We start from the raw sequence: 57,671 nt of genomic DNA on the forward strand, positions 1-57,671 counted from the left end.
GTCATCTGGAAGCAGGCGCCAGCAGTGGCGACCGGCATTTGACGGACAGCTCGGAGCAGGGCGGTTACGTGCTCGAAGGCGAGCTGACGCTGTGGCTCGGCGATGACCCGGAACCGACCACGCTGAAGGCCGGCGACAGCTTTCAGTTCGACAGCCACACCCGTTGCCGCTACGGCAATCTCACCGAACAGCTCACGCGAGTGCTGTGGGTCTACACCTGAGAACAATAAAGGATGAACACGATGGACGCTGTCTGCGCCGACCTGCTGGCTGAAGTGCGTGCGTTTCGCCAACAACACCCTGAAGTGCGTTATGTCGAGCTGATTTCCCTGGACATCCCCGGGCATTTTTACGGCAAGCGCTATCCCGTCGACATGCTCGAAAAAGTCGCGGCGGGCAGTGCACTCAAATTGCCGCAGAACTGCGTGTTGCTGGGCGTGCAGGGCGGGCTGTTCAAGATTGGCGATTACTGCTTCAACGACGGCGATCCGGATGCGCTGCGGCGGTTGGTGCCGGGCACATTGAAACCGGTGACCTGGGAAGCGCAGCCGCTGGGACAGATGTTGATCACCTCGGACGGCACCGAAAAGCCGATTGAATTCGAACCGCGTGAAGTCCTCGCGCAGGTGCTGAACCGGCTGGCACGCAAAGGCATTCATCCGGTGGTGGCGTTTGAGCTGGAGTTTTATCTGTTCGATAAAAAGCTGCGCGACGGTCTGCCGCAATTCCCCCGTGACGAACTGAGCGACGACGCTGATGATCAGCCGAACATGCACATTGAACGCCTGTCGCGGTTTGCCCCGGTGCTGGATGACATGGTCGAGGCGACGCGGGCGCAAGGCATCGATGCCACGGTGATCACTGCGGAGCTTGGGCCGGGTCAGTTCGAAATCAATTTCGGCCACCTCGATGACGGTTTGCGTGCGGCCGATTGGTCGGCGTTGTTCTGCCGCAGTACGCGCGGGGTTGCCCTCAAACACGGCTATCGCGCCAGTTTCATGGCCAAACCTTATTTGCAGCACCCGGGCAGCGGCATGCATGTGCATGTCAGCCTGTACGACGCGGCGGGCAATAATCTGCTCGCGGCGAATCAGCAACAGCCGTTGCGCCATGCCGTGGCGGGGTGCCTGGAATTGTTGCCGCACAGCATGCCGATCTTCGCCCCGAACCAGAACGCCATGCGCCGTTTGGGCGGCACGGTCAATACGGCGACCCAGGCGAGTTGGGGCTTTGAGGATCGCGATGCCTGCTTGCGCATTCCTGAATCGGACGCGAAGAACCTGCGCATCGAATATCGCCTCGCCGGAGCGGATGCCAATCCGTATCTGGTGCTGGCAGCGATTCTGGTGGGCATGGAACATGGGCTGCAAGCACGCAAAGAGCCGATTGCGCCGCTGAATGAGGATCGCAGCAGCGGCATTGATTTCCCCAAGGAGATGTTTGAAGCCGTGCGCGCAATGCAGCATCAGCCGCAGTTGCGTGAAGGCTTGGGTGCCGAGTTTGTCGATGTCTATTGCGAGAACAAACGCCAGGATCATCAGGCGTTCATGCAGGAGATCAATGCGCGGGAGTATCGGTGGTATTTGTGATTGATCTTGTAATATCTTGAAACATTCGACCGAAGGCAGGGGTCAACAGAGTTCATCCCCTGCCAGAAGTCCCCATGAAAACACCTCGTCCCTCCGCACGCCTGGAAACCCTTTCGCAACTGCGAAACTTCAAGATGGCGAGGTCGGCTCATGCTTATGTTCGGGGCAGCACCGTGCAGTTTTATGAATGGCTGCACAGCCAGCCCGGCCGGCGCCTGCCGCACGGACCGGCGGTGTGGATCTGCGGCGATTGTCACGCCGGTAACCTCGGCCCCACTGGCGATTTGAAAGGGCGGATCGACATCCATATTCGTGACCTTGATCAGACTGTCATCGGTAACCCCGCACACGATCTCGTCAGGCTGGCGTTGTCACTGGCCACGGCAGCGCGAGGCTCCGATCTGCCCGGTGTGGCTACCGCACGCATGCTCGAAGAAATGATGCGCGGCTACGAGCAGGCCTTTGTCGACGATGTCGATAAAGAACCGCCGCGCCCGGCGCAAGTGAAGGCGGGCATGCGCAACGCCGTGCAACGCACCTGGAAGCATCTGGCGCAGGAACGCATCGAGAACACCAAACCGACGATTCCCTTGGGCAAACACTTCTGGTCCCTTTCGCGCGCAGAACGTGCGGCGCTGAAGACCCTGTGCTCGACCGATGAAATCCATGGTTTGGTGACTGCATTGAAGGGACGGTCGAAGGATGACCGCGTCAAATTGCTCGACTCGGCGTATTGGGTCAAAGGCTGCAGCTCTTTGGGTTTGAACCGTTACGCGGTGCTTTTGGGCGTGGGCGACGACGATGATCAGGACTTCTGCCTGCTCGATATCAAGGAAGCAGTGGCCGCTGCTGCACCGCGTGCGGCCAGAGCGCGGATGCCGCGGGACAACGGTAAACGGGTGGTCGAAGGGGCGCGGTTTCTATCGCCGGGATTGGGTAACCGGATGATTGCGACACGGGTGCTCGACCATGGTTTTTTTATCCGCGAATTGCTGCCGCAAGACATGAAGCTGGAACTCGATCAGTTGAGCCAACGCGATGCCATGCTGGCGGCGGGTTATCTGGCGCGAGTGGTCGGGATCGCCCATGCGCGGCAAATGGACCTGGCGACGCGGGCTTCATGGATGCGCGATCTGCAGGCGTGCCGTTCAAAGACCCTCGATGCGCCGTCGTGGTTATGGTCGAGCGTTGTGCAGTTGGTCGGAAGTCACGAGAAAGGCTATCTGGAGCATTGCCGCCGGTATGCACTGCAACACTGAACCCAGTGAAACCACTGAAACCACTGAAACCCTTGAAACCCTTGAAACCCTTGAAATCCCTGAAATCCCTGAAACAACTGAAATCCCTGAAACAACTGAAATCCTGAAATCCTGAAATCCCTGTAGGAGCTGCCGAAGGCTGCGATCTTTTGATCTTAAAGAAAGATCAAAAGATCGCAGCCTGCGGCAGCTCCTACACAGGGTTGGGGGTTAGAGGGCGGCTTTTACTTGCAGGCCCACGATCAGGGCGTTGTCGATGTCTTGTCCGGAGAACGCGCCCGGTTCGATGATGTATTGCACGTTCGGGCGCAGGGTCAGCCAAGGTGTGGCTTGATAGCCGTAACCGAGTTCGATCAATTGTTCAGCGCTGTCCAGATTCGGGAACGCGGTGCCATTGGCGAGTGCGGCGTCTTGCTGCACATCGCGGCTGCGCGGGTTGGGTACGGCGCGGCCATAACCCAGCGCGACGGTGTCATGCGGGCGGCCCTCGAACGGTTTGTACAGAACCACGCCGGTGCCGTACCACTTGCTGAACGGCGAGGCTGCATCGCTGGCCGCCGAGTATTGACCGAACGCGTGCAGACTGCGGCCTACAGACGAGGGTGAACTCCACACGGCCTGATCGACCAGCAGGTAATGACCGCCACGACCGGACACGTCTTTGTCGCTGCCGATGCGTTTCACGTCGGAGCTGTCGTAGTAGTAACCGACCTTGTATTCGCCGGGCAGCTCACCGGAGTGCTTGTACACCAACTCGATCGGCACCACGGTGCCCGTCGTGTGTTTCGGGCCAATGTGCCAGGCGCGGCTGGAGTTGCCGTTACTTTCCGGGTCGACGTTGAACGCCGCCACGCGCAATTGCCAGGACGACGACAGGTCGTACTTCACCCGCACGCCCAAGTGCGCGTTGGGGTAGTTGGTCCAGCCGCTGCCGCCGGACATGTTCAGCGGGTGGCCGCAGAATCCGGCGTTCATGAAGTTGCAGAGAATGCCGCTGTCGAGGCCACCGAGGTCGTTGCCCATGGCCATGTAGCCGAGTTTGACGTTGAGCGCGGGCGTGAACAGGCTGCGCTCGTAACTGAGTTCGGTCAGGCGCGTGTACAGGCCACCGTAGTTTTCCTGAATCGGCAGACGGTTGCCGACCAGGTCTTCCGAAGCGCTGTTGCCACGACGGTCGTTGATGGTCAGCTGGACCTTGCCGGCGTTGTCGAAGCCGTACAACTTGCTCAGGTCGAACTGCACACCGAGCTTGATGTTCTGCGAGTAGCGCGCCGAGCGATGCAAGCCACCGTCAGCGTTGTAGGCGGTTTCGCCGCTGTAGTCGCCGGAGAACTTGACGCCTTGTTCATCCATCTGGTGACGCAAGCCACCCCAGTCACCGGTGAGGGTGCTGCGGGCCAACAGATCGGAATCGTCAGCGGCCAGCGCGGGGAGGGCGGTGGTGCAAGTCAGGCCGAGCAACAGGCCTTTGAACAGATCGGAACGAGAGAAACCAACAGCCAAAACCATGTGAATCTTCCTGCTGAAAACATGTGCGCAATAGAACGAAGCGCGGTGCCCTCAGGCACCGCGTTTTTCGATGTGCCCACGCAGTAATCGCGTGGGCCGGTGCCAGCAACGGGTTACGGCAAGGCGTAGGCCATGACGTAATCGCCGCGATCGGTCGACTGACGAGCGCCGCCGGCGGTGATGACGATGTACTGCTTGCCGGTTTTCGGCGAAACGTACGTCATCGGGCCGCCCTGGCTGCCGACTGGCAGACGTGCCTTCCAGATTTCTTCACCGTTGCCGCTGTTGAATGCGCGCAGGTAGAAGTCCTGGGTGCCGGCGATGAAGATCAAGCCACCTTGGGTCGACAGGGTGCCGCCGAGAGTCGGCAGACCGATCTTGATCGGCAGGTGCATGCGGATGCCCAGTGGACCGGTGTCTTCAACCGTGCCGACCGGAACTTGCCAGGCGATTTTCTGGGTTTTCATGTCGATCGCGGTGAGCGTGCCAAAAGGCGGCGCTTGGCACGGAATGCCGGCCACCGACAGGAAGCGGTTTTTGTTCACGGCGTAAGGCGTGCCTTTCAGCGGAACGGCGCCCATGCCGGTGTTCAGCGCTTCGCCACCGCCAGCGGCCTGGCCTTTGTTCTGCGACGGGATCATCTGAATCCACAGACCCAGGCGCATGTCATTGACGAAGATGAAACCGTGCACCGGGTCAGTCGAGATGCTGCCCCAGTTCATGCCGCCCAGCGAACCCGGGAAGCTCAATGATTTGTCCATGCCCGGCGCGGTGTACAGGCCGTCGTAGCGCATGCCTTTGAAGTCGATGCGGCAGAGCAACTGGTCGTACGGTGTTGCGCCCCACATGTCCGCTTCGGTCAGGTGCTGCGCGCCGATCTGCGGCATTCCCAGCGATTTCGGCTGGGTAGGGGAGTACGGTTCGTTCGGGATGTTCGCCGCTTTGACCGGTACTTCTTTAACCTCGGTCAGCGGTTTGCCGGTGGCGCGGTCGAGGACGTAGATCTGCCCGGCCTTGGTGCCGATGACCAGCGCGGGAACGGTTTTGCCGTCTTTGGTGAAGTCGATCAGGCTCGGCTGCATCGGCAGGTCGAAGTCCCAGAGATCGTTGTGCACGGTCTGGAACACCCAGCGCTCGGCGCCGGTCGTGGCGTCCAGCGCGAGGATCGAGGCGCCGTAGGTGTGATCCAGTTTGCTGCGCTCGACACCATAAATGTCGGTGGACGAACTGCCCATCGGCAGGAATACGGTGTTGGTGGCCGGGTCGTACGACATCGGTGCCCAGCTGTTCGGCGTGCTGCGCACGTAAGTGCTGCCGTCTGCCGGGGCCTTTTTATCCTGCGGATTGCCCGGGTCGAACGCCCAGCGCATGGCGCCAGTGATCACGTCGAAACCACGGATCACGCCACCCGGCATGTCGGTCTGCACGTTGTCCGCCACGCGACCGCCAACCACCACGGTGGTGCCGGCCATCAACGGCGCGGAAGACAACTGATAGTAGCTGTCCGGCACATCGCCGAGGCCAGCCTTCAGATCCACCTGGCCATTTTTGCCGAAACCCTGGCAGAACTCGCCGGTGTCAGCATCGACCGCGATCAGGCGGGCATCAATGGTGTTGGTCAGCAGACGACGCTGGCAATTGGCGGCCGGCGCAGGCTTGGCTTCGATGATCGTCGAATTGCTTGGCTGGGCGATAGAAGCGGTGGCATCGAAATACGCCATGCCACGGCAACGCTGCCAGACTTTCGACTGCGCGTTGATCGAGTTCTTCCACAGTTCTTTGCCGGTGTCGGCATCAAGCGCGATCAAATTGTTGTGCGGGGTGCAGATGAACACTTTGTTGCCGATTTGCAGCGGGGTCAGCTGATCCTCAGCACCGTTGCCATCGCTCTCGGCGACGTCACCGGTGTGATAGGTCCAGGCAACTTTCAGCTTGTCGACGTTGTTGCGGTTGATCTGATCCAGCGCAGCGAAGCGGCTGCCACCTTCGGTATTGCCGTAGTGCGCCCAGTCTTTTTGCGCCTTGTCCGGCTCAACCGGAGTAAGACCCGGACCAGTGCCGGTGGCAGCAACGGTCGGATGTGCGACGAACATGTTGCCAGCCGCCACAGCCACGCCAACCGCCAGCACCGCAGCCACGGCGTAAGTGCCGCGACCCGCAACGCCGCCGTTGGCACGTTTGAGTAGCGGATAAACCAGCGCCACGACCAGGCCGATCACACTGAACATGAACAGGCGCGAGAACACTGGCCAGAACACCAGACCTGCATCGCTCACCGCCCAAATCGCGGTGCCTACCAGAAATGCGGCAAACAACCACGCACCGGCCGGCTTGAAGCGCGCGATCAGCAGACCGGAAACGGCCATGACCAAGCCACCCACCAGGAAGTACCACGACCCTCCCAGGCTGACCAACTTCACGCCGCCCGCAGCCAGCGCCAAGCCGAGCAGGGCGATGACGACGCCCAGCCCGACCAGAATGAATTTTGATATGCCCGAGAGGCGTTGACTCTGCTTCACGTTGAGTGTCCCGTTGAAATGAGATGGCCATTATATAGTTAGTTAACTATCCAGTTAAATCATCAATTCGGCGTAAAGCGCAGATCACTGCCGAATGGTCTGTCTTTCAACGGGAAGCGCGCTCTTCAACGGGCGGGATAAATACGAGAAATCTCAAAAAACAGCGTTTTCGCCAAATAAACCGTAAGTTATGACAGCCAACGATTTCCTGTAGGTGCTGCGGCACGCTGCGATCTTTTGATCTTTAAACAATCAACATCAAAAGATCGCAGCGTGCCGCAGCTCCTACAAAGGCTGTGGGGACGCTTCGCTGCGCCGTTCAGTGTCCAAAGAATCACGCTGCATCGACTGCAGGTTTTTCTCGATGGTTTCGCACAACGCTTCCATCTGAATCTGATGCTCGCTGTGGCGAAACGGACTCTGCAGATCCGTGCCAATGCGCTCGATGGCCAACAGCATAAAACCGACCACGGTCGAGGCCAGCGGCGTGAACCAACCCAACGATTCCACCAGTCCCACTGGCACGATCAGGCAGAACAGCGAAATAAACAGGCGCGGAAAATACACATAAGGGTAGGGCAGCGGCGTATTGGCGATCCGCTCCATACCGCCCTGACTGTTCGAAAGATCCACCAGCGTCGACTCCAGCCGTGCCAGACGAATGCTGTCCAGCCGCCCGGCCTTGTATTCCCGCGCCAGGAGCGCAGCGGAGCCGGTGAGGATGTCGTTGGCGAAATTATTGGTCGTGCCACTGCGGGCGAATTCATCAGCGGGAATAAACGCCCGGATTTCATCGGGACAAGGCAAACCTTGCAGATGCGCCGCGAGGCAATTGACGTAAGCAACGTGGCGGCGCAACAACGTCGACTTGACCGGATTCACCTCGCTGCCGGGGTCATCCAGCAACGTCAGCACCTGCCGGGCGAAGCTGCGCGAACTGTTGATCATCGAGCCCCACAATGTCCGCGCTTCCCACCAACGGTTGTAGGCGCTGCTGTTGCGGAAACTGATCAGCACGATCAATGCCGAACCCAATAACGTCAGGGGCATCAGCGGCAAATTCAGCTTGGCGTTGAGAAACAGCATGAAGTCGACCGTGACGGCGATGTCCCAGAGCAACAGCCAGAACAACGCCCAGCCGACATAGCCCAGGGTCTTGATGATCAAACGGTATTTTTTGACGATGGCAGCTTTCAAACGGAAACCTCGTGGCGAGCGGGAAGCATTGATGCCTTAGCTCGGACGGCGGTATGCGGTGAAAGGTTCGGCGCTGCAATGCAGCGATTGTTCGTCCGGATATGTACTCAGGCATTCATGCTTACGCGGGGGGAAACGACAGCCGCTGGCTTTTTTACAACATTTCGATCAACTCAAATTCCTCTGCCACAAGTTCCATGGCCTCGTTGAACGAGCCCTCTCTTTGGAAAAAATCTTTATGACCTTGCATCCAGTACCTGAGGCTGAGATCCCCTTCACCTTCCTTTCTTGCAAGGTTCTGATCCACATCGCAGTAACGAACGATGCGCATCGAAGTAACTCGAGTGACACAGACAGGTTCGCCGTTACCATTTAGAACAATGTTGTAACCGCCGATAGTGGGCGGTTCACTTTCAAGTTTGAATGACGAAAGGGAACTGCATGTCGCCGTTTTTACTCCTTTGGCGACCAGTTCTGCCAGCTCATCTGCCATTTCTGGAGTATCTCCAAACGGCCACGCAATGGCTCCGGGGTACTTGGCCTTTAAATCATCAATAATGCTCATCATTAAGTCCCTTTAAAAATCCCATGGTCATTCGACATGGCCTGCTGCACCGCCGTACTTCAACTTTGCGGCCACGATCGTCTGAGCCGTTCAAACATCCTCACTCTGCGATGGCTTTGACTTGCGAGGCCGCTGAGGTCTCAGCCAACCATCACCTCATCCAGCGCCTGCTCCAGCGTGCTCACCGTACGGTCAATATTCTGCAGCTTTTCCAGCCCAAACAGGCCGATGCGGAAGGTCTGGAAGTCGGCCGGTTCGTCGCATTGCAACGGCACGCCGGCGGCGATCTGCAGACCGTGGTTGGCAAATTTCTTGCCGTTTTTGATGTCGGCATCGTCGGTGTAGCTCACCACCACACCTGGGGCCTGAAAGCCTTCAGCGGCCACGCTTTTGAAACCCTTGCCGGTCAACATGGCGCGTACTTGATCGCCGAGAGCCTGTTGTGCGTCGCGAATCTTGTCGAAACCGTAGGCTTGCGTCTCCTTCATCACGTCGTTAAACCGCGCGAGGGAATCACTCGGCATGGTCGCGTGGTAGGCGTGGCCGCCCTGTTCGTAGGCCTGCATGATTTGCAGCCACTTTTTCAGGTCGCAGGCGAAGCTACTGCTTTGCGTGTGTTCGATGCGCTCAAGGGCCAAAGGGCTGAACATCACCAGCGCGCAGCAAGGGGAGGCGCTCCAGCCTTTTTGCGGGGCGCTGATCAGCAGGTCGACGGCGCATTTGTGCATATCAACCCAAAGCGTGCCCGAGGCGATGCAGTCCAGCACGAACAGGCCACCCACTGCATGCACGGCGTCGCCGACGGCCCGCAGGTATTCGTCGGGCAGGATAATCCCGGAGGACGTTTCAACGTGGGGAGCGAAGACAATTTTCGGCTTAAGCGCAGCGATGGCTGCCAGCACTTCGTCCAGCGGCGGTGGGGCATAGGCAGCCTGGTGACCGGCGTCGACGGGGCGCGCTTTCAGCACCGTGGTGGCCGCCGGGATGTTGCCCATCTCAAGGATCTGGCTCCAGCGATAACTGAACCAGCCATTGCGTATCACCAGGCATTGCTGGCCGGTCGCAAACTGCCGCGCCACCGCTTCCATGCCAAATGTGCCGCTACCCGGCACCACCGCAACCGCCTCGGCGTTGTAGACCTGTTTCAGGGTCTGGGAAATATTCTTCATCACCGCTTGAAAGGACTGCGACATGTGGTTCAGCGAGCGGTCGGTGTAGACCACGGAGTACTCGACCAACCCCTCGGGATCGATACTGGGATAGAGCTTCGACATGGCGTAATTCCTTTGGCAGAGATGTCAGTGGTATCGACCCTGCCTTAAGCGTTGGGAAATGACAAGATTGCTGGCACGGGTCAGCGTGCGTGCCAATCAAATGTCTGGTGCACAGACCAGAGGGATGGAAGTGTAGGCAAGGGCAGGGATGCGCTCATTGAATTTCATAAATGAGATAGAGTGCTCGTCATTCTCTCAATCGTTGTTTGAACAATGAATCGTCCGCTGTTTGTTTCTCTGGATGGGCCAAAAGGCACCGGCAAAACCACACTGTTGGAAGCCGTTACCGCAGCATTAAGGTCAGAAAACCTGAAAGTCATCCGACTTTGCGAGAGAAAAAGCGATCCTTACAGGGGTGAAACCATGGCCCTTATCAACCAACTCGCGAGAAATCCGTCCCGGGATCTGGAGTGGGCTGTGTGTCAGCGACTTGCTGATAGCCGTAGCTGGATCTCGCGAAACGTTCTGCCTAAACAGCCGTTGGACAGCATTATCCTGATCGATCGCTGGTATCCGTCGGATGCTGCGTTTCGGCATACGGTGCCGTTTGCGGAGATTCTTCAGTTGAACCTGGACAGGAATGTGCGAGTGCCAGATCTGCATGTTGGCGTTGTTACCGCTGCGGATATTTCTTGGGCGAGAGCAACGGCACGCTCGCGGGGACTGGGCGGCACGGTGATTCAGAAGCACGCTGAGCATGTCGCGTGTACCGAGATGTTTGAGCGCGCGGTTGCGGATCAGGGGTGGGTGTTGTGTCGTAATGAGGGAACGGTTGAGGATGCTGTGACGCAGGTGGTTGCTGAGATTTATAAAGTGCTTGGGTGATTGTCGAGATGGAGACTGAGTTGTTGTAAGCGTGCGTAGCCTAATACATTATTTAACATAATATACATTACACGTAACAACGTATTTCAAGATGAGCCCTGTGCCTCAGAACATTTCAATCTCCAGCATCACGCCAAAGCCTCTTATCCCAACACCAAGTGCTTCCTTCAAATCCATCCCCCTCAACCATCACCACGCGTCAACTTTTCAATCAGCGCTCGATGCTGTGGAAACTGCGCCGTGAGTTTCTCTCGATCGCCCATCTCCATATCTGCAAAATCAAAACCGGGTGAAACTGCCTCGCTGATCAATCCAAATCCATTTGAGCCGTCCAGCAGTCGCGAAGCTTTCCAGATTCCGCCAGGCACGTGTAATTGCAGATGTTGGCCAGCCAGGACGTCGCTGCCCATGACCAACGTTTGCAATGAGCCGTCAGCGTGAATCAGGTTGTATTCGATGGCGTCGCCCAAATGAAAATAATGCAGGATGTCCGAGCGATTGAAATGGAATTGGCCCACTGGTGATTGTTCTGTCAGCAGGTAATAAATCGAGGTCATCAGGTAGCGTGGACCGCCGGCGGTTTCCAGGCTGTCGCGATGGTCGGATTGGTAGGTTCGGCGAAAATAGCCGCCTTCGACATGAGGCTCAAGATTCAGCGCAGTAATCACGTCCTGCGCGCTGGCTTTAGCTTTAATCATGACCTACTCCATTGTTTTTATTGAATATTATTGATAGCTCTACTAAACGGTCATTTAGTAGAGCTAGCAATCAGCCTCGCCTCAACACACAAACAATGCCCCATCCCGTGCCTTGATTAAAGGGCAAACGTAGGACCCGGCAATCCGCTACACGTTGATTCCCCTGCGTCCGAACGCCACAGCAAACAGCTCTTGGCAAATCCGCCGATGGTCGATCACTGAGCGGCGAGCCTGCGCCGCAGTGAAACGCACTGAGATCCACGCCAGTCTGCGCTCGGCGCAGACACGCTCACCTACCCGGCAGCAATCTGACGGACGTGCGTCGCCAGCTCCGCCTCCCCTCGCCCTGCCCGAACGCCCGTCTATCCGCGGATCATGACCGACCGTTTCAGCGTCTCGCTGGGCAACTCGTTGAACAGCGCCCGGTAGCTGCTGGAAAACCGCCCCAGATGCCAGAACGACCAGTGCATGGCCACTTCGGCGACGGTGGTTTCGGTGGGCTGGCGTTTGAGCAGTTCGCGGTGTGCGCTGTTCAATCGGCGCAGGCGCAACCAGTGGCTCGGCGTCATGCCGGTATACGCCTTGAACGCTTGCTGCAACTGCCGCAGCGACACCCGCGCCACGTGCGAAAGCTCCATCAGATTGACGGTCTCTTCAGGCGAATCCGCAGCCCATTCAGCAACGCGCTTCATGATGATGCGCTCCTCGGTCCTGCGCTGTAACCCGCCGCCGTCCAGGCACACGCGCGCGTTGTCGAGGATGAACAGACAGTCGTCCAGCAGCTGTCGAGTCAAACCATCTTTATCAAGTGGATCAACGGCTTGCGACAACTTCGTGAGAGTCGAGCTTAACCAGCGAGTAAACAAGGCGTTCTGTCCGCAATTGAGCTGGGTCATGAACAAGCCTTCGAGCTTTGCCACATCCAGACCCTGCTGGCGGACAAATTCGGCGCCGAACACCACGGCGATTTCCTGGTAGTTCTCCGGGGTGATCCAGATGTTGCGGCTCTCTTCATTAAGCAGATAAAGCGCGTTGTCGCTGCGATCAAAACAGAACGCCAAGGCACCCGATGGCGCACTGAAATTCTGCTCGACCCGGGTGTTCATCTGCTCTTCGTAAATCTCGACGCCCTGCAGGTCCAGATAGCGGATCTGCCCGGCGAAATGCCCCGGCGACATCTGCTGGTAATGCTGGACCCAGCCAGGTGTCACACGGACTTGCTCAGCCACATCGGCGGTGTTGAACGCTTGAACCTGGAGCGGATTGCACGTTGTCATGGGGTGACCTTGCGCACTCTTTTGGTGCGCTTTGGTGCTGCTTAAAGTGGATAGATGGAACTGCAAGGCTCGCCCAAGATAGTCGTCAACGCGCCACAGGGGAAGGGGCGGAAGATGAAACCCGCCCTCCCCGGCGTCTATAAAACCAATAACGAGGTCTTTATGAATGCCCCTTTCGATCAGCTGTTCACGTGGCTGAAAGATCACAAGATTACCGAAGTCGAATGTGTGGTCAGCGACCTGACCGGCATTGCCCGAGGCAAGATCGCACCGACCAACAAGTTCCTGCATGAGCGAGGCATGCGCCTGCCGGAAAGTGTGCTGCTGCAAACGGTAACCGGGGATTTTGTCGACGACGACATCTACTACGACCTGCTCGATCCTGCCGACATCGACATGGTCTGCAAGCCAGTGGCTGACGCGGTCTACGTGATTCCATGGGCGATCGAACCGACCGCCATCGTCATCCACGACACCTTCGACAAGTTCGGCAACCCGATCGAACTGTCGCCGCGCAACGTCCTCAAGAAAGTCTTGCAGCTCTACACCGACAAGGGCTGGAAGCCGATCGTTGCGCCGGAAATGGAGTTCTACCTGACCCAGCGCTGCGAAGACCCGGACTTGCCGCTCAAAGCACCGCTGGGGCGTTCGGGCCGCGCGGAAAGCGGTCGGCAATCGTTCTCCATCGATGCCGCCAACGAATTCGATCCGCTGTTCGAAGACGTCTACGACTGGTGCGAACTGCAAGGTCTGGATCTCGACACCTTGATCCACGAAGACGGACCGGCGCAGATGGAAATCAACTTCCGTCACGGCGACGCGCTGGACCTGGCTGACCAGATCACCGTGTTCAAACGCACCATGCGTGAGGCCGCGCTCAAGCACAACGTTGCCGCGACGTTCATGGCCAAGCCGATCGGCGATGAACCGGGCAGCGCCATGCACATTCACCAGAGCGTGGTGGACATCGCCACCGGCAAGCCGATCTTCGCCAACGCCGACGGGCAGATGAGCGAGTTGTTCCTGCATTACATCGGCGGTTTGCAGAAATACATCCCGAAAGTGCTGCCGATGTTCGCGCCGAACGTCAACTCGTTCCGCCGCTTCCTGCCGGACACATCAGCGCCAGTCAACGTCGAATGGGGCGAAGAAAACCGCACCGTCGGCCTGCGTGTGCCGACTTCCAGCCCGGAAGCCATGCGCGTCGAAAACCGCTTGCCGGGCGCCGATGCCAACCCGTATCTGGCGATTGCCGCGAGCCTGCTCTGCGGTTACATCGGCATGGTTGACGGCATCGAGCCAAGCGCTGCGGTACAAGGCCGCGCCTACGAACGCCGCAACCTGCGTTTGCCGATCACCATCGAAGAAGCGCTGACGCAGATGGAAGAGTGCGAGACCGTCGCGCACTACCTCGGCGACAAGTTCGTGCGTGGCTACGTCGCAGTGAAGCGCGCCGAGCATGAGAACTTCAAGCGCGTGATCAGCTCGTGGGAGCGTGAGTTCCTGATGATGAGCGTCTAACCCCAAATCTGCACAAATCCCTGTGGGAGGGGGCTTGCTCCCGAAAGCGTCGGCACATTCACTATTGATGTCGACTGACACACCGCTTTCGGGAGCAAGCCCCCTCCCACATGGGGATTAGCGAACCACCTGAAAAATCCAATAACCAGAGGTGTCGATATGCGTCTGTTGAAATCCGTAATCCCGGTCGCCCTGAGCGTGCTGTTCAGTGCAGTAGCCCACGCCCAACCCCAAGTCAGCGTCTACAACTGGACCGACTACATCGGCGAAACCACCCTCGCCGACTTCCAGGCCAAAACCGGAATCAAGGTGATCTACGACGTTTTCGACTCCAACGAAACCCTGGAAGGCAAACTCCTCGCCGGCCGCACTGGCTATGACGTGGTCGTGCCGTCCAACCACTTTCTCGCCCGTCAGGTAAAAGCCGGCGCGTTCCTCAAACTGGATCGCTCGCAACTGCCGAACTTCAAGAACCTCGACCCGAAACTGCTCGAACTGCTGGAGAAAAACGATCCGGGCAACGAGCACTCGGTGCCGTATCTGTGGGGCACCAACGGCATCGGCTACAACGTCGACAAGGTCAAGCAGGTGCTGGGCATCGATCACATCGACTCCTGGGCCGTGCTGTTCGAGCCGGAGAACCTGAAAAAACTCACCCAGTGCGGTGTGTCGATGATGGACTCCGCCGACGAAGTCTTCCCCGCCGTGCTCAACTACATGGGCATGGACCCGCGCAGCGAAAACCCTGAAGACTACAAAAAAGCTGAAGCGAAACTGCTGAGCATTCGTCCGTACATCACCTATTTCCACTCGTCGAAATACGTCTCCGATCTGGCCAACGGTGACATCTGCGTAGCCTTCGGTTATTCCGGCGACGTGTTCCAGGCCGCCAACCGCGCCAAGGAAGCCAAGAACGGCGTGAACATCGCCTACGCCATTCCCAAGGAAGGCGCCAACCTCTGGTTCGACCTGCTGGCGATTCCGGCCGATGCCAGCAACACCAAGGAAGCCCACGCCTTCATTAATTACCTGCTCGATCCGCAAGTGATCGCCAAGGTCAGCGCCTCGGTGGGTTACGCCAACCCGAACCCGGCCGCCAAGCAATACATGGATCAGGCGCTGGTCAACAATCCTGAGGTTTATCCGCCGCAGGAAGTCCTCGACAAACTCTACATCTCTACCACCCCGCCTCAAGCGATCATGCGTCTGATGACCCGGTCCTGGAGCAAAGTGAAGTCGAACAAATGAATCAGTACACCGAAGAACACGCCCGTTCCTATTACGCCGCTTCGGCTCGGGCGACTACACCTTATCCGCTACTGGAAGGTGATCTGAGCGCCGATGTCTGCGTGATCGGCGGCGGGTTCACCGGGGTCAACACGGCTATTGAACTGGCGCAGCGCGGGCTCTCGGTGATTTTGATCGAAGGCCGGCGCATCGGCTGGGGCGCCAGCGGGCGCAATGGCGGACAGTTGATTCGTGGCATCGGCCATGACGTCGACGGCTTCGCCAAGTATGTCGGCCAGGACGGTGTGCGTTATTTGCAGCGCGCCGGCATCGATTCGGTGGATCTGGTGCGCCAGCGCATCGGCGACAACGGCATCGAGTGCGACCTGCGCTGGGGGTTCTGCGACCTGGCCAACACCACCGCGCAGTTCGATGCGTTCAAGGATGAGCTGGTCGATCTCGCTGAGCTCGGTTATTCCCACGCAACCCGCCTGATCGGCCCGGAGCAGATCCGCCAGCAAGTGGTCAACTCCGACATCTACGCCGGCGGGCTGCTGGACATGGGTTCCGGTCATCTGCACCCGCTGGATCTGGTGCAAGGCGAAGCGCGGCTGGCGGCATCACTTGGCGTGCGGATTTTCGAGCAGAGCCAAGTGCGTGAGATCATCCACGGCGCGACGGTGCAGGTGCGTTGCGCCCATGGCACGGTGCGGGCCGGCAGTCTGGTGCTCGGCTGCAATGCGCATCTGGATGAACTCGAACAACAACTCAGTGGCAAAGTACTGCCGGCCGGCAGTTACATCATTGCCACCGAACCGTTGTCCGAGGAGCGCGCCGCGCAACTGATCCCGCAGAATCTGGCGGTGTGCGACCAGAAAGTCGGCCTCGATTACTACCGGCTCTCGGCTGACCGGCGCTTGTTGTTCGGCGGTGCCTGTCATTATTCCGGGCGCGATCCTGCGGACATCGCTGCTTATATGCGGCCGAAGATGCTCAAGGTCTTCCCGCAACTGGCGGACGTGCGCATCGATTACCAGTGGGGCGGCAAGATCGGCATCACCGCCAACCGTTTCCCGCAGGTCGGGCGTCTCAAGCAACACCCGAATGTGTTCTACGCGCAGGGCTATTCCGGGCATGGCCTGAACGTCACGCACTGGTGCGCAAAACTCCTCGGCGAGGCGATTCATGCCGGACACAGCCAAGGCATGGACGTGTTCAGCGGTGTGCCGCACATGACCTTCCCCGGCGGCCCGGCATTGCGTTCGCCGCTGCTGGCACTGGGCATGTTCTGGTATCGCCTGCGCGAAATCCTCGGCTAACCGCAACCCCCTGTAGGAGCTACCGCAGGCTGCGATGATCGTTCCCACGCTCCGCGTGGGAACGATCAATACAGGGAAATCGGGGTGCATGCGCTATACGGATTTGCTCTATCGCCAAGCACTTCTATATTGATGAGGTGCTTTTGCGTTCCTGACGCTCAGTGCCCAATCAATCGAGGAGGACATGGATGAAGTCGTCAGCCACCGACGAGCCGCGAGCACCAGGCCAAGCCCCAGTCAAAACCCGCCGTTTCGGCATTTCGCTCGTGTGGATCGTGCCGATCATTGCCGTGCTCGTGGGTATCTCGCTGGTGGTGCACAACATCCTCCAGGAAGGCCCGACCATCGTTGTCACGTTCAAGACCGGCAGCGGTCTGACGGCGAACAAGACCGAGGTCAAATACCGCAACGTCGTGGTGGGCCAGGTCACCGACGTTGAGTTGAGCGACGACCAGAAAAGCGTCAACGCGACGATCAAACTGGCCAAGCAGGCAGAAACCTTTACCCGCGAAGACTCGCAGTTCTGGGTTGTGCGCCCGCGCATCGGTGCTGGCGGCGTTTCCGGTATCGATACCCTGCTCTCCGGTGACTACATTGGCGCGGACATCGGCCAGGCGAATGGCCGCGCGAAACACTTCAACGGCCTCGAAAACCCGCCACCGATCACTTACGGCGAACCCGGCAAGCGCTTCATGTTGCATGCCTCGGACCTCGGTTCGCTGGACATCGGCTCGCCGGTCTACTATCGCAAGATTCCGGTCGGCCAGGTCGTCACCTACGCCCTTGATCCGGACGGTAAAGGCGTGAATATCGAAGTGTTCATCCATTCGCCGAACGATGCCTTCGTCACGGAAAACACCCGTTTCTGGAACGCCAGCGGCATCGACGTCAACGTCGGCGCCAACGGTTTTGCGGTGAAGACCGAATCGCTCTCGACGTTACTGATCGGTGGCATCGCCTTCCGCGCCCCGGATTACAGCCCCAACGACGTTGCCGCCGCCGATGACAAGGACTTTGACCTGTTCGCCGACCAGACCACCGCCCTCGCCCCGCCCAACGGCAAGGCGCAATACCTCAGTCTGCGTTTCGATCAATCGCTGCGTGGGTTGAAAGTTGATGCACCGGTGGAATTCCTCGGCATGGAAATCGGCCGCGTGGTGGCGATCAATCTGGATTTCGACGCAAAAAAACGCAGCTTCCCGCTCAATGTCGGCATCGTCATTTATCCGCAGCGGCTCGGTATGGCGTACGGCAAGATGCTCACGGCGTTCAAACATGATCCCAATGATGAAGCCGCCGGCATTCGCCTGATCGGCACCTTCATCGACAACGGTCTGCGCGCCCAGGCCCGCAGTGGCAACCTGCTGACCGGGCAATTGTACGTCGCCCTGGATTTTTTCCCGAAAGCCGAGAAAGTCGCTTTCGACCCGACCGCTCGGCCGGTGGTCATTCCAACGGTGCCGGGTAGCCTCGAACAGTTGCAGGAGAAACTCGAGGCGGTGGTCGACAAACTCAACAAGCTGCCGGTGGATCGCATCGCCAGCAACCTCGACAGCAATCTGGTCGAACTGCGCAAAGGCCTCGCTCAGTTCAACGCGAAGACCTTGCCGGGCGTGCAGAACACCCTCGCCGATGTCAGCAAGACCTTGCAGTCCGCCAGTTCGACCCTGGCCGAAGATTCACCGCAGCGCGAGAAACTCACCGAGACCCTCGACGAACTCGGGCGCATGTCGCGCTCGCTGCGTGAACTGTCGGATTACCTCGGTCGCCATCCGGAATCGCTGATTCGCGGCCGGCCAGACAACGCGGCGCCACTGGACCTGAAAGGACCGCCACGCAATTGAGCACAGGAGCTACCCCATGGCTTTACCGCTGAAGATCACCGTGCTCGCTGCGTTCATGTTGCTGGGCGCCTGCCGCAGCGACCCGATCAGCTTTCACACGCTGACCCCGGTGCAACTGGGCAGCACCCGCGCCGGGGTGCAAATCCCGATTGAAGGCATCAGCGTGCCGCCGCAGGTCGACCGCCCGCAAATCGTCATTCGCCAGGGCAACAGTGGCCTGGCGATTCTTGAAACCCAATGGTGGGGCGCGAGTCTGGCGGATGAATTGCGCAGTGCGTTGACCGATCAATTGAATAACAGCAGCGGTCGCGGCAACGTCTCGGTGCGCATCGATGTCCAGCGCTTCGACTCGATTCCCGGCCAGTACGCGCTGATTGATGCCAAATGGCGGCTGCGCCCGCTGGGCGATACCGACAGCGAACTGGTCACGTGCCGTTCGACCTTGCAGACGCCGTCGGGGCCGAGCATCGATGAACTGGTGACGGCTCAGCAGAACAACGTCAAACGACTCGCGGCGCTGATCAGTCAGGCCGCCGGTAATCCGCGCGCTTGCCCGCCCTCCTCCTGAGCCAGGGTCACGGTAAAAATACAACCGTTGGGTTCGCGGGTCGTCAGTTGTACCCGCCACTGTTGCTGGTTGCAGATTCGCTGCACCAGCGACAGTCCGAGACCAAGCCCTTCCCCACGTTGTTCATCGCCGCGCACGAAGGGCTGAAACATTGCGTGGTGTTGCTCCTCGGGAATGCCGATGCCACTGTCCTCGACCACAAAACTGTCGTCACGCAGGGTCAAGCGAACGAAGCCGTGGTCGGTGTAGTGCCAGGCGTTGCGCAACAGATTGCCCAGCACCGACTGCAAAAACGTCAGGTTGTAGCGCGTCGTGCAGGCCAACTGCTCAACGTAGATAAACTCCAGGCCTTTTTCGCGGATCAACCGCCCCCAGACTTCTACTTGGGCATCCGCCACTTCCTTGAGCGTTACCGCCGACTGCACGGAGACTTCATCAGGTTTGCGCGCGAGCATCAGGAAGGTTTCAACCAACTGGCGCATTTCACTGCTGGCGCGGGCAATGCGATTGACCTGCGCCGTTGAACGCGCATCCAGTGACGGGTTGGCCAGCAGCAGTTCGCAAGAGCTGCCGAGCACCATCAGCGGTGTGCGCAGTTCATGGCTGACGTCGCTGGTGAAGAGTTTTTCGCGGCTCAGGGTGGCTTGCAGGCGACCTAGCGTCTGATCGAACGACAACGCCAGTTCGCCGACTTCATCAGCGGCGTAATCCGGGTGCAGGGGTGGCGCCAGTTCGATCAGCTGATCGCGGTGGCGCACCTGTCGCGCCAGGCGGATCACCGGCGCCATCACCCGGCGCGCCAGCAACCGGCCGAGCACAATCGCCAACAGAATGCTGAGAATGAAACCGACAATCACCACGATGAACAACAAGTGTTCACGCTGTTCGAGGCTGCCTTGGTCACGCAGCAGCACGTACTTGCGCCCGGCCACCGATTCGACCATCGCGTAGAAGTCTTCGCCGTGGAACTTGATCTCCTGAAAGCCCAGTGGCAGCGCCGCCAATTGCGTGGTCAACGTCAGCGGGGGCTTGGCGCCTTCAGCGAAAAACAACTCGCTCTTTTCCGGCTTGTGGCTCCAGTGGCTGATGTCTTCCATCGCCAGCAGTCGGTGCAGGCCACCGCTCAACGTGGTGGTGGTCAATTTTCGCTCGACCACATGCACGGTGGCGACGATTCCCAACGCAAATACCCCGGCGACGAAGGCACTCATCAGGGCGAACACGATCACGATCCGCGTCGTCAGGCTGTGCTTGAGATCCATTCGTTCAGTCGGCTCCTATCGGGTTGTCTGGCGTGAGGGCAACAATAGACCAGCGCAACGCCGTTGTCCGCCACAACCGAGCTTCGCCGCAACCCTTGCGCGTTGTTAAGACCTGCGCCAAACAAAAACAGCGTTTGAGTTTATTTATCAAATAGCCGTTTTAGTTAGGCGCTTCAACTTTCCGCAATTTTTTCACATGTTATTCACCGCGCCCCTACGACCCCGAACGTAGTGTTCAGCCAGCATTCAACCAAGTAGTCGTAAAGTTGCTCGCTGCCTGAGCCTTGCGTTGCACTGAATGAAACATCAGGAGTTAGAAGGGGCAATATTGTGGCGCAATTATTTCAATCTGAAACAACATCAAAGTCGCCGCGTACTCCGCGCCTGCGCCTGTTGATAGCGCTTGCTTGCGTTGTGTTCGTAGCGATCCTGGTCAGCGGTTTTGTCTGGTGGCCACGCTCGCCGGTCGACCTCGATCACGCCGATCGCGCCACCACCGCCGAGTGGGTCAAGGCGTGGCAAGCGGGCGAAATCGTCGCATTGGTCCGCCATACCGAACGCTGCGACCGTTCGAGCAACACTTGCCTCGGCCCGGCTGACGGCATCACCCAAGCTGGCAGTCTCGCGGCGGCAGCCGTCGGTCAGGGCTTTGTGCGTCTCGGCATGCAGCAGACGCAAGTATTGAGCAGCCCGTTGACGCGGACAGCACAAACCGCGCACTCGATGTTCGGTCACGACGCCAGCACTGAGGATTGGCTGGCCACCTGCGGACCGACGCTGCGCGATGAAATCGTCGCGAACAAGACACCGCAGCACAATCTGATTCTGGTCACCCACAGCGGTTGTATCAGCGACTTCGAAAAACAGAGCGGTTTTCCTCATGCAATTGCCGCCGAATACGGCAGCGTATTACTGGTGCGAATTAACCATCAGCAGAAACTTAGCGTCCTGGGCATTGTAAATACCCCGTTCTGGCAAACAACAAGTGCCCAGTAACCCGCAAATATCCGAACTTTCGCCCCACATACTTTATCCGCGCCAAGGTCCAGTCATGACGTCTGATAACAAACCGTTGCGCCACGCTGTCCGACATTTATCACAAGCCCACTCGATGGTTGAGCGCTGGGCGATTCCCGGGCTGATCTTCGCCTTCGTGCTGTTTTATCTGCTGCCACTGATGAGCCACGGCTTGTGGATTCCCGACGAAACCCGCTACGGCCAGATCAGCCAGGAAATGCTCCTCAGCGGCAACTGGGTTGCGCCGCATTTCATGGGCATCCGCTACTTCGAGAAGCCGATTGCCGGTTACTGGATGATCGCCATCGGTCAGGCGATTTTCGGTGACAACCTGTTCGGGGTGCGCATCGCCTCGGCATTGAGCAGCGGCGCCAGCGTCTGGCTGGCCTATGTGCTGGCGCGGCGTTTGTGGAACAGCCCGCGCATCAGCGCTGCCTGCGCGTTGCTGTACATGAGTTTTGGTTTGATCGCCGGTCAGGCGGGCTACGCCAACCTCGATCCGCAGTTCACCTTGTGGGTCAATCTGAGTCTGGTCGCGGTGTGGTTTGCCATTGATAGCCGCAGCGTAAAGGCCCGCCTCGGCAGTTGGGCGTTGTTGGGCGCCGCCTGCGGGATGGGCCTGATGACCAAGGGTTTTCTCGCCCTGCTGCTGCCGGTGCTGATCGCCCTGCCCTACATGATCTGGCAACGCCGCTTTGCTGAATTACTGCGTTACGGGCTGGTGGCGGTGCTGGTTGCCGCACTCGTCAGCGTGCCTTGGGCGTTGGCCGTGCAGGCGCGCGAACCGGATTTCTGGCGATTCTTCTTCTGGCATGAACACATTCGCCGTTTTGCTGCCGGCGATGATGCCCAGCACGCGCGGCCATGGTGGTTCTACCTGCCGCTGCTGTTCGCCGCGACGTTGCCGTGGGCCATGTTGTTGCCATCGACGTTGATCCGTACCTGGCGCGAAAAACGCCAGCCGAAAATCGCGTTCCTCGCGTTGTGGTTCCTCCTGCCATTAGCGTTTTTCAGCCTGAGCAGCGGCAAGTTGCCGACTTACCTCATGCCGTGTCTGCTGCCCTTGGCCTTGCTCATGGGGCACAACGTGGTGCACTGGCTGCAGCAGCGCGACAGCCGGATCCTGCGTCTCAATGGGGTAATCAACACAGCACTGGCGAGCGTTGCCCTGATTGCGCTGATCTATCTGCAAACCAGCAAAGAGATCTACACCCACAGCGAAATGTTCAGCCTGTCGCTGGTGTTTATCGTGCTGATCGGCTGGATCATCGCCAACGCCCTGCAGATCATGCGTCCGCTGACACTGTGGGCGATGCCGGCGCTGGGCATCGGCCTGTTGATCGCGCTACTGCCGGCGGCGATGCCCGCGCTGATCGTCGACAGCAAAATGCCTGACCAGTTTATTGCCGAACATCAGCAGGCATTGAGTGAAACGGCGTCACTGTTGAGTAATGACCTGGGCGCGGCGTCGGCGCTGTCGTGGCGTTTGCAGCGACCGCAAGTCGACCTGCTCAACACCGTCGGCGAACTTAAATACGGTCTCGAAGACCCGGCCATGGCGTCGCGCAAAGTCAGCCTGGCCGACGTCGGCGAATGGATGACGCAAGCACGTAAAAAAGGCTCGGTGGCGGTGGTGATGCGCGTCAACAGCACCCAGGACGAACAGGAAATCGGCCTGTTGCCGGCGGATGGCAAGCACTACCAGCGCGGCAATCTGCAAATCTACATCTTCGCCAAGAGCCAGCCATGACCTCGACGGCCAACGACCGCAAGGCTTTATGGATGCTGCTCGCGGCCACGGCGCTGATGCTGCTCTTCGGCCTCGGCCGTCGCGAACTGTGGGGCGCGGAAACCCGCTGGGCCAACATCGCCCTGCAGATGCTGCAAAGCGGCGACTATTTCGATCCGTATCTCAAGGGCGGGCCGTACTACGACAAACCGTTGCTGTCGTATTGGCTGATTACCGCCAGCGCCTGGCTGACCGGCAGCCTCGGGCCTTGGTCACTGCGTTTGTCGTCGGTTGTCGCGGCGTGGTTGAGTGTCTGGCTGGTGTACCTGCTGGGTGAGCAGCTGTTTCGCAAAGGCACCGGACTGATCGCCGGATGGATGCTGGCCACCACGTTCTATTTCGTGTTCTGGGCGCGCGTCGCCACCGCCGACATCCTCACCGTGTGCGGCGTGCTCGCTGCCGTGTGGTGGTATTGGCGCGGACCGGACGATACAAAACTCTGGCGATACGTGGTGTTTTTCGGTTTGCTGGCGCTGACCTCGCTGTTCAAGGGCTTGATCGGCTTCATTCTGCCGGGGCTGGTGCTGCTGCCGCACCTGCTGAGCGACAAGCGCTGGAAGCTGCACCTGAATCTACGTCTGGCCGCAGCGTTGCTGATTGCCGGCACGTTCTACATGGCGCCGTTCCTGCTCTCGCATCTGTATGGCGCGCCGAACTACGGCGAAAGTGGCCTGGGTCTGGTGCTGCGGGAAAACGTCGTGCGGTTTTTCCAGCCGTTCGACAACATCGGACCGATCTACACCTACCTTATCTATCTGCCGGTCTACACCTTGCCTTGGGCACCCTGCTGGTTGATTGCATTGTGGGTGGCGCTGCGGCACTGGCGGCAGATCGAGCCGGACACCCGCTGGCTGATTCAGGGGCTGGCGCTGCTGATGATCTTCTTCACCGCCAGCGGCAGCCGTCGCAGCTATTACGTGCTGCCATTGGTGCCGTTCGCACAACTGCTCGGCGCCTGGTGGATCACCCGGCGCATGGCGGCGCGCAACGTCGAAGGTCGTGGATTGAACATCGGTTTTGGCGTCGCCACTGCGGTGCTGGTGGGCGTACTTGGCGTGCTCTACCCGTGGACCAACAGCGGTGGCGGCGTGATCCGTTTCGGCGAAACCGTGCGCGAACAGGCCAGCCAGCAGGCGCCGCTCGATCAGTGGCGCATGGTCATGGTCGAGGTCGACAACAAAGTGCCGATGTACCTGCAAACCGGCGGAGCGCCGTTCTATTACGTGGCGCAAACCGCAGACTATCCGCGCAACGGCGACAGTGCCGCGCTGATCGCCTGGCTTGAACGCAGCAGCGGTCAGCAATGGAATCCGCAACGTACCATCTTCGTTGCGCAGTACCGCCAGGGCGAGCCTGTGCCGCTCGGTTATCTCGGCGCCGATCACCGGATCATCACCACCACGCCGACACGCGGCGAGCAATTTTTCCATGGCCGCGAGGACCAGAGCGTCGCCTACTTGCCCAATCCCTCCTGAAATCTCATGACGTTGAATGACGCACGGCAATCGTGCGTTTTCGAGTCGCTGCTAATCTGAATGAAAATGACATGTATTAACGGTCTGTTTGACGTTTTTTTCTCATTTGCCTCTCTACATTGCCTGCGACTCAACATATGCAAATCATTCGCATTGAAGTCCGCTCGCGAGTGCCTGCCCATAACGTCTGAAAAACAGGAGCGTTTTCGTCATGAATCCACAGTTTCCGTCCTTCCTGAAACGCGCGTTGCTGGCCACGGCCCTGCTCGCTGCCAGCCAGGCCTACGCCGCCGACGGCGTTGGTCTATTGGTTTACAACGCGCAGCATGAAAGCCTGACCAAGGCCTGGGTCGCCGGCTTTACCGAAGAGACCGGCATTCCGGTGACCATTCGCAATGGCGATGACACCGAAATGGGCAATCAACTGGTACAGGAAGGCGCGGCCTCGCCGGCGGATGTGTTCCTCACCGAAAACTCCCCGGCGATGGTGCTGGTCGACAACGCCAAACTGTTCGCGCCGATCGCGCCCGCCACGCTGGAACAAGTCGATGCGGCGTACCGTCCGGCCCACGGCCAGTGGATCGGCATCGCTGCGCGCTCCACGGTATTCGTCTACAACCCGGCGAAACTTGCCGAAAAAGACCTGCCGAAATCCCTGCTCGACCTGGCCAAACCGGACTGGAAAGGTCGCTGGGCCGCCTCCCCGGCCGGTGCTGATTTCCAGGCCATCGTCGCTGCGGTGCTGGAGCAAAAAGGCGAAGCCGCCACGCTCGACTGGCTCAAAGGCATGAAAACCAACGCTACCGTGTATCGCGGCAACAGCGCCGTGCTCAAAGCAGTCAACGCCGGCCAGATCGACAGCGGCGTGATCTATCACTATTACAGCTTCGTCGATCAGTCCAAGACCGGCGAAAACAGCCAGAACACCAAGCTCTACTATTTCAAACATCAGGACCCGGGCGCGTTCGTCAGTACCTCCGGCGCCGGCGTGCTGGCCTCCAGCAAACACCAGGAAGACGCACAAAAGTTCGTCAAATACATCACCGGCAAGGAAGGCCAGGAAATCCTCCATAGCGGCACCTCGTTTGAGTACGCGGTGGGCAAAGACGCGCCTTCGAATTCGAAACTGACGCCGTTGAAGGAGCTCGATGCGCCAAAAGTCGATGCGTCGAAACTCGACAGCAAGAAAGCCGTCGAGCTGATGACCCAGGCGGGAATCCTGTAAGTGATCCCGGAACCTTTACCGGCGGAAATCGCTGCGGCGTCTTCCGCTCACCTGCCACTGAAAACCCGCGCCCTCACTGGTCGCGGGGGTTCGTGGGTGGTTGCCTTGGCGATCACGGTTTCACTGTTGTCGTTGCTGCCGATTGCGTTTGTGATCGGCGTGTCGTGGGCGACCGGCTGGGCGATGATCGAAGCCTTGGTGTTTCGCCCAAGGGTTGGCGAACTGCTGATCAACACGGTGCTGCTGGTATTGATCACCCTGCCCTTGTGCATTGTGCTCGGCACGACGCTGGCGTGGCTGACCGAACGCAGCAATCTGCCCGGACGGCGTTTGTGGTCGTTGCTTGCAGTGGCGCCGTTGGCGGTGCCGGCGTTCGTGCACAGCTATGCGTGGGTCAGCCTGATTCCATCGATCCATGGATTGCCGGCCGGAGTGCTGGTGTCGGTGATCGCCTATTTCCCGTTCCTTTATCTGCCGGTTGCAGCGACCTTGCGGCGACTCGATCCAGCGATAGAAGACGTTGCCGAATCCCTCGGCCTCAAGCCTTGGGCGGTGTTTTTCCGCGTGGTGCTGCCGCAGTTGCGCCTGGCGATTTGTGGCGGTGCGCTGCTGGTGGGTTTGCATCTGCTGGCCGAGTACGGCCTCTACGCGATGATCCGTTTCGATACGTTCACCACGGCGATTTTCGATCAGTTCAAATCGACCTTCAACGGCCCGGCAGCCAACATGCTCGCCGGCGTTCTGGCCCTGTGCTGTCTGGCGATGCTCACGGTCGAATCCGCCGCCCGTGGCAAGGCGCGTTACGCCCGCGTGGGTTCCGGCAGTGCGCGCGAACAACGCACGGTGTTATTGAGTCGCGGCGCCAAAGCGCTCGGGCTGGGCCTGCAAGTGCTGACGTGCCTGCTCGCTCTCGGCGTACCGTTGCTGACTTTGGGGCGTTGGTTGATCGCCGGAGGTGTGGAGGTCTGGGGCGGCGGCGAGTTATTGCCCGCGCTGTTGCAAACCCTGTCGTTCGGCGTGGCCGGAGCGCTGTTGACGAGCCTGGCGGCGATACCGATTGCCTGGCTGTCGATCCGTGCGCCCGGCAAACTGCAACGTTTGCTGGAAGGCTGCAACTACATCACCAGTTCGTTGCCGGGGATTGTCGTCGCATTGGCGCTGGTGACCGTGACCATCCATTTCGCCCGACCGATCTACCAGACCACCATCACCGTGTTGCTGGCCTACTTGCTGATGTTCCTGCCGCGCGCACTGGTCAGCCTGCGCGCCGGTTTTGCCCAGGCGCCGGTGGAGCTGGAAAACATCGCGCAAAGCCTCGGCCGCTCGCCGTTGCGCGCCTTGTGGCTGATTACCCTGCGCCTCGCCGCACCCGGCGCGGCAGCCGGCGCAGCACTGGTGTTTCTGGCGATCACCAATGAACTGACCGCGACTTTGCTGCTCGCGCCCAACGGCACGCGCACCCTCGCAACCGGATTCTGGGCCATGACCAGCGAAATCGATTACGCCGCTGCGGCGCCTTACGCACTGCTGATGGTGCTGCTATCGCTGCCACTGACGGCCATCCTCTACCACCAATCCAGGCGCACCGCTGGCCGATGAACGCACTTGAACTGATCTCCCTGAGCAAAGCCTTTGGCGCGCAGAAAGCGCTGGATGACATCTGCCTGTCCGTACCGACCGGCAGCCGCACGGTGATTGTCGGCCCTTCGGGTTCCGGTAAAACCACGCTGTTGCGGATGATCGCCGGTTTCGAATTCCCCGACGCCGGCAGCCTGACTCTTAACGGTCAGGTGCTGGTCGACAGCACTCACGCGGTTCCGGCTTATCAGCGCCAGATAGGCTACGTGCCGCAGGACGGCGCGCTGTTCCCGCACATGACGGTGAGCGCCAACATCGGCTTCGGCCTGGCCCTCACCGGCACGGCGCGACACGAGCGCATCGCGCAACTGATGGAAAGCGTTGCGCTGGACGCCAACATGGCCCAGCGCTGGCCGCATGAGTTGTCCGGTGGCCAGCAGCAAAGGGTTTCACTGGCGCGCGCGCTGGCCCAACAACCACGCCTGATGCTGCTCGACGAACCGTTCTCCGCGCTCGACACCGGCCTGCGCAGCGCCATGCGCAAAATGGTCGCGCGCCTGTTGGCGGATGCTGGCGTGACGACCATCCTGGTCACTCACGATCAGGGCGAAGCACTGTCATTTGCCGACCAGTTGGCGGTGATGCGCGGCGGTCGTCTGGTGCAGTCCGGGCATCCGATGGATCTCTATCGTTATCCGGAAGATGAGCAGACCGCGCACTTTCTCGGCGAAGCCGTGGTGATGCCGGCGCGCATCGAATCCGGTTGGGCGCACTGCGATCTCGGCCCGGTGCCAGTCAACAGCAATGGCTTCATTGGCGATGCGCAAATCATGCTGCGACCGGAACAATTGCAGGTCGGCGGCACAGTCATTGGCGCTCCGAGCTACGATGCGGTGGTCACCGAACGTGATTTCGCCGGCAACACCTGCACGCTGACGGTCGAACTGCGCTCCCCCGCCAGTCAGGCGCCGGGTCGTTCGCTACTGGTGCGCAGCTCTGGCATGCACGCGCCGCCGGCCGGCAGCGCGGTGCAATTGTCGGTGCTCGGTGCAGCTCACGTGTTCGCCGCGCTCTGATCAGAGATCGAAGCGATCCACCGCACGCCGCCGCTCGTTGTCATCGCGCACATCGTAGTTGGCGGTGGTCTGGATATTGCTGTGGTGGGCGAGCTTCTGCGCGATCGACAGGTCGTGCTCCTCGATCACCCGGGTGATGAACGAGCGACGGAAATCGTGCGGCATGATCTTCACCCCGACCTGGGTGCCACGTTGGCGCGCGATGTAGTAGATCGCGTGTTTGGTGATGCGCTCACGGGTGATGTGGCTGCCACGGCGGATGCGGTTGAACAGAAAGGCATCGTCGCTCTCGCCTTCCTTGAGCTGCTCGCGGCGGAACTCCAGCCATTTATTGAGCTTGTCGAACGCCCACGTCGGTGCATATTTGATCAGTTGCTTGTTGCCCTTGCCGGTGACGGTCAGGCTGCGTTCGCGGAAATCGACCTGATTCAAATCCAGATCCACCGACTCTGATTTGCGCATGCCGGTGCCATACAACAGTGCGATCACTGCAGCGTCGCGCAGGCCCTGCGGGCGCGGGTCGGCGGCGCAGACTTCCATCAGTTCGTGAATCAAGGTGCGCTTGAGATTGCGCCCCTGCGACAGTCGCGTACCGGCAATGCCTTTTACCGAACGCATCTTTAAAAGATGGTCCTGGCTGATCAGGCTCATGCGCCAGGCTTCATTCATTACACCGCGTATGGCATTGACATAAAGCGAAGAAGTGTTCGGCGCGTAGTTGTCTTCGCGTAAAGCGGCCACCAGCGCGACAACATCTTCAGGTTGTAACGCATGCCAGGGAATCTCTTCGACATTCATCTCGGCAAAGCCGAGGCGATCGGCAGCGTCCTGCAAAACGTAACGCATGGTCAGCTGGCTGGAAGGTGCCAGGCGTGCCAGATACACGGTCATCGGATTGGTTTGGCGGGTTTCCAACGGAACAGCGGGCAAGTCAATCAAACGTAAAGGCCTTGAGTAAAAACAATTCAACACACCAACTAACAACTGCAACACTCCCCGTCTAAGGGGAACACTTCTGTAGGACTTTTCTACTAAAAATGACGATAAACGGTAGAAGTCTGAACAGCGGCTGTATGAGTTTCAGATAAACGATTCGCCGACCGGTTTTTCATGTTCCTTTCACAAAAACGGGCATAACCTTAATTCCAACAGATCCCGTGCCGGCCCTGTCCAAACTGCCGCGCGAAGCCACAAAAGTCAACCAGCCCCCGACGGAAGCCGTTTCAGCAACTTATTGATGCAAAGGTAATTTTTGCGTCTACGCTGAGATTGGATCCTATTGAAAGAGTTGGTTTTCTTCTGATTGTTTGTGATGAGGTGTCCATGAGTCAGGCGTTTCTCCCTTTTTCTCGCCCGAGTATCGGCGAAGAAGAAATTGCAGCCGTAGAGCAAGTATTGCGTTCCGGCTGGATTACCACCGGGCCTAAAAATCAGGCACTCGAAGAACAATTCGCAGACTACGTTGGTTGCCGGCATGCGGTAGCACTTTCCTCGGCAACCGGTGGCATGCACATCGCGCTGCTCGCCTTGGGCATCGGCCCGGGTGACGAAGTCATCACTCCGTCGCAAACCTGGGTCTCGACCGCCAACATGATCTCGCTGCTCGGCGCCAAACCGGTGTTCGTCGATGTCGACCGCGACACCCTGATGACCGATGCTGCGCGTATCGAAGCGGCAATCACCCCACGTACCAAAGCGATCATCCCGGTGCATTACGCCGGCGCCGCATTCGATCTCGATCCGCTGTACGCGCTGGCCGATAAGCACGGCATCGCAGTGATCGAAGACGCCGCCCATGCCGCCGGCACACGCTACAAGGGCCGCCACGTTGGCTCGCAAGGCACGGCGATTTTCTCGTTCCATGCGATCAAGAACATGACCTGTGCCGAAGGCGCGATGTTCGTCACCGACGACGAAGCCCTGGCCAGCCGTGTGCGCATGCTCAAATTCCACGGCCTCGGTGTGGATGCCTACGACCGCCTGACCGGTGGCCGCAAGCCGCAGGCGCAGGTGATGGAACCGGGTTTCAAATACAACCTGGCCGACATCAACGCTGCCATCGCGCTGGTGCAGCTCGAGCGCCTGGATGCAATCAACGCGCGCCGCACTGAACTGGCCGCCGCCTACTGGCAAAAACTCGAAGGCCTGCCGGTGCAACCGCTGGCCGTACCGTCTTACGCACAAACCCACGCTTGGCACCTGTTCATCCTGCGCATCGACAGCGAGCGCTGTGGCATGGACCGCGAAGCCTTCATGAAAGGCTTGCAGGACCAGGGCATCGGCACCGGTATCCATTTCATCGCCACCCACCTGCACACCTGGTATCGCCAGCATGATCCCGACCTGTACCTGCCCAACACCGAATGGAACTCGGCGCGGCTGTGCTCGATTCCGTTGTTCCCCGACATGCGCAATCAAGACCTTGATCGCGTGGTCGGCGCCATCGCCACTCTTATGGACAAACGCCTGTGAAACCCTATCCGATCCGCTGTGTGTCGATCGTCATCCCGGTCTACAACGAACAGGACAGCCTGCCGGAACTGTTGCGCCGCACCGAAGCGGCGTGCCGGATGCTGCGTCACGACTATGAAATCGTCCTCGTCGACGACGGTAGCCGTGACGAATCCGCCAACCTTCTTGAAGAAGCCGCGACCCGCGTCGACAGCCCGTTCGTCGCGGTCATTCTCAACCGCAACTACGGCCAGCACGCGGCAATCATGGCCGGTTTCGAACAGTGCAAGGGCGACGTGGTCATCACCCTCGACGCCGACCTGCAGAACCCGCCGGAAGAAATCCCGCGCCTGGTCGCCGAAGCCGAAAAGGGTTACGACGTGGTCGGCACCGTGCGCGGCAACCGCCAGGATTCGGCGCTGCGCCGCTACCCGTCGAAGCTGATCAACCTCGCCGTGCAACGCTCCACCGGTGTCGCCATGAGCGACTACGGCTGCATGCTCCGCGCTTACCGCCGGACGATCATCGACGCGATGCTCGCCTGCCGCGAACGCAGCACCTTCATCCCGATTCTGGCCAACAGCTTCGCCCGCCACACCACGGAAATCGTCGTCGCCCACGCCGAGCGTGAACACGGCGATTCGAAATACAGCCCGATGCGTTTGATCAACCTGATGTTCGACCTGATCACCTGCATGACCACCACGCCGTTGCGCTTGCTGAGCATCGTCGGCTTCGCCATGGCCGGGCTCGGCTTGTTGTTTGCCGCCGTGCTGATTGTCCTGCGCCTGACGCTCGGCGCCGGCTGGGCGGGCGATGGCTTGTTTGTGCTGTTCGCCGTGTTGTTCGTGTTCACCGGTGGCCAGTTCATCGGCATGGGCCTGCTCGGCGAATACCTTGGGCGCATGTACAGCGACGTGCGCGCCCGCCCGCGTTTCTTCATTGAAAAAGTCTTGCGCAGCCACGCCGCCCACCCGGCGCCTGCGGTCACCGTTGACGGTCTTTCTTCCACTTCCAATTCCACTTCTACTTCCGGTCAGGTTCTCTCATGAGTGCAAAAACTGTTGTCTTCGCTTACCACGACATTGGCTGCGCCGGCATTCAAGCCCTGCTCGACAGCGGCTACGACATCGCTGCCGTGTTCACTCACGCCGATGACCCGAAAGAAACCGCTTTCTATGCCTCGGTTGCGCAACTGTGCGCGCAAAAAGGCATCCCGGTGCACGCCCCGGAAGACGTCAATCACCCACTGTGGATCGAGCGCATTGCCAAGCTCGACCCGGAGTTCATCTTCTCGTTCTACTACCGCAACCTGCTGAGCGAAGCGCTGCTGGCCACTGCCAAAAAAGGCGCGTTCAACCTGCACGGTTCGCTGCTGCCGAGCTACCGTGGTCGCGCCCCGGCCAACTGGGTACTGGTCAACGGCGAGACCGAAACCGGCGTGACCCTGCACCGCATGGTCAAGCGTGCCGACGCCGGCGCCATCGTCGCCCAGCAACGCGTGGCCATCGAGCGCAGCGACACCGCGCTGAGCCTGCACGGCAAACTGCGCATCGCCGCCTCCGACCTGCTGCGCGATACCCTGCCAGCAATGCTCCAAGGCAAGATCAGCGAAACCGCGCAGGACGAATCGAAAGCCACGGTATTCGGTCGTCGCACTGCCGCCGACGGCAAACTGGTCTGGGCGCAACCGGCCGAGCAACTGTTCAATCTGGTGCGTGCCGTAACCCAACCCTATCCGGGTGCTTTCTGCGCCGTGGGCGAACACAAACTGATCGTCTGGAGCGCTGCAGTCGTCAAAGGCAACCACGGTCAGGCACCGGGCCGCGTGATCAGCGTCGATCCGCTGCGCATTGCCTGCGGTGAAGATTCGCTGGTGGTGCTCTCCGGCCAGCGCAACGACAACGGCCTGTTCCTCAGCGGCCCGCAACTGGCCAACGAGTTGGGTCTGGTCGACGGCTCGCTGCTGCGCGGCGCCGAGTCCGGTCGTGCGCCACGTCGTACCCGTGTGTTGATCCTGGGCGTCAACGGCTTTATCGGCAATCACTTGTCCGAGCGTCTGCTGCGTGATGACCGCTACGAAGTCTATGGCCTGGACATCGGTTCCGACGCCATCGACCGTCTGCGCAGCCATCCGCACTTCCATTACGTGGAAGGCGACATCAGCATTCACTCCGAGTGGATCGAGTACCACATCAAGAAGTGCGACGTGGTCCTGCCGCTGGTGGCCATCGCCACGCCGATCGAATACACCCGTAACCCGCTGCGCGTGTTCGAACTCGACTTCGAAGAAAACCTCAAACTGGTGCGCTACTGCGTCAAGTACAACAAGCGCGTGATCTTCCCGTCGACCTCGGAAGTCTACGGCATGTGCCAGGACAAGCATTTCGACGAAGACTCGTCCAACCTGGTGGTTGGCCCGATCAACAAGCAGCGCTGGATCTACTCCGTCTCCAAGCAACTGCTCGACCGGGTGATCTGGGCGTACGGCGCCAAAGGCCTGAATTTCACCCTGTTCCGTCCTTTCAACTGGATGGGCCCGCGTCTCGATCGCCTGGACTCGGCACGTATCGGCAGCTCCCGCGCCATCACCCAGTTGATCCTCAACCTGGTCGAGGGCACGCCGATCCGTCTGTTCGACGGCGGCGAGCAGAAACGCTGCTTCACCGATATCGCTGACGGCGTCGAGGCACTGGCGCGGATCATCGATAACGACAACGACGTCTGCAACGGCCAGATCATCAACATCGGCAACCCGGACAACGAAGCCAGCATCCGTCAGTTGGGCGAAGAGCTGCTGCGCCAGTTCGAAGCGCATCCGCTGCGCAGCAACTTCCCGCCGTTCGCCGGTTTCCGCGACGTCGAGAGCAAAGCGTTCTACGGCGCCGGTTATCAGGACGTCGAGCACCGCAAGCCAAGCATCGCCAACGCCAAGCGCCTGCTCGACTGGACGCCAACCGTGGAAATGCGCGAGACCATCGGCAACACGCTGGATTTCTTCTTGCGCGAGGCCATGCTCGAAATCGCGGACAAGCGCTGATGCAAGCAGGACTTCGTATCGATGTCGACACCTTTCGCGGCACCCGTGAAGGTGTGCCGCGTTTGCTGGAAATACTCGACGAGGCGCAGATCAAGGCGACGTTTTTCTTCAGTGTCGGCCCCGACAACATGGGCCGGCATCTGTGGCGCCTGATCCGCCCGCAGTTCTTCTGGAAGATGCTTCGTTCCAACGCGGCCGGCCTGTATGGCTGGGACATTCTGCTGGCCGGGACTGCCTGGCCGGGCAAACCGATTGGCCGTGACCTAGGGCACCTGATGCGTCAGGCCCGCGATGCCGGTCATGAAGTCGGTTTGCATGCCTGGGATCACCACGGCTGGCAAGCCAATGCCGGGCGCTGGAGCAACGAACAGCTGGTCGAGCAGATCCGTCAGGGCGTCGACACCTTGAGCGACATTCTCGGCGAGAAGATCACCTGTTCAGCCGCCGCCGGCTGGCGCGCGGACGAGCGCGTGATCGAAGCCAAGCAGGCTTTCGGCTTTCGCTACAACAGCGATTGCCGGGGGCAGCGCCTGTTTCGTCCATTGCTCGCCGATGGCACACCGGGGACGCCGCAGATCCCGGTGGACCTGCCGACCTTCGATGAAGTGGTCGGCCCGATCGTCGCCGCGCGGGATTTCAACGGTTTCATCCTTGATCACTTTCGCCCGCAACAGCTCAACGTCTACACCATTCACGCCGAGGTAGAAGGGATTCTGATGGCTGAGGATTTTCGTCAATTGCTGGCCGATGCGCGCCTGCGCAACATCGACTTCGCACCGCTGGGCGACTTGTTGCCCGAGTTCTTCAACACCTTGCCCGTGGGTCGCGTACAACGCGGCGCCCTCGACGGCCGTGAAGGCTGGCTGGGAGTGCAAGGCGCATGACTAAACGCTGGGCATTGCCGCTCTTGTTATTGGGAATCTGCCTGCTGGCTTATCTGCTGCCGCTGGGCAGTCATGGTTTGTGGATTCCCGATGAAACCCGCTACGCACAGATCAGCCAGGACATGCTGCTGAGCGGTAACTGGGTGTCGCCGCATTTCATGAGCCTGCGCTATTTCGAGAAGCCGATTGCCGGCTATTGGATGATTGCGCTGGGTCAGGAATTGTTCGGGCAGAACCTGTTCGGCGTGCGCTTTGCCTCGGCACTGAGCACCGGGTTGAGCGTGTTGCTGTGCTACCTGGTGGCCCGGCGTTTGTGGAACCAGCCGCGCAAGAGCTTTGCCTGCGCCCTGCTCTACATGAGCTTCACGATTGTTGCCGGTCAGGCTGGTTACGCCAACCTTGATCCGCAATTCACCTTTTGGGTCAACCTGAGTCTGGTGGCGCTGTGGTTTGCCGTCGACAGTCACACCAGCGGCAAACGCATGGCCGCGTGGGCGCTGCTCGGGCTGGCGTGCGGCATGGGTTTCATGACCAAGGGTTTTCTCGCCTGGCTGCTGCCGGTGCTGATCGCCCTGCCGTGGATGCTCTGGCAAAAGCGCTGGCGTGAACTGCTGACATACGGCCCGGTGGCGATTGCCGTGGCGATCATTGTCAGTCTGCCGTGGGTGCTGTCGGTGCATGCGCAGGAAGCGGATTACTGGCGGTTTTTCTTCTGGCACGAGCACATTCGCCGCTTCGCCGGTGACGATGCCCAACACGACGCGCCGTGGTGGTTTTACCTGCCGCTGCTGGTGGCGTTCAGTCTGCCGTGGGTCGGTTTGCTGCCGACCGCTTTCAAGCAGGCCTGGCAAAGCCGTGCTCAACCGAAAGTGCTGTTCCTGTTGCTGTGGCTGCTGATGCCACTGGCGTTTTTCAGCCTGAGCAACGGCAAGCTGCCGACTTACATCCTGCCGTGCCTGCTGCCGATGGCGTTGCTGCTGGGTAACGCGCTGGCCGACCGCCTGTACCAGGAACAAGGCCGGGCACTGAGCGTCAACGGTCTGCTCAACCTGGCGCTGGGCATCGTCACGCTGATCGCGTTGGTGTACCTGCAATTGACCAAACCGGTGTATGACCATGAGCTGCACAGCATGGTGCTGGTGTTCATTGCCCTGATCGGCTGGATCATCGCCAACCTGCTGCAAGCCTTCCTGCCCCTGCAATGCTGGGCCGCCCCGGCGTTCGGCAGTCTGCTGCTGATTGCCGTGCTACCGGCGGCGCTGCCGAAATCGGTGGTCGCCAACAAGATGCCTGATCAGTTCATCAAGCATCACATCACCGAACTGGCGCAGACCGAACACCTGTTGAGCAACGATCTCGGCGCTGCGTCCGCGCTGGCCTGGCGGGTCAAACGCCCGCAAGTGGCGTTGTACAACACGATAGGCGAATTGAAATATGGCCTTGCCTATCCTGACGGCATTCAGCAACGGGTCGATCCCGATCAAGTGCAACAGTGGATGCGCGAGGCGCGCCGCAGCGGTTCGGTCGGCGTGGTGATGCGCGTCAAGGGGCAGGACGAACTGGACGAAATCGACCGACTGCCAAAGGACGGCATCCGTTATGAGCAGGGCAACCTGGTGATCATGATTCTGCCCAAGGAGGCGTCATGAGCCTGTTGCTGCTGTTGGCCGCGTGCCTGCTGACCTGTCTCGGCCAGGTTGCACAAAAATACGCCGTGGAAAGTTGGCGCGGCGTCGAGTCGGGCTGGGCCGACAAACTGCGTTCGCCATGGTTATGGCTGGCGCTGCTCGCCCTCGGCTCCGGTCTGCTGGTCTGGTTGCTGGTGTTGCAGCGTCTCGAAGTCGGCATCGCCTACCCGATGCTCAGCCTCAATTTCGTCCTGATCACGCTGATCGCCCGCTTCGTCTTCCATGAACCGATCGACCGCCAGCATTGGCTCGGCGTGGCGTTGGTGATCGGCGGCGTGGTGTTGCTGGGGCAACAATCATGAATCAGCGTCGTGGCATCACCTTCGCCCTCGGCAGCGTGTTGTTGGTCAGTGCTGCGCAACTGGGCATGCGCTGGAGCATGACGCGCCTGCCCGCGCCGGAACAATGGCTGGCCATCGACAGCCTCGATCTGCGCGCCTTGGCCGTGGTGGTTGCGGCGATTTTCGCCTACGCCCTGTCAATGCTCTGCTGGCTCGCCGCCCTGCGCGACCTGCCGTTGGGCCGCGCCTATTCACTGCTGAGCATCAGCTACGCGCTGGTGTACCTGTTGGCGGCCAGTCTGCCGCTGTTCAACGAATCCTTCAGTTTCACTAAATCACTGGGCGTGGCGCTGGTCATGCTCGGGGTCATCACCATTAACACTCGTCCGGCTCGTGCGCCCGAATTCAGGAGTGCTCCATGAAAATCACAGTATTTGGCAGCGGTTACGTCGGTCTGGTGCAAGCGGCCGTATTGGCCGAGGTCGGTCATGACGTCGTGTGCATGGACGTCGACCAGAAGAAGGTCGACCTGTTGCGCCAGGGTCACGTCAGCATCTTCGAACCGGGGCTGGCCAGCCTGGTGCGCGAAGGTCTCGATTCCAAGCGCCTGTTGTTTACCACCGATGAAAAACTCGCCGTGCAGCACGGTCGCGTGGCCTTTATTGCAGTGGGGACGCCATCGCGTGAAGACGGCTCGGCAGATCTGCGCTACGTGCTGTCGGTCGGTGATGCCATCGCCCGCCATCGTGAGCAGCCGCTGATTCTGGTGGAGAAATCCACGGTGCCGGTCGGCACCGGCGATACCTTGCGCACGCACATCGAAAAAGCCCTGATCAAGGTCGGTCGCTTGCTGCAGTTCGACATCGTCTCCAACCCGGAATTTCTCAAGGAAGGTTCGGCAGTTGCCGACTGCCGGCGTCCGGACCGCATCGTCATTGGCTGCGAAGGTGACGAGGTGCGCGACGTGATGCGTGATCTGTATTCGCCGTTCAACCGCAACCACGACCGCATCATGTTCATGGACCTGCGCAGCGCCGAGCTGACCAAGTACGCGGCCAACTGCATGCTGGCGACCAAGATCAGCTTCATCAACCAGATCGCCGAGCTGGCCGAACACCTCGGCGCCGATATCGAATCGGTGCGTCAGGGCATCGGTGCCGACACGCGCATCGGTTATCACTTCATCTATCCGGGCTGTGGTTACGGCGGCTCGTGCTTCCCGAAAGACATGCGTGCACTGATTCACAGCGCCGAGGAAGCGCATTGCTCCAGCGACTTGCTGCAAGCGGTCGAGGCGATCAATCAGCGGCAGAAACACAAATTGTTCGAGCGCATCAACGCGTTCTACAAGGGTGATTTGCGCGGCAAGACCTTCGCCCTCTGGGGCCTGGCGTTCAAGCCGAACACCGATGACATGCGCGACGCGCCAAGCCGCGTCCTGCTGGAAGAGTTGTGGGCCGCCGGCGCCAGCGTGCGCGCGTTCGACCCGGAGGCCATGCAGGAAACGCAAAATCTCTACCCGGACGAATCGAAACTGATGCTGATGGGCACCCCGGAGTCGGTACTGCCCGGCGCCGATGCGTTGATCATCTGCACCGAATGGCAGCAGTTCAAGGCACCGGATTTCGAGCTGATCAAGCAACGCCTGAATACCCCGGTGATCTTCGACGGTCGTAACCTCTACGACGCCGAGCGCCTGGCGCGTAACGGCTTCCATTACTTCCCGATGGGCCGTGGCGAATCGCGCAAGCTGCCGATTCCGCTGCAACAATGGCCGCATGCGTCTGACGTCGCTTGATCACCTTATCGCCTGACATTCGCCGGCAGTCCCTGATTCTCGGGCTGCTGGCGTTTTTATTGTTCATGGCCGGGGTCTACGGGCAGGCTCCGATCGGTTTCGATTCGCGCTTCGTGTTGTTCGCACAAGAAATGCTGCGTCATGGACCGACCTGGTTTCCGACAACGTATGGCCAGCCGTACGCCGATTATTCGGCACTGTCGACGTTGTTCATCTGGCTGCTGTCGCTGCCGTTCGGCACGGTCAACGCCTTTGCCGCGTGGGCGCCGAGCGCAATTGCCGGCGCGGCAATCGTGACGTTGATGTATCGGCTGTTGGCACCCTATTCGCGGCGCTGGGCGTTGATCAGCATTGCGTTGTTGTTGCTCACCAGCACTTTTGTCACTGAAGTGCGTGCGGTGTCGCAGGACTTGATGCTCGCCGCAGTGGCACTTGCGGTGTTTTATCTGGGTTATGCCCATGAGCATTTTGCCCGCGGGCGGCGCTGGCCGTTGATCTTCGCTTTGCTGTTGCTCGGTTTCGGTGTTCGCGGGCCGATCGGCCTGGTGGTGCCGACCGGCATGCTGTGCAGTTATTACCTGCTCAACCGCGAGTGGTCACGGTTGCTGGTGTTTGGTGTGCTCGCCTCGGTGTTGCTGGCCGCCTGTATTGGCCTGTTGTTGTGGCTGGCGCAGGTCAGCGGCGGGCCGGCATTCGTGCAGGACGTGATCCGCATGCAGTTCATGGGACGCATGGACGGCAGCGAAGGCGTCAGCGGTTCGCTGTATTACTTCACCAGCTCGCTGGGCAACTATGCGCTGGCGTACCCGCTGGCATTGCTCGCGTTGGCGGCGACCTGGCTGAGCAAACCACAGCAGCGCGGCCCGGCATTGCGCCTGGTGCAGTATTGCGCGGCCGCCGGCTTGATCGTGATGCTCGGCTTGTCGATTCCGCAGGCGAAAAAGGCGCGCTACCTGCTGCCGATGTTGCCCATGGCGGCGATCATCGCGGCGTATCCGTTTCAGGTGATGCATGGGCGGGTATTCCGCTGGTTGCGCGGTTTGCTCCTGGGTCTGTGGCTGCTGACGCCGGGATTGTTGCTGGTCACGCTGCTGATTGCGCGGCGCAGGTTTCCCGAGCAATTGAGCGACATCACCTTGGTTGCGATCGCGCTGGGTGTGTTGCAACTGGCGGCACTCTCGCGCCTGTTGATCCCGCGCTGGCGTGCAGAGGTGCTCGCGCTGTGTGCCGTGTTGGCATTGTGGACGGTGTATGCGGCAGTGTTCGAACCGGTGGAACGGCGGCTGTATGACACGCAGGCGTTCAGCCGCGCAGTGTTCGCGCAGGTAGAGCAGGCACCGGCGCCGCTGGTACTGCACGGCATGGGCAAAGACGCCAAGGCGATCAAGTTCATGGTCAATCTTGAGCAGGACCTGCAACCGCAGTTCACTGAATCGGTGCCACAACTGGAAGCGCTCAAGGCGCCGGCGTGGCTGATGATGGATCGCGGCGATTTGCAATCGCTCAAGGGCACGCCGCTGGAACAGCTGCAACCGGTGCTCAGCGGCCGTTTCGACAAAAATGATTACGTCCTCCTGCACCTGAAACCCTTGTAGGCGCTGCCGAAGGCTGCGATCTTTTGATCCTTGATCGTTCCCACGCTCGGCGTGGGAATGCAGCCGGGGGACGCTTCGCGTCCCGAAATCAAAAGATCGCAGCCTGCGGCAGCTCCTACATGAATATGCTCATTCGTCTTGCACGGCCCGCTGACGCGGTTGCCCTCCCCGCCATCGAACGTTCGGCTGCCGAACTGTTTCGTCTTGATCCCTCACTGGCCTGGCTGGCCGACGCCGAGGTGCCGGATGTCGCGCAGCACTTATTGGCGATCCAGCACAAACACGTGTGGGTGGCTGAAAACACCGAGGGGCAACTGGCCGGGTTTCTTCGCGCGGTGCAAATCGATGGGCAATTGCACATTGAAGAACTGTCCGTCAGTCAGGGCTTTCAGGGCCAGGGCATCGGTCGTGCACTGGTGACGGCAGCCATTGAGAAGGCCCGCCAGCAACAATTGCAGGCAGTGACATTGACCACGTTTCGCGACCTGCCGTGGAATGCGCCGTTCTATCAACGCATGGGTTTTATCGAGTTGCCGCCCGCACACACCTTTGGCCATCTAGACGACGCACTACAGTCTGAAATCGCCCACCACTTTCCCGCAGAACGCCGCTGCGCCATGCACCTGCCCACCAATCCCCTGTAGGCGCTGCCGCAGGCTGCGATCTTTTGACTGATCGTTCCCTCGCTCCGCGTCCCGAAATCAAAAGATCGCAGCCTGCAACAGCGCCTACCGGATTGTGTTTGACCGGGAATGGCTGCGCGGTGAGGATGGCGTACGCCCGCCAGGCATTTTCAAATAAGGACATTGACCCTTCGTGGCCACCTACTCACGCTTCATCCGCCGGTTGATGATCAGCTCGCTGACCGTCGTCGTCAGCCGCGCCCTGATCGGCCCGCTGCTGACCCTGTTCCTCAGCAACAAACTCGACCTAAACCCGCAAGACGTCGGCCTGCTGCTGGGCATCGCGGTGTTCAGCGCCACGCTGTTGTCGCTGTACGGCGGCTACATCATCGACCGGCTCGATAAGCGCCAGTTGCTGATCCTGACCATGCTCTCCAGCGGTATCGGCCTGATCCTGCTGACCTTTGCGCAAAACCTGTATCTGGTGACGCTGGTACTGATCATCAGCGAAACCGCCTCGGCGCTGTTCATGATCTGCTCCAAGGCGATCCTCAGTGAAAACCTGCCGGTCGGCCAACGGGTCAAGGCGTTTTCGCTGAACTACACGCTGACCAATATCGGCTATGCCGTCGGCCCGATGATCGGCGTGGTGATTGCCGGCATCCAGCCGTCAGCGCCGTTTATCGTCGCCGGGGCGATTGCCATTGGCAGCATTTTTCTCCTGCTCGGGGCCGGCAAAGACGCCAAGCCGATTGCGCCGCCTGGTCAGCCGCAAAGCTTTCTGAAGACCCTGGTCATCCTCAAGAATGACCGCACGATGATCCTGTTTACCCTCGGTTGCCTGCTCAGCACGCTGGTGCACGGACGCTTCACCCTGTACCTGTCGCAATACCTGCTGGTGACCCACACCCAGCAACAGACGCTCGACACCATGGCCGCCCTGCTCGCCTGCAATGCGATCACGGTGATCCTGTTGCAATACCAGATCGGCCGTTTCCTCACGCGCGAACATCTGCGCCGCTGGATTGCCGGCGGCACCGCACTGTTCATCGGCGGGCTGATCGGTTTCAGCGTCGCCGACAGCCTGGTTGGCTGGTGCGTGGCGATGTTCATTTTCACCTTGGGCGAGATGATCATTTACCCGGCAGACTTTCTGTTTGTCGACACGCTGGCCCCAGAGGAACTGCGCGGCAGCTACTACGGCGCGCAGAATCTGGCAGCACTGGGTGGCGCGGTGAGCCCGGTGATGTGCGGCTTTCTGTTGATGCACACACCGGCACCGAGCATGTTCTATGCTTTGAGCGCATTGGCGGCATTGGGCGGTTATTTGTGTTTCGTCAGCTGCCGAAGAGCCGCTTCTGTGCAAAAATAATGCACTGAAGCTGCATTAATATGAATTTGTCAGCATCGAGATAGATCGGCAAACTGTGTGTGTTCCTCCCCCAATGTTGGAACACTTCGAGGGCTTTCCGGATTGCCGGACAAGTCCTTTTTTTTGCCCCGAATTTGTTGCAAGGACTGGATTCACATGCTCGCACGCTGGTTGCCCGCCGCCATCAATACCCGCCCCTCCGAATGGAGCCGCGCCGCCATCGGCATGGCGTTGGGCACGCTGTTCAGCGTGTGGTTCTGCGCGCGGGTGTTCGGGCATGAAGTCGCCTATCACCTGATCGGTCCGCTGGGCGCCTCGGCCGTGTTGCTGTTTGCCGTGTCGTCTGGCGCCCTCGCCCAGCCGTGGTCGATTCTCGGCGGTTATTTGTCTGCCGGTGTCGTCGCCTTGCTCGTGGCCCACGTACTCGGCCGAACCTTGGGCAGCGCTTGCCTGGCGGCGGGCATGGCGCTGATCCTGATGTGCTGGCTGCGTTGCCTGCATCCACCCGCTGGCGCGTTGGCACTGACGCTGGTGCTGGCCGACCCCGCGACCATCGCCCTCGACTGGAAAGCCATGGCACCGGTAATGCTCGGCGCCGCGTGCATGCTGCTCAGCGCCTTGGCCTACAACAACCTGACACGCATCCGTTACCCGAAACGCCCGGCCGAACCGGCGCCGCTGGTGGCGCCCGTCGACACTCAGGCGATCACCGCCGAAGACCTCAAACTCGCCTTGGCGGACATGCAAGCCTTCATCGACATCACCCCCGAAGACCTCGAACAACTGATCCACGCCAGCGAACTGCACGCCAAGCGCCGCAGCATTACCGCCACCTTCACCTGACCCCTTATGTAGGAGCTGCCGCAGGCTGCGATCTTTTGATCCTGTTTTTTAAGATCAAAAGATCGCAGCCTGCGGCAGCTCCTACATGAGTCCGCGTATATTTTTGGGTAAGGTAAAAACGCAGACAGGCCCTGCAGATATCCCCGTTGTACAAGGCAAATTTGCACTGTTACGATCCGGTAACGCTCGCGCGCGAGCTTCTCGAATAAAGACAATAAAAGCAGGGAGTTACTGATGACAGCTCAGGCTTCATCCCCGCGGACACCGTCCATGGATGCCATGCAAAACGAAGTGCTGGCCGAGGTTCGCAATCACATCGGTCACCTGACCCTCAACCGCCCCGCCGGTCTCAATGCCATAACCCTCGACATGGTGCGCTTGCTGCAACAGCAGCTCGATGCCTGGGCGACTGACGCCGATGTGCATGCCCTGGTGCTGCGCGGTGCCGGTGAAAAAGCCTTCTGCGCGGGTGGCGATATTCGTTCCCTGTACGACAGCTTCAAAAGCGGCGACACGCTGCACGAAGATTTCTTCGTCGAAGAATATGCCCTCGACCTGACGATTCATCACTACCGCAAACCAGTGCTGGCGTTGATGGACGGTTTCGTCCTCGGCGGTGGCATGGGTCTGGTGCAAGGCGCGGATCTGCGCGTGGTCACCGAAAAAAGCCGTCTGGCGATGCCGGAAGTGGCCATCGGTTACTTCCCGGATGTCGGCGGCAGCTATTTCCTGCCACGGATTCCCGGTGAGCTGGGGATTTATCTGGGCGTCAGCGGCGTGCAGATTCGCGCGGCGGACGCGCTGTATTGCGGGCTGGCCGACTGGTATCTGGACAGCAGCAAACTGGCGCTGCTCGATGAAAAACTCGACACGATGGAATGGCAGGACACGCCGCTCAAGGCCTTGCAGAACCTGTTGGCCAAACACGCCGTGCAAACCCTGCCCGATGCGCCGCTTGAAGCGTTGCGCCCGGCCATCGACCACTTCTTCGCCCTGCCCGACGTACCGAGCATGGTCGAGCAATTGCGCGCGGTGACTGTCGCCGACAGCCATGAGTGGGCAACCACCACCGCTGGTTTGCTCGAAACCCGTTCGCCACTGGCCATGGCCGTGACCCTGGAAATGCTCCGTCGTGGGCGCCATCTGAGCCTGGAACATTGCTTCGCGCTGGAACTGCACCTGGATCGCCAGTGGTTCGCGCGCGGTGACCTGATCGAAGGCGTGCGCGCCCTTCTGATCGACAAAGACAAGACACCTCGCTGGAACCCGCCAACCCTCGCTGCGCTGGACGCAGCGCATGTCGCGAGTTTCTTCCACGGCTTTGATGAGAGCGGGAGCTGAGCCATGCACGATCTCGAACTGACTGAAGAACAAGTGATGATCCGCGACATGGCCCGGGACTTTGCCCGTGGCGAAATCGCGCCACACGCGCAAGCCTGGGAAAAGGCTGGCTGGATCGACGACGCGCTGATCGCGAAGATGGGCGAGCTGGGTTTGCTCGGCATGGTCGTGCCCGAAGAATGGGGCGGCACCTATGTCGACTACGTGGCCTATGCCTTGGCGGTCGAGGAGATCTCCGCTGGCGACGGCGCGACCGGCGCGTTCATGAGTATTCACAACTCGGTCGGCTGCGGCCCGGTGCTCAATTACGGCAGCGAAGCGCAGAAACAGACCTGGCTGGCGGATCTCGCCAGCGGCCAAGCCATCGGTTGCTTCTGCCTGACCGAACCGCAGGCCGGCTCCGAAGCGCACAACCTGCGCACCCGCGCCGAACTGCGCGATGGCCAATGGGTGATCAACGGCGCCAAGCAATTCGTCAGCAACGGCAAACGGGCGAAACTGGCGATCGTGTTTGCCGTGACCGATCCGGATCTCGGCAAGAAAGGCCTTTCGGCGTTTCTGGTGCCAACCGATACCGCCGGTTTTATCGTTGATCGTACCGAACACAAGATGGGTATTCGTGCGTCGGACACCTGCGCGGTGACGTTGAACAATTGCCGCATTCCCGAAGCCAATCTGCTTGGCGAACGCGGCAAAGGCCTGGCGATTGCCTTGTCCAATCTCGAGGGCGGACGCATCGGCATCGCTGCGCAAGCATTGGGCATTGCCCGTGCGGCGTTTGAAGCGGCGCTGGTTTATTCGCGCGACCGTATTCAGTTCGGCAAACCGATCAACGAGCACCAGAGCATCGCCAACTTGCTGGCCGATATGCACATGCAAATCAACGCGGCGCGCTTGTTGATCCTGCACGCGGCGCGGCTGCGTTCGGCGGGTAAACCGTGTTTGTCTGAGGCGTCGCAGGCCAAGCTGTTTGCTTCGGAAATGGCCGAGAAGGTCTGTTCGTCAGCGATCCAGATTCATGGCGGCTATGGCTATCTGGAAGATTATCCGGTCGAGAAGTACTACCGCGATGCGCGGATCACCCAGATCTATGAAGGCTCGAGCGAGATTCAGCGAATGGTGATTGCGCGCGACCTGAAGAACTACCAGATGTAATGGTGTTGGCCCCTTTCCCTCACCCCAGCCCTCTCCCAGAGGGAGAGGGAGCCGACCGTGGTGTCTGGCGTCATCCATCGACCTGAAAGACCGGGTCGATTATGGACTGGGTAAACCAGGTCGATCAGGGATTCAGTAAAGCTCTATCAAGTCGGCGCAGCTCATCAATATCCCCCAGTCAGTCCCCTCTCCTTCGGGGGGAGGGAGCTGACCGTGGTGTCTGGCGTCATACATCGACCTGAAAGACCCGGTCGATTATGGACTGGGTAAACCAGGTCGATCAGGGATTCAGTACAGCTCTTTCAGGTTGGCGCAGATCATCAATATCCCCCAGTCAGTCCCCTCTCCCTCAGGGGGAGGGAGCCGACCGTGGTGTCTGGCGTCATACATCGACCTGAAAGACCCGGTCGATTATGGACTGGGTAAACCAGGTCGATCAGGGATTCAGTACAGCTCTTTCAGGTCGGCGCAGATCATCAATATCCCCCAGTCAGTCCCCTCTCCCTCGGGGAGAGGGTTAGGGTGAGGGGCTTTTTAAAAGCTTCGCGGGCAGGTTCGCTCCCACAGAGATCTCCAGCGAACACCGGTTTTGTGAACGCCGAGAACCTCATGTGGGAGCGAGCCTGCTCGCGAAGGCGTCAGTCAGCCCCGCGCCTTACTTACCCTTGAACTCCGGCGCCCGCTTGGCCACGAACGCCGCCATCCCTTCCTTCTGATCCTGCGTGGCAAACGCCGCATGGAATACGCGACGCTCAAAACGCACGCCTTCTGTAAGGTTCACTTCGAAGGCACGATTGACGCTTTCCTTGACCATCATCGCAATCGGCAACGATTTGCTGGCAATCACTGCTGCTACTTTCAGCGCTTCATCGAGCAGCTCATCACTCGGCACAATGCGCGCGACAATCCCGCAACGTTCAGCCTCAACTGCATCGATCAAACGCCCGCTCAGGCACATTTCCATGGCCTTGGCCTTGCCCACCGCGCGGGTCAGACGCTGTGTGCCGCCCATGCCCGGCAACACGCCGAGATTGATTTCCGGTTGACCGAATCTGGCATTGTCGCCGGCCAGAATGAAGTCGCACATCAGCGCCAGTTCACAGCCACCGCCGAGGGCGAAACCATTCACCGCCGCGATGATCGGCTTGCGCCGGTTGGCGACGCGATCGCTGTCGCTGAACAGATCATCCATGTAGATCTGCGGGTAGGTCAGCTCGGCCATTTCCTTGATATCGGCGCCGGCGGCGAAGGCTTTTCTCGATCCGGTGATGACGATGCAGCCGATGTTGGCGTCCGCTTCCAGCGCATCGAGCGCCTGGTTCACTTCGCTGACCAGTTGCGCGTTCAGGGCGTTCAGCGCCTGCGGGCGGTTCAGGGTGATCAGGCCAACACGGCCATGGTTTTCCAGCAGAATCGTTTCATAACTCATACATAACTCCTCAATTCGCCTTCTGTAGGAGCTGCCGCAGGCTGCGATCTGTTGATCTTTCTTTCAAAAAATCAACGTCAACAGATCGCAGCCTGCGGCAGCTCCTACAGGGGTTGGGTTTACAGGTTGCGGGAGATGACCATGCGCTGAATGTCGCTGGTGCCTTCGTAGATCTGGCAGACGCGCACGTCGCGGTAGATACGTTCCAGCGGGAAGTCGTTGAGGTAACCGTACCCGCCGAGGGTTTGCAACGCCATCGAACAGACCTTCTCAGCCATCTCCGACGCGAACAGCTTGGCCATCGACGCCTCGACCAGCGCCGTTTGGCCGCTGTCACGCAGCGCTGCAGCGTAGTGGACCATTTGCCGGGCAACGGCAATCTGCGTGGCCATGTCGGCGAGACGGAAGGCCACGGCCTGATGCTCGATGATCGGCTTGCCGAAGGTGTCGCGCTCACGGGCGTAATCACGCGCGGCTTCGAACGCGGCGCGGGCCATGCCCACCGATTGCGAAGCGATGCCGACGCGACCGCCCTCAAGGTTGGCCAGAGCGATCTTGTAGCCCTCGCCCTCCTCGCCCAAACGGTTGGCCACCGGCACTTGCACATCTTCGAAGAGGATCTGGCAGGTATCGGAGGCGTGCTGGCCGAGCTTGTCTTCGACCCGTGCGACTTTGTAGCCCGGTGAGTCGGTCGGCACGATGAATGCCGTGATGCCGCGCTTGCCGGCACCGGGATCGGTGACCGCAAAGACGATGACAATCCCGGCGTTTTGCCCGGAGGTGATGAACTGTTTGCAGCCGTTCAGCACGTAGTGATCGCCTTCGAGGCGTGCGCGGGTTTTCAGGCTGCTGGCGTCCGAGCCGGCTTGCGGTTCAGTCAGTGCAAACGCACCGAGCATCGCGCCGCTGGCCAGCGGTTTGAGGAAGCGTTCACGCTGGTCGTCGTTGCCGAACTTGAGGATCGGCACGCAGCCGACCGAGTTGTGCACGCTCATGATCGTCGAGCAGGCGCCATCGCCAGCGGCGATTTCTTCCAGGGCCATGGCGTAGGCCAGATAGCCGGTGTCGCAACCGCCCCACTGTTCCGGCACGAGCATGCCGAAGAAGCCCAGCTCGGCCATCTCACCAATGGCTTCCTTGGGAAAACGGTGCTCGCGATCCCACTCGGCGGCAAACGGTTTGAGGCGCTCCTCGGCGAACTGCCGGGCCATGTCGCGGATCTGGGTTTGGTCTTCGTTGGGAATCATGCTGAATCCTTAAATCCGGTTTACCACAATCCCCTGTAGGAGCTGCCGCAGGCTGCGATCTTTTGATCTTAAAAAGCAAAATCAATGGATCGCAGCCTTCGGCAGCTCCTACAGAAGTCAACTCATGTAGGAGCTGCCGAGTGCAACGAGGCGGCGATCTTTTGATCTTAAAAAGCAAAGTCAACGGATCGCAGCCTTCGGCAGCTCCTACAGGGGTGGTGTGTTTAGTAGAGGCATTCCACGGCCATGGCCGTGGCTTCGCCGCCGCCGATGCAGATCGCGGCGATGCCGCGTTTGAGCTGGCGCTGGCGCAGCGCCGAAAGCAGCGTGACCAGAATCCGCGCACCGGAAGCACCGATCGGATGGCCCAGCGCACAAGCGCCACCATGCACATTGAGCTTGTCGTGGGGGATTTCCAGGTGCGTCATCGCGGCCATGCCGACCACAGCGAACGCTTCATTGACCTCGAACAGATCGACGTCACCCAGCGACCAGCCGGTTTTCTTGATCAGCTTCTTGATCGCACCAATCGGCGCCACCGGGAACAGGCCCGGGGTGTCGGCGAACGCAGCGTGGCCATGTATAACAGCCAACGGTTTCAACCCCAGTTTCTGTGCCTGCGACTGACGCATCAGCACCAACGCCGCCGCCCCGTCAGAAATCGAGCTGGAGTTCGCCGCCGTCACCGTGCCGCCTTCGCGGAATGCTGGTTTCAGCGAGGCGATCTTGTCCAGCTTGGCTTTTGGCGGCTGCTCGTCGTGGCTGATCAGCACCTGCTCTTTGCCAACCGTCACAGTCAGCGGGACGATCTCGTCCTTGAAGCTGCCGTCCTTGATCGCCTGCTGCGCGCGGGTGGTCGAGGCGATGGCGAAGGCGTCCTGAGCTTCGCGGCTGAAGTGGTTGGTCTCGGCGCAATCCTCAGCGAAGGTACCCATCAGGCGGCCCTTGTCGTAGGCGTCTTCGAGGCCATCGAGGAACATCGAATCGAGCACCCGGCCGTGGCCCATGCGGTAACCGGCGCGGGCGCGATCGAGCAGATACGGCGAGTTGGACATGCTTTCCATGCCGCCGGCAATCACCACATCTGCACTGCCAGCGATCAACATGTCATGAGCGAGAATCGTGGTTTCCATGCCCGAACCGCACATCTTGTTGACGGTGGTGCAACGGGTCGATTTATCCAGCCCGGCGCCCAATGCAGCCTGACGGGCCGGTGCCTGACCGAGCCCCGCCGGCAACACGCAACCGAACAACACCTCATCAACCGAATCGCTGGCGACACCGGCGCGTTCCACCGCAGCCTTGATCGCGGCAGCACCGAGTTGCGGTGCGCTGAGGCTTTTCAGTTCGCCCTGAAAACCGCCCATTGGCGTGCGCACGGCGCTGACGATAACAATCGGATCGTTGGAAATAGTCATGACAAATCCTCCTTACTTGGCGGCCATGCGCAAGGCGCCGTCGAGACGGATCACCTCGCCGTTGAGCATGCTGTTTTCGATGATATGCCGAACCAGTGCAGCGTACTCGGCAGGCTTGCCCAAGCGCGGCGGGAACGGTACGCCGGCGGCCAGCGAGTCACGTACTTCCGGGGTCATTCCAGCCATCATCGGGGTTTCGAAAATGCCCGGGGCGATGGTCATCACACGGATGCCGAAACGCGCCAGTTCACGGGCGGCCGGCAGTGTCAGACTGGCGATGGCGCCTTTGGAGGCAGCGTAAGCCGCCTGACCGATCTGGCCGTCGAATGCTGCCACCGAGGCGGTGTTGATGATTACACCGCGCTCGCCATCAGCATTGGCCTCGGACTCGGCAATCGCTGCAGCAGCCAGACGCAGCATGTTGAAGCTGCCGATCAGATTGACGTTGATCACCTGCGCAAAACTGCTCAGCGCATGCGGGCCATTCTTGCCGAGGATCTTCTCGCCACGAACGATGCCGGCGCAGTTGACCAGGCCATTGAGGTTGCCAAACGCTGCGACCGTTGCCTGCACGGCGGCTTCGGCAGCGGCTTCGTTACTGATGTCGGCCACCACGCTGTGCGCGCCGAGACGCTGAGCCTGCGCGGCGACGGCTTCGGCGTTCATGTCCACCAGCATGACTTTGGCGCCAGCATTCACCAGCAATTCAGCGGTGGCGGCACCGAGGCCGGAGGCGCCGCCGGTAACGATAAAAACCTTGTTCTCGATCTGCATGACTGTAATTCCTGATTCAAGCTGAAACGTTATGCGCCGCGGCCTCTTGAGCCTTGGCGATTTCCTGGTTGCGCAAGATAAAGCGCTGCAATTTGCCACTGGGGGTCTTGGGCAATTCGCTGACAAATTCGATTTCACGCGGGTACGAATGCGCGGCCAGACGCTTGCGCACGTGTTGGCGCAGCTCTTCGGCCAGCTCCGGCGCCGCGCGGTATTGCGCACTGAGCACGACAAAGGCTTTGACCAGTTCGGTGCGCTCCGGGTCCGGTTTGCCGACGACTGCAGCTTCGACCACCGCCGGGTGTTCGATCAACGCGCTTTCCACGTCGAACGGGCCGACCCGGTAGCCGGAAGTGGTGATCACGTCATCGCTGCGACCGACGAAGCTGATGCTGCCGTCCGGATTCCATTCCACGGTGTCGCCGCTCAGGTAGTAATCGCCGACGAACGCCTTGGTTGGCGCGCCTTGGTAGCCGCCGAACCAGCACATCGGCGATTGCGGACGGTCGATGGCGAGAATGCCCGGCTGACCGACGCCGAGTTCGTTGTATTGCTCGTCGAGCACAACAATGCGATGCCCCGGCGAGGTGAAACCGGCGGCACCGATGTGTACCGGGTGTTCGAGGCCGTGGTGGTTGCACAGCACCATGCCCAGTTCGGTCTGGCCGTAGTGATCATGAATGACCACGTCGAGGTTGTCGGCGAACCAGCGAATCACTTCCGGGTTCAACGGTTCGCCGGCGCTGCTGACAATGCGCAGCTTGCCCTTGATCGACTTGGCAAACTCATCACCGCCAGCGATCAGCAGTCGATAAGCCGTCGGCGAACCGGTGAGGTTGGTGATGCCGTACTTGTTGATCACCCGGCAGGTGCTTTCGAGGGTGAACGGGCCATCGTAGAAGGTGATCGGGTGGCCCATCGACAATGGGCCGGTGACGCCGAAATAAATGCCATAGGCCCAACCCGGATCGGCGACGTTCCAGAACGCATCTTCCGGGCGCAGATCGACGGCATCGCGGGTGTAGCTCTGGAACGCGACGATGGCTTTCAGCGGCACCGACAGCGCTTTCGACGGGCCGGTAGTGCCCGAGGTGAACATCAGCAGGAACGGGTCTTCGCCAGTCAGCAGCACCGGCTCGCAGACGTTGGAATAATTGGCCAGTTCGGCCCAGAAGCTGAAATCGCCACGGACGATGCCCTGGCCTTTGGCGCCGCCGACGGTGACGAGGGTCGGGCAATCGGCGACGTCGGCGAGTTTCGGCCGGTTGACCGCGTCGGTGACCACGACTTTGGCGCCGGAGCTGTTGAGGCGATGTTCGAGGGCCTTGGGGCCGAACGCGGTGAACAGTGGCTGATACACCGCGCCGATGCGCCAGGTAGCGAACACGGTGATGAGCAATTCGATGTTGCGCGGCAGCAGGCCGGCGACCTTGTCACCCTTCTGCACGCCTTGGGCGAGGAGGAAATTGGCGAAACGCGCGGCTTTGTCCTGCAGGTCGCTGAAGGTGTATGTCGCACTGGCGCCGTCGCGGCCTTCCCAGAACAGCGCGATGCGCCCCGGCAACGCGTGACGGTCACAGCATTCGACGCAGGCGTTGAGTGCCTCAAGCGAACCGCTGAGCGCGGCTTCCACGGTGTGCTGATAGTTGAACTGTGTGGTGGCAGACAAGTAATCGCGCATTGCCAGAATCCCTCTGTGTTTTTATTAGGCTGGGAAGCGTAAACAACAGAGGGATAGTCGCGCTGTACGGGGCTTGGAGCAATGGTCAAAGCCATCAAAGTGGCTGACTGGTTTGGCCAAGACAGCTCAACATCGCCCCCTGTAGGAGCTGCCGAAGGCTGCGATCTTTTGACGTTGACCTTTTTAAAACAAGATCAAAAGATCGCAGCCTTCGGCAGCTCCTACAGAGGAATGCCTTCCAAATGTAGGAGTGAGCCTGCTCGCGATAGGGCCGGGTCAGACAACCTCATTCAGAATCAGCGTCCGGTAGTGGCCCGGATTCGATCCCGACCACTTGCGAAACGCCTTGTAAAACGAACTGGCATCGGCAAAGCCCAAACGGCTGGCAATCTCGACAAAACTGATCGAAGGCTCCGCCAGCCAGACAATCGCCAACTCCTTGCGCACACTGTCCTTGAGGCCTTGATAGGTCTGCCCTTCCTCCGCCAGACGCCGGCGTAAGGTCGAGGCCGACATGCACAGTTGCTGCGCCAGTGCCTCGGTTTCCGGCCACTGCTCAGCCGGCAACTGCCGCAGATCCTGCTTGATCCGACTGGCCAGACTTTGCGGGTCGCGGTACTTGACCAGAATGTTGGCCGGCGCATGGGCCAGAAAGCGTTTCAGCTCTTCGGCAGAACGCTTGATCGGCAGATCCAGGCAATCCGCCGAGAAAATCATCCGCGTACGCGGCCGGTCGAAACGCAGGTTTTCCGAGAACATTACCCGGTAGTCATCGGTGAAGTCCGGTGCCGGGCAGCGCAGCTCAATCGCCAGAATCGGAATCCGCCGGCCCGCCAGCCAGCAGGCAACGCCGTGGACGATCATCCAATAAGTGAAATAGCTGAAGGCACGGCGCGGCTCAAGGTCATCTTCCAGTAGAACAATCTCGGCCAGACTCTGCTGATGCACCAACTGCGCCGGCATGCGCTCCAGCATCAACGACAGAAAACCCAGGCCGCTGCTCAAACCCGCCGCCAGTGTCGGTTGCGCCATCGCGCTGCGGCAGAGGTATTCCAGGCTGCCAGACCTGAGCTTGCGCGGGTCCATGCCGAAAAACTCGTCATCGCCTCGCCGCGCGAGCAAACGCCAGAGTTTTGCGTACTGCGAGGCCGGCACCCGGCCGCTCGCCGATTGCAGCAGCGCCGGATCGATCCCGATCTTGTTCAGGACTTCGTCCGTGGCCACGCCCGGAGCACAACTTTGCAGCAGCGCTTCACGCACCAGTTGAACGGCGATGGTGTCTTTTTCCGACATGGAACGCAGTAAGCCCTGTTGTTTTCGAGTGACGCGCATCTTACCGCAACATGTAGGAGCTGCCGCAGGCTGCGATCTTTGATGTTGATTTTACAAAAACCAGATCAAAAGATCGCAGCCTCGTTGCACTCGACAGCGCCTACATGTTTCCGAGCAACGCGGGGATGAGAATGGTTGTTCTTCGAGTTGTTCAGCTTTCGTTCAGGTTCATGTCAATGAATGTCATGTGAGAATGGTTGTCATTATGTTACAACTTGTAACCTCTACGAATGACTTATTGGACACCGAATGCTCGTTCCTTTTCTGATCATGCTGCGCGAAGGCATCGAAGCCGCGCTGATCGTTGGCATCATCGCCAGCTACCTCCAGCAAACCGGCCGTGGCCAGTGGATGCCTGCCGTGTGGATTGGCGTATTCCTTGCGGCTGCTCTGGCGCTGTTGGTCGGCGGTGGCCTGGAACTGGTCAGCGCCGAATTCCCGCAGAAGCAGCAGGAGCTGTTCGAAGGCGTGGTCGGGCTGGTGGCCGTGGGCATTCTCAGTTCCATGGTGTTCTGGATGCGCAAAGTCGCGCGTTCGATCAAACACTCGCTGCAAGCCTCGCTGGATCACGCGCTGACTTCCTCAAAACATCAGGTCATCGCGCTGATCGCCATGGTCTTCTTCGCTGTCGCCCGCGAAGGCCTGGAAACGGTGTTCTTCCTGCTCGCGGTGTTCCAGCAAAGCGAAGGCCCGGGCGCGCCGATCGGTGCCCTGCTCGGCCTGATTCTGGCAATCATCGTCGGTTTCCTGATCTACAGCGGCAGCATGCGCCTCAATCTTTCCGCCTTCTTCAAGTGGACCGGGCTGTTCATTCTGGTGGTGGCTGCGGGGATTCTCGCCAACTCGGTGCAGGCGCTGCATGAAGCCGGGCTGTGGAATCACCTGCAAACCGTGCTCTTCGATTTCAGCGCGACGCTGCCGATGGACGGCCCGTTGGGTTCGGTGCTGGCCGGCATGTTCGGTTACCAGGACACGCCGACCGTCAGCACCCTCGGCGCGTATCTGCTCTATCTGGTGGTGGCGCTGGTGATGTTTTTCTATCCCGCCGCGCCGGCTGCTCCGCTCCCAAATACCAAAGCCGCCGCCAAATCGTCTTCAGCTTCCAGCCAATAAGGGCCTCCATGTCAAAGCCTAATACTCCTCAGGCCTCCCCTCCCCGCGCCTTGCGTTGGGCGGTGGCCGGTTCGGTGGTCATCATGATCGCCGCCGGAGGCCTGTTCTGGTACGCCTCGAAAATGGCTGCGGCCAAGCGTCAGCACAATCACGATGAAGTAGTGGTGAATATCCATCCGGGCAGTTGCGAGCCGAATGCGCTGACGGTGCCGGCCGGTCGCGCCAGTTTCCGCATCGTCAACCGCTCCGAGCGCGCGGTGGAATGGGAAATCCTCGACGGCGTGCTGGTCGTCGAAGAACGCGAAAACATCGCCCCCGGCCTGAGTCAGGTGATCAACGCCAACCTGCAGCCCGGCGACTATGCGATCACCTGTGGCTTGCTCAGCAACCCGCGCGGCACTCTGCACGTCACAGCGACGGCGGCGTCTGATGCCGCCGCCAAAGCCAAACCGTCGATGGTCGCTTTCGTCGGCCCGCTGTCGGAATTTCGCGTGTACCTGGCCAGCCAGAGCAGCGCACTGATCAAAGCCGTGACCGCACTCGATCAGGCAATTGCCAGCGGCGACCTGAGCCAGGCGCAGGCCCTTTACCTGCCAGCCCGTGCGGCTTATCAGCGTCTGGCTCCGGCGGCGCAACGTCTCGCCGAGCTGGACAACAATATCAACGCCCGCGCCGATTACTTCGAAAAGCGCGAGCAGGATCCGGCCTTTGTCGGTTTCCACCGCATCGAATATGCGTTGTTCCAGCAACGCAAACTCGATGACCTGGCCGCCGTTTCCCAGCGCCTGCTGGGCGACGTCACCACGCTCAAGCAGCAATTGCTCGCCCAGACCCTGCCGCCAGAGCAATTGGTCAATATCGTCGTGCGCAACCTCAACACGCTGGCCGACGTGCGCGCCGCCAGCGGTGAAGAAGAACGCTACAGCCACAGCGATCTCAACGGATTCGCCGGCAACGCGCAAACCGCGCACAAAGTCGTCGATCTGCTGCGGCCGATGCTGACCAAATCAGCCGCCGAGCTGCTGCCAAAAATCGATCAGGCACTGGCGGACTTCGACACAGAACTCAACAGCTACAAGATCAAGGACGGCTACGCCAGCTACGACTCCGTCAGCGGCGAACAACGCAAGCAGATCGCCGACAAGGCCCAGGCTCTGGCCGACGCACTTGATGGCATTGATCCCGCCCTCGGCCTCTCCGGCCTGTAAGCAGAAGACGAGTACCGATGAACGATTCAGAACCACTCAACCTGCAACGTCGCCGTGTCCTGATGGGCATGGGCGCCGCCGGTGTCGCCCTCGCAGGTTCAGCGCTGAGCTGCCCGGCGATGGCCGCCGCGCCCGCACAAGTCACTGAAGCACCGAGCAGCGACAAGACCGAAGATCGCCACGACTTCCACGGCACGCACCAGACCGGCATCGTCACCCCGCGTCCGGCCTCGGGCATGCTGGTTTCATTCGACGTGCTGGCCAGTGATCGCGAAGACCTCGAGCGGCTGTTCCGCACTCTCAACGAACGCATCGCCTTCCTGATGAAGGGCGGCCCGGTTGCGCAGATCGACCCGAAACTGCCGCCGCCGGACTCCGGCATCCTCGGCCCGAACGTGACGCCGGACAACCTGACCATCACCGTTTCCGTCGGCGAATCGCTGTTCGACGAACGTTTCGGTCTGGCCGACGCCAAGCCCAAGCGCCTGATCCGCATGGTCGGTTTCCCCAACGATGCGCTGGAAGCCGATTGCTGCCATGGCGACCTGAGTTTGCAGTTCTGCTCGAACACCACCGACACCAACATTCACGCCCTGCGCGACATCGTCAAAAACCTCCCTGACCTGCTGCTGGTGCGCTGGAAGCAGGAAGGCAGCGTGCCGCCGCAAGCCCCGGCGAAACCGGGTGTGCCGGCACAATCGGCGCGTAACTTCCTCGGTTTTCGCGACGGCTCGGCCAACCCGAACTCCAACGACGCGAAAGCCATGGACAGCATCGTCTGGGTGCAACCGGGCAGCGATGAACCGGCCTGGGCTGCTCACGGCAGTTACCAAGCGGTGCGGATCATCCGCAACTTCGTCGAACGCTGGGACCGCACGCCGTTGCAGGAACAGGAAAGCATCATCGGCCGGGTCAAAACCAGCGGCGCGCCGATGGGTGCCCAGCATGAAACCGAGGTCCCGGATTACCACAAAGATCCAGAAGGCAAGCTGACCAAACTCGACGCGCACATTCGTCTGGCCAACCCGCGCACTGCCGCGAGCCAAGCCAACCTGATCCTGCGTCGTCCGTTCAACTATTCGAATGGCGTGAACAAGAACGGCCAACTCGACATGGGCCTGCTGTTCATCTGTTATCAGGCCGATCTGGAAAAAGGCTTCATCACCGTGCAGACCCGCCTCAACGGCGAACCGCTTGAGGAATACCTCAAACCGGTCGGCGGCGGCTACTTCTTCACCCTTCCGGGTATCACGGGCGACAAGGATTTCATCGGTCGCTCGCTGCTCAACGCCACACAACCGAAAACCGCTGCATAAAAACAACATTCAACACTGGAGCCGCCCCCATGAAAAAGACGCCACTCGCGTTATTGCTGACCCTTGGTTTGCTCAACACCCCGCTGTCGGCATTCGCTGCCACAGCACCGCTGGATCTGGTCGGGCCGGTTTCGGACTACAAGATCTACGTCACCGAACAACTCGATGAACTGGGCAGCCACACCCAGCAGTTCACCGATGCAGTGAAGAAAGGCGACCTGGCCACCGCGCAAAAGCTCTACGCACCGACCCGCGTTTACTACGAGTCGATCGAGCCGATTGCCGAGCTGTTCAGTGACCTCGATGCGTCCATCGACTCCCGCGTCGACGACCACGAGAAAGGCGTTAAGGCTGACGACTTCACCGGTTTCCATCGTATCGAATACACGTTGTTCTCGGAGAAAAGCACCCAAGGCCTTAATGAACTGGCGGACAAACTCAACAGCGACGTCAAAGACCTGCAGACCCG

General features: G+C 60.0%; 48 protein-coding genes (2 of these 48 cut by a window edge). 33 read left to right on the top strand and 15 right to left on the bottom strand.

Going from position 1 to position 57,671, the window contains the following annotated elements; all coding sequences use genetic code 11:
- The 3 genes from C2E19_RS15480 to C2E19_RS15490 all read left to right on the top strand — a co-directional run.
- A protein-coding gene (locus tag C2E19_RS15480) for a helix-turn-helix domain-containing protein (protein ID WP_129393851.1) crosses the window boundary here: on the top strand, positions 1-221 show its 3' end. It extends 337 nt beyond the left edge of the window; the window shows 221 of its 558 coding nt (coding positions 338-558); its start codon lies beyond the left edge, outside the window; its stop codon occupies positions 219-221.
- A 21-nt stretch (positions 222-242) separates the two neighbouring features.
- On the top strand, positions 243-1,589 hold the full coding sequence (locus tag C2E19_RS15485; RefSeq protein ID WP_129393853.1) for a glutamine synthetase family protein: 1,347 nt from the start codon (positions 243-245) through the stop codon (positions 1,587-1,589).
- Between the two features lie 74 nt (positions 1,590-1,663).
- Complete coding sequence (locus C2E19_RS15490) at positions 1,664-2,848, top strand: DUF2252 family protein (protein ID WP_129393855.1); 1,185 nt, start codon at positions 1,664-1,666, stop codon at positions 2,846-2,848.
- Positions 2,849-3,058: 210 nt separating this feature from the next.
- Here the strand turns inward: C2E19_RS15490 and C2E19_RS15495 are convergent, their stop codons facing one another.
- The 5 genes from C2E19_RS15495 to C2E19_RS15515 all read right to left on the bottom strand — a co-directional run bounded on the left by C2E19_RS15495 (position 3,059) and on the right by C2E19_RS15515 (position 9,912).
- Entirely contained in the window at positions 3,059-4,357 is a 1,299-nt protein-coding gene (locus tag C2E19_RS15495; protein ID WP_129393857.1) for a carbohydrate porin, read from the bottom strand.
- A gap of 113 nt (positions 4,358-4,470) precedes the next feature.
- A complete protein-coding gene (locus C2E19_RS15500; RefSeq protein ID WP_129393859.1) occupies positions 4,471-6,876 on the bottom strand; it encodes a glucose/quinate/shikimate family membrane-bound PQQ-dependent dehydrogenase in 2,406 nt (801 codons plus the stop codon).
- Between the two features lie 285 nt (positions 6,877-7,161).
- Complete coding sequence (locus tag C2E19_RS15505) at positions 7,162-8,073, bottom strand: bestrophin family protein (RefSeq protein ID WP_129393861.1); 912 nt, start codon at positions 8,071-8,073, stop codon at positions 7,162-7,164.
- 154 nt (positions 8,074-8,227) lie between these two features.
- Positions 8,228-8,638: an ASCH domain-containing protein gene (locus C2E19_RS15510; RefSeq protein WP_129393863.1), complete on the bottom strand. Its 411-nt coding sequence runs from the start codon at positions 8,636-8,638 to the stop codon at positions 8,228-8,230.
- Between the two features lie 140 nt (positions 8,639-8,778).
- The gene (locus C2E19_RS15515) at positions 8,779-9,912 is read right to left on the bottom strand and encodes an aminotransferase class V-fold PLP-dependent enzyme (RefSeq protein ID WP_129393865.1); all 1,134 of its coding nucleotides are present in this window, start codon (positions 9,910-9,912) and stop codon (positions 8,779-8,781) included.
- Between the two features lie 213 nt (positions 9,913-10,125).
- Between C2E19_RS15515 and C2E19_RS15520 the strand changes: the two genes are divergently transcribed.
- Positions 10,126-10,737 carry a dTMP kinase gene (locus C2E19_RS15520; protein WP_129393867.1) on the top strand — a complete coding sequence of 204 codons (612 nt, stop codon included), beginning with the start codon at positions 10,126-10,128 and terminating at the stop codon, positions 10,735-10,737.
- Between the two features lie 182 nt (positions 10,738-10,919).
- Here C2E19_RS15520 and C2E19_RS15525 read toward each other — a convergent pair whose 3' ends face one another.
- Both C2E19_RS15525 and C2E19_RS15530 read right to left on the bottom strand, forming a co-directional pair.
- Positions 10,920-11,435, bottom strand: coding sequence for a cupin domain-containing protein (locus C2E19_RS15525; RefSeq protein ID WP_129393869.1), 516 nt, complete (start codon positions 11,433-11,435; stop codon positions 10,920-10,922).
- A 362-nt stretch (positions 11,436-11,797) separates the two neighbouring features.
- Positions 11,798-12,712, bottom strand: coding sequence for a helix-turn-helix domain-containing protein (locus tag C2E19_RS15530; protein ID WP_129393871.1), 915 nt, complete (start codon positions 12,710-12,712; stop codon positions 11,798-11,800).
- 162 nt (positions 12,713-12,874) lie between these two features.
- Between C2E19_RS15530 and C2E19_RS15535 the strand changes: the two genes are divergently transcribed.
- From C2E19_RS15535 to C2E19_RS15555, 5 genes are all read left to right on the top strand, one after another.
- Entirely contained in the window at positions 12,875-14,233 is a 1,359-nt protein-coding gene (locus tag C2E19_RS15535) for a glutamine synthetase family protein (protein WP_129393873.1), read from the top strand.
- A 159-nt stretch (positions 14,234-14,392) separates the two neighbouring features.
- Positions 14,393-15,481, top strand: coding sequence for a polyamine ABC transporter substrate-binding protein (locus tag C2E19_RS15540; RefSeq protein WP_129393875.1), 1,089 nt, complete (start codon positions 14,393-14,395; stop codon positions 15,479-15,481).
- A complete protein-coding gene (locus tag C2E19_RS15545; RefSeq protein WP_129393877.1) occupies positions 15,478-16,779 on the top strand; it encodes an FAD-binding oxidoreductase in 1,302 nt (433 codons plus the stop codon). Before C2E19_RS15540 ends, C2E19_RS15545 begins: the two co-directional genes overlap by 4 nt.
- Before the next feature lie 188 nt (positions 16,780-16,967).
- Entirely contained in the window at positions 16,968-18,623 is a 1,656-nt protein-coding gene (locus C2E19_RS15550) for an intermembrane transport protein PqiB (protein ID WP_129393879.1), read from the top strand.
- 16 nt (positions 18,624-18,639) lie between these two features.
- Positions 18,640-19,191, top strand: coding sequence for a membrane integrity-associated transporter subunit PqiC (locus tag C2E19_RS15555; protein WP_129393881.1), 552 nt, complete (start codon positions 18,640-18,642; stop codon positions 19,189-19,191).
- Here the strand turns inward: C2E19_RS15555 and C2E19_RS15560 are convergent.
- Positions 19,149-20,453 carry a HAMP domain-containing sensor histidine kinase gene (locus C2E19_RS15560; protein ID WP_129393883.1) on the bottom strand — a complete coding sequence of 435 codons (1,305 nt, stop codon included), beginning with the start codon at positions 20,451-20,453 and terminating at the stop codon, positions 19,149-19,151. The genes C2E19_RS15555 and C2E19_RS15560 overlap by 43 nt on opposite strands.
- Before the next feature lie 414 nt (positions 20,454-20,867).
- Here C2E19_RS15560 and C2E19_RS15565 point away from each other — a divergent pair, with 414 nt between their 5' ends.
- The 6 genes from C2E19_RS15565 to C2E19_RS15590 all read left to right on the top strand — a co-directional run bounded on the left by C2E19_RS15565 (position 20,868) and on the right by C2E19_RS15590 (position 28,613).
- Complete coding sequence (locus tag C2E19_RS15565) at positions 20,868-21,449, top strand: histidine phosphatase family protein (RefSeq protein WP_256661206.1); 582 nt, start codon at positions 20,868-20,870, stop codon at positions 21,447-21,449.
- A gap of 55 nt (positions 21,450-21,504) precedes the next feature.
- Entirely contained in the window at positions 21,505-23,220 is a 1,716-nt protein-coding gene (gene arnT, locus C2E19_RS15570) for a lipid IV(A) 4-amino-4-deoxy-L-arabinosyltransferase (protein WP_129393885.1), read from the top strand.
- Positions 23,217-24,734: a glycosyltransferase family 39 protein gene (locus C2E19_RS15575; RefSeq protein ID WP_129393887.1), complete on the top strand. Its 1,518-nt coding sequence runs from the start codon at positions 23,217-23,219 to the stop codon at positions 24,732-24,734. Before arnT (C2E19_RS15570) ends, C2E19_RS15575 begins: the two co-directional genes overlap by 4 nt.
- Before the next feature lie 211 nt (positions 24,735-24,945).
- On the top strand, positions 24,946-25,959 hold the full coding sequence (locus C2E19_RS15580) for an iron ABC transporter substrate-binding protein (RefSeq protein WP_129393889.1): 1,014 nt from the start codon (positions 24,946-24,948) through the stop codon (positions 25,957-25,959).
- A gap of 3 nt (positions 25,960-25,962) precedes the next feature.
- The gene (locus C2E19_RS15585; RefSeq protein ID WP_129396133.1) at positions 25,963-27,558 is read left to right on the top strand and encodes an iron ABC transporter permease; all 1,596 of its coding nucleotides are present in this window, start codon (positions 25,963-25,965) and stop codon (positions 27,556-27,558) included.
- The gene (locus C2E19_RS15590) at positions 27,555-28,613 is read left to right on the top strand and encodes an ABC transporter ATP-binding protein (protein WP_129393891.1); all 1,059 of its coding nucleotides are present in this window, start codon (positions 27,555-27,557) and stop codon (positions 28,611-28,613) included. The genes C2E19_RS15585 and C2E19_RS15590 overlap by 4 nt, the downstream gene beginning before the upstream one ends.
- Here C2E19_RS15590 and xerC read toward each other — a convergent pair whose 3' ends face one another.
- Positions 28,614-29,504: a tyrosine recombinase XerC gene (xerC, locus tag C2E19_RS15595; protein WP_129396134.1), complete on the bottom strand. Its 891-nt coding sequence runs from the start codon at positions 29,502-29,504 to the stop codon at positions 28,614-28,616.
- Between the two features lie 432 nt (positions 29,505-29,936).
- Between xerC and arnB the strand changes: the two genes are divergently transcribed.
- The 14 genes from arnB (at position 29,937) to C2E19_RS15665 (ending at position 45,684) form a co-directional block, all read left to right on the top strand.
- Positions 29,937-31,085, top strand: a complete 1,149-nt coding sequence (gene arnB / locus C2E19_RS15600; protein WP_129393893.1) for a UDP-4-amino-4-deoxy-L-arabinose aminotransferase — start codon at positions 29,937-29,939, stop codon at positions 31,083-31,085.
- Positions 31,082-32,116, top strand: a complete 1,035-nt coding sequence (gene arnC / locus C2E19_RS15605) for an undecaprenyl-phosphate 4-deoxy-4-formamido-L-arabinose transferase (RefSeq protein ID WP_129393895.1) — start codon at positions 31,082-31,084, stop codon at positions 32,114-32,116. Before arnB ends, arnC begins: the two co-directional genes overlap by 4 nt.
- Positions 32,113-34,104 carry a bifunctional UDP-4-amino-4-deoxy-L-arabinose formyltransferase/UDP-glucuronic acid oxidase ArnA gene (gene arnA, locus C2E19_RS15610; protein WP_129393896.1) on the top strand — a complete coding sequence of 664 codons (1,992 nt, stop codon included), beginning with the start codon at positions 32,113-32,115 and terminating at the stop codon, positions 34,102-34,104. The genes arnC and arnA overlap by 4 nt, the downstream gene beginning before the upstream one ends.
- The gene (gene arnD, locus C2E19_RS15615) at positions 34,104-34,988 is read left to right on the top strand and encodes a 4-deoxy-4-formamido-L-arabinose-phosphoundecaprenol deformylase (RefSeq protein ID WP_129393898.1); all 885 of its coding nucleotides are present in this window, start codon (positions 34,104-34,106) and stop codon (positions 34,986-34,988) included. Before arnA ends, arnD begins: the two co-directional genes overlap by 1 nt.
- Positions 34,985-36,637, top strand: coding sequence for a lipid IV(A) 4-amino-4-deoxy-L-arabinosyltransferase (arnT, locus tag C2E19_RS15620; protein WP_129393900.1), 1,653 nt, complete (start codon positions 34,985-34,987; stop codon positions 36,635-36,637). Before arnD ends, arnT (C2E19_RS15620) begins: the two co-directional genes overlap by 4 nt.
- Positions 36,634-36,978 (top strand): 4-amino-4-deoxy-L-arabinose-phosphoundecaprenol flippase subunit ArnE, encoded by a 345-nt coding sequence (arnE, locus tag C2E19_RS15625; RefSeq protein WP_129393902.1) that lies wholly within the window; start codon positions 36,634-36,636, stop codon positions 36,976-36,978. The genes arnT (C2E19_RS15620) and arnE overlap by 4 nt, the downstream gene beginning before the upstream one ends.
- On the top strand, positions 36,975-37,379 hold the full coding sequence (gene arnF, locus C2E19_RS15630) for a 4-amino-4-deoxy-L-arabinose-phosphoundecaprenol flippase subunit ArnF (RefSeq protein WP_129393904.1): 405 nt from the start codon (positions 36,975-36,977) through the stop codon (positions 37,377-37,379). The genes arnE and arnF overlap by 4 nt, the downstream gene beginning before the upstream one ends.
- Entirely contained in the window at positions 37,376-38,755 is a 1,380-nt protein-coding gene (locus C2E19_RS15635) for a UDP-glucose/GDP-mannose dehydrogenase family protein (RefSeq protein ID WP_129393906.1), read from the top strand. The genes arnF and C2E19_RS15635 overlap by 4 nt, the downstream gene beginning before the upstream one ends.
- A complete protein-coding gene (locus tag C2E19_RS15640; RefSeq protein ID WP_129393909.1) occupies positions 38,752-40,350 on the top strand; it encodes a glycosyltransferase family 39 protein in 1,599 nt (532 codons plus the stop codon). Before C2E19_RS15635 ends, C2E19_RS15640 begins: the two co-directional genes overlap by 4 nt.
- Before the next feature lie 119 nt (positions 40,351-40,469).
- A complete protein-coding gene (locus C2E19_RS15645) occupies positions 40,470-40,994 on the top strand; it encodes a GNAT family N-acetyltransferase (RefSeq protein ID WP_129393911.1) in 525 nt (174 codons plus the stop codon).
- A 172-nt stretch (positions 40,995-41,166) separates the two neighbouring features.
- Positions 41,167-42,345: an MFS transporter gene (locus C2E19_RS15650; protein ID WP_129393913.1), complete on the top strand. Its 1,179-nt coding sequence runs from the start codon at positions 41,167-41,169 to the stop codon at positions 42,343-42,345.
- A gap of 156 nt (positions 42,346-42,501) precedes the next feature.
- Positions 42,502-43,188 (top strand): HPP family protein, encoded by a 687-nt coding sequence (locus tag C2E19_RS15655; protein ID WP_129393915.1) that lies wholly within the window; start codon positions 42,502-42,504, stop codon positions 43,186-43,188.
- A gap of 234 nt (positions 43,189-43,422) precedes the next feature.
- Positions 43,423-44,529 carry an enoyl-CoA hydratase/isomerase family protein gene (locus C2E19_RS15660; RefSeq protein ID WP_129393917.1) on the top strand — a complete coding sequence of 369 codons (1,107 nt, stop codon included), beginning with the start codon at positions 43,423-43,425 and terminating at the stop codon, positions 44,527-44,529.
- A 3-nt stretch (positions 44,530-44,532) separates the two neighbouring features.
- A complete protein-coding gene (locus C2E19_RS15665) occupies positions 44,533-45,684 on the top strand; it encodes an acyl-CoA dehydrogenase family protein (protein WP_129393919.1) in 1,152 nt (383 codons plus the stop codon).
- A gap of 655 nt (positions 45,685-46,339) precedes the next feature.
- On the opposite strand, the gene C2E19_RS15670 is transcribed toward C2E19_RS15665, so the two are convergent.
- The 6 genes from C2E19_RS15670 to C2E19_RS15695 all read right to left on the bottom strand — a co-directional run bounded on the left by C2E19_RS15670 (position 46,340) and on the right by C2E19_RS15695 (position 53,526).
- A complete protein-coding gene (locus tag C2E19_RS15670) occupies positions 46,340-47,113 on the bottom strand; it encodes an enoyl-CoA hydratase (protein ID WP_129393921.1) in 774 nt (257 codons plus the stop codon).
- A 119-nt stretch (positions 47,114-47,232) separates the two neighbouring features.
- Positions 47,233-48,360, bottom strand: coding sequence for an acyl-CoA dehydrogenase (locus tag C2E19_RS15675; protein WP_129393923.1), 1,128 nt, complete (start codon positions 48,358-48,360; stop codon positions 47,233-47,235).
- Between the two features lie 224 nt (positions 48,361-48,584).
- On the bottom strand, positions 48,585-49,778 hold the full coding sequence (locus C2E19_RS15680; RefSeq protein WP_129393925.1) for an acetyl-CoA C-acyltransferase: 1,194 nt from the start codon (positions 49,776-49,778) through the stop codon (positions 48,585-48,587).
- 12 nt (positions 49,779-49,790) lie between these two features.
- Positions 49,791-50,552, bottom strand: a complete 762-nt coding sequence (locus C2E19_RS15685; RefSeq protein ID WP_129393927.1) for an SDR family NAD(P)-dependent oxidoreductase — start codon at positions 50,550-50,552, stop codon at positions 49,791-49,793.
- Between the two features lie 16 nt (positions 50,553-50,568).
- Positions 50,569-52,233: an AMP-binding protein gene (locus C2E19_RS15690; protein WP_129393929.1), complete on the bottom strand. Its 1,665-nt coding sequence runs from the start codon at positions 52,231-52,233 to the stop codon at positions 50,569-50,571.
- A gap of 276 nt (positions 52,234-52,509) precedes the next feature.
- Positions 52,510-53,526: an AraC family transcriptional regulator gene (locus C2E19_RS15695; protein ID WP_129393931.1), complete on the bottom strand. Its 1,017-nt coding sequence runs from the start codon at positions 53,524-53,526 to the stop codon at positions 52,510-52,512.
- Positions 53,527-53,814: 288 nt separating this feature from the next.
- Here C2E19_RS15695 and efeU point away from each other — a divergent pair, with 288 nt between their 5' ends.
- The 4 genes in view from efeU to efeO (C2E19_RS15715) are tightly spaced (at most 29 nt apart) and all read left to right on the top strand, a layout consistent with a single transcriptional unit that may run on beyond the window.
- Complete coding sequence (gene efeU / locus C2E19_RS15700) at positions 53,815-54,678, top strand: iron uptake transporter permease EfeU (protein WP_129393933.1); 864 nt, start codon at positions 53,815-53,817, stop codon at positions 54,676-54,678.
- Positions 54,679-54,686: 8 nt separating this feature from the next.
- Entirely contained in the window at positions 54,687-55,886 is a 1,200-nt protein-coding gene (gene efeO, locus C2E19_RS15705) for an iron uptake system protein EfeO (RefSeq protein WP_129393935.1), read from the top strand.
- A 17-nt stretch (positions 55,887-55,903) separates the two neighbouring features.
- Positions 55,904-57,202, top strand: a complete 1,299-nt coding sequence (efeB, locus tag C2E19_RS15710; protein WP_129393937.1) for an iron uptake transporter deferrochelatase/peroxidase subunit — start codon at positions 55,904-55,906, stop codon at positions 57,200-57,202.
- Positions 57,203-57,231: 29 nt separating this feature from the next.
- Positions 57,232-57,671 carry the 5' portion of an iron uptake system protein EfeO gene (gene efeO, locus C2E19_RS15715; RefSeq protein WP_129393939.1) on the top strand. The gene runs 385 nt beyond the window's last position, so the window shows 440 of its 825 coding nt (coding positions 1-440); the start codon lies at positions 57,232-57,234; the stop codon falls past the right edge of the window.

Source organism: Pseudomonas sp. DTU12.3 (assembly GCF_004124275.1).
In the GTDB taxonomy this organism is placed as follows: Bacteria; Pseudomonadota; Gammaproteobacteria; order Pseudomonadales; family Pseudomonadaceae; genus Aquipseudomonas; species Aquipseudomonas helmanticensis.

What these genes read in the sequence shown, in the direction of transcription:
- C2E19_RS15485 (WP_129393853.1), top strand. Translation starts at nt 243, where the DNA reads ATGGACGCTGTCTGCGCCGACCTGCTGGCTGAAGTGCGTGCGTTTCGC.
- C2E19_RS15490 (WP_129393855.1), top strand. Translation starts at nt 1,664, where the DNA reads ATGAAAACACCTCGTCCCTCCGCACGCCTGGAAACCCTTTCGCAACTG.
- C2E19_RS15495 (WP_129393857.1), bottom strand. Translation starts at nt 4,357, where the DNA reads ATGGTTTTGGCTGTTGGTTTCTCTCGTTCCGATCTGTTCAAAGGCCTG.
- C2E19_RS15510 (WP_129393863.1), bottom strand. Translation starts at nt 8,638, where the DNA reads ATGAGCATTATTGATGATTTAAAGGCCAAGTACCCCGGAGCCATTGCG.
- C2E19_RS15515 (WP_129393865.1), bottom strand. Translation starts at nt 9,912, where the DNA reads ATGTCGAAGCTCTATCCCAGTATCGATCCCGAGGGGTTGGTCGAGTAC.
- C2E19_RS15520 (WP_129393867.1), top strand. Translation starts at nt 10,126, where the DNA reads ATGAATCGTCCGCTGTTTGTTTCTCTGGATGGGCCAAAAGGCACCGGC.
- C2E19_RS15525 (WP_129393869.1), bottom strand. Translation starts at nt 11,435, where the DNA reads ATGATTAAAGCTAAAGCCAGCGCGCAGGACGTGATTACTGCGCTGAAT.
- C2E19_RS15530 (WP_129393871.1), bottom strand. Translation starts at nt 12,712, where the DNA reads ATGACAACGTGCAATCCGCTCCAGGTTCAAGCGTTCAACACCGCCGAT.
- C2E19_RS15535 (WP_129393873.1), top strand. Translation starts at nt 12,875, where the DNA reads ATGAATGCCCCTTTCGATCAGCTGTTCACGTGGCTGAAAGATCACAAG.
- C2E19_RS15540 (WP_129393875.1), top strand. Translation starts at nt 14,393, where the DNA reads ATGCGTCTGTTGAAATCCGTAATCCCGGTCGCCCTGAGCGTGCTGTTC.
- C2E19_RS15545 (WP_129393877.1), top strand. Translation starts at nt 15,478, where the DNA reads ATGAATCAGTACACCGAAGAACACGCCCGTTCCTATTACGCCGCTTCG.
- C2E19_RS15550 (WP_129393879.1), top strand. Translation starts at nt 16,968, where the DNA reads ATGAAGTCGTCAGCCACCGACGAGCCGCGAGCACCAGGCCAAGCCCCA.
- C2E19_RS15555 (WP_129393881.1), top strand. Translation starts at nt 18,640, where the DNA reads ATGGCTTTACCGCTGAAGATCACCGTGCTCGCTGCGTTCATGTTGCTG.
- C2E19_RS15560 (WP_129393883.1), bottom strand. Translation starts at nt 20,453, where the DNA reads ATGGATCTCAAGCACAGCCTGACGACGCGGATCGTGATCGTGTTCGCC.
- arnT (WP_129393885.1), top strand. Translation starts at nt 21,505, where the DNA reads ATGACGTCTGATAACAAACCGTTGCGCCACGCTGTCCGACATTTATCA.
- C2E19_RS15575 (WP_129393887.1), top strand. Translation starts at nt 23,217, where the DNA reads ATGACCTCGACGGCCAACGACCGCAAGGCTTTATGGATGCTGCTCGCG.
- C2E19_RS15580 (WP_129393889.1), top strand. Translation starts at nt 24,946, where the DNA reads ATGAATCCACAGTTTCCGTCCTTCCTGAAACGCGCGTTGCTGGCCACG.
- C2E19_RS15590 (WP_129393891.1), top strand. Translation starts at nt 27,555, where the DNA reads ATGAACGCACTTGAACTGATCTCCCTGAGCAAAGCCTTTGGCGCGCAG.
- xerC (WP_129396134.1), bottom strand. Translation starts at nt 29,504, where the DNA reads ATGACCGTGTATCTGGCACGCCTGGCACCTTCCAGCCAGCTGACCATG.
- arnB (WP_129393893.1), top strand. Translation starts at nt 29,937, where the DNA reads ATGAGTCAGGCGTTTCTCCCTTTTTCTCGCCCGAGTATCGGCGAAGAA.
- arnA (WP_129393896.1), top strand. Translation starts at nt 32,113, where the DNA reads ATGAGTGCAAAAACTGTTGTCTTCGCTTACCACGACATTGGCTGCGCC.
- arnD (WP_129393898.1), top strand. Translation starts at nt 34,104, where the DNA reads ATGCAAGCAGGACTTCGTATCGATGTCGACACCTTTCGCGGCACCCGT.
- arnT (WP_129393900.1), top strand. Translation starts at nt 34,985, where the DNA reads ATGACTAAACGCTGGGCATTGCCGCTCTTGTTATTGGGAATCTGCCTG.
- arnE (WP_129393902.1), top strand. Translation starts at nt 36,634, where the DNA reads ATGAGCCTGTTGCTGCTGTTGGCCGCGTGCCTGCTGACCTGTCTCGGC.
- arnF (WP_129393904.1), top strand. Translation starts at nt 36,975, where the DNA reads ATGAATCAGCGTCGTGGCATCACCTTCGCCCTCGGCAGCGTGTTGTTG.
- C2E19_RS15635 (WP_129393906.1), top strand. Translation starts at nt 37,376, where the DNA reads ATGAAAATCACAGTATTTGGCAGCGGTTACGTCGGTCTGGTGCAAGCG.
- C2E19_RS15645 (WP_129393911.1), top strand. Translation starts at nt 40,470, where the DNA reads ATGAATATGCTCATTCGTCTTGCACGGCCCGCTGACGCGGTTGCCCTC.
- C2E19_RS15655 (WP_129393915.1), top strand. Translation starts at nt 42,502, where the DNA reads ATGCTCGCACGCTGGTTGCCCGCCGCCATCAATACCCGCCCCTCCGAA.
- C2E19_RS15660 (WP_129393917.1), top strand. Translation starts at nt 43,423, where the DNA reads ATGACAGCTCAGGCTTCATCCCCGCGGACACCGTCCATGGATGCCATG.
- C2E19_RS15665 (WP_129393919.1), top strand. Translation starts at nt 44,533, where the DNA reads ATGCACGATCTCGAACTGACTGAAGAACAAGTGATGATCCGCGACATG.
- C2E19_RS15670 (WP_129393921.1), bottom strand. Translation starts at nt 47,113, where the DNA reads ATGAGTTATGAAACGATTCTGCTGGAAAACCATGGCCGTGTTGGCCTG.
- C2E19_RS15675 (WP_129393923.1), bottom strand. Translation starts at nt 48,360, where the DNA reads ATGATTCCCAACGAAGACCAAACCCAGATCCGCGACATGGCCCGGCAG.
- C2E19_RS15680 (WP_129393925.1), bottom strand. Translation starts at nt 49,778, where the DNA reads ATGACTATTTCCAACGATCCGATTGTTATCGTCAGCGCCGTGCGCACG.
- C2E19_RS15685 (WP_129393927.1), bottom strand. Translation starts at nt 50,552, where the DNA reads ATGCAGATCGAGAACAAGGTTTTTATCGTTACCGGCGGCGCCTCCGGC.
- C2E19_RS15690 (WP_129393929.1), bottom strand. Translation starts at nt 52,233, where the DNA reads ATGCGCGATTACTTGTCTGCCACCACACAGTTCAACTATCAGCACACC.
- C2E19_RS15695 (WP_129393931.1), bottom strand. Translation starts at nt 53,526, where the DNA reads ATGTCGGAAAAAGACACCATCGCCGTTCAACTGGTGCGTGAAGCGCTG.
- efeU (WP_129393933.1), top strand. Translation starts at nt 53,815, where the DNA reads ATGCTCGTTCCTTTTCTGATCATGCTGCGCGAAGGCATCGAAGCCGCG.
- efeO (WP_129393935.1), top strand. Translation starts at nt 54,687, where the DNA reads ATGTCAAAGCCTAATACTCCTCAGGCCTCCCCTCCCCGCGCCTTGCGT.
- efeB (WP_129393937.1), top strand. Translation starts at nt 55,904, where the DNA reads ATGAACGATTCAGAACCACTCAACCTGCAACGTCGCCGTGTCCTGATG.